We start from the raw sequence: 57,671 nt of genomic DNA, 5'->3' as shown, positions 1-57,671 counted from the left end.
AGGTGCGTGAAGATCTGGCAACGCGTCTGGCCGAGTCGTTTGAAACCGCACTGGATCTCTCCGGCGGTACGGCGGTAGTGGCAGATATGGACGATACCAAAGCGGAAGAGATGCTCTTCTCCGCCAACTTCGCCTGCCCGATTTGCGGTTACAGCATGCGCGAGCTTGAGCCGCGTCTGTTCTCGTTTAACAACCCGGCGGGCGCCTGCCCAACCTGTGACGGCCTGGGCGTGCAGCAGTACTTTGATCCGGACCGCGTGATCCAGAATCCGGAACTGTCGCTGGCTGGCGGCGCGATCCGCGGCTGGGATAAGCGTAACTTCTATTACTTCCAGATGCTGAAGTCGCTGGCTGAGCACTATAAGTTCGACGTTGAAGCCCCCTGGGCCAGCCTGAGCGCAAACGTGCACAAAGTGATCCTGTTCGGTTCCGCTAAAGAGAACATCGAGTTCAAGTACATGAACGATCGCGGTGATACTTCCGTGCGACGCCATCCTTTTGAAGGGGTGCTGCACAACATGGAGCGCCGCTACAAAGAGACAGAATCCAGCGCGGTGCGAGAAGAGCTGGCGAAGTTCATCAGCAACCGCTCCTGCGCCACATGTGATGGCACACGTCTGCGTCGTGAAGCACGCCACGTCTTTGTTGAAAATACCCCGCTGCCGACCATCTCAGACATGAGCATCGGCCACGCGATGGACTTCTTCAACAACCTGAAGCTCTCCGGCCAGCGAGCAAAAATCGCGGAAAAAGTGCTGAAAGAGATTGGCGATCGCCTCAAATTCCTGGTGAACGTGGGTCTGAACTACCTGACGCTTTCTCGCTCCGCAGAGACCCTTTCCGGCGGTGAAGCCCAGCGTATCCGTCTGGCCAGCCAGATCGGCGCAGGGCTGGTTGGGGTAATGTACGTACTGGATGAACCCTCCATCGGCCTGCACCAGCGCGATAACGAACGTCTGCTGGGTACGCTTATCCACCTGCGTAACCTCGGCAACACGGTGATTGTGGTCGAGCACGACGAAGACGCCATTCGCGCTGCCGACCACGTGATCGATATTGGCCCCGGTGCGGGTGTACATGGTGGCCAGGTCGTGGCAGAAGGTACCCTGAACGACATCATGGCGGTGCCCGAGTCGCTGACCGGCCAGTACATGAGCGGTAAGCGTAAAATCGACGTGCCAAAACAGCGCGTTCCGGCGGATCCGGAAAAAGTGCTTAAGTTGACCGGCGCGCGCGGCAATAACCTGAAAGATGTGACGCTGACGCTGCCGGTTGGGCTGTTTACCTGCATCACCGGGGTATCCGGTTCCGGTAAATCGACGCTGATCAACGATACGCTGTTCCCTATTGCGCAGACGCAGCTTAACGGCGCGACCCTGGCGGAGCCGGCACCGTATCGCGAAATTTCAGGTCTGGAACACTTCGATAAGGTAATCGATATCGACCAGAGCCCTATCGGGCGAACGCCACGTTCCAACCCGGCGACCTATACCGGCGTCTTCACGCCCGTGCGTGAACTCTTTGCCGGTGTGCCGGAATCACGTTCGCGTGGGTATACGCCTGGACGTTTCAGCTTTAACGTTCGCGGCGGCCGCTGCGAGGCCTGTCAGGGCGACGGCGTGATCAAGGTTGAAATGCACTTCCTGCCGGATATTTACGTCCCCTGCGATCAGTGCAAAGGCAAACGCTATAACCGCGAAACGCTGGAGATTAAGTACAAAGGCAAGACCATCCACGAAGTGCTGGATATGACCATCGAAGAGGCGCGTGAGTTCTTTGATGCCGTACCGGCGCTGGCGCGTAAACTACAAACGCTGATGGATGTGGGTCTGACCTATATTCGCCTGGGGCAGTCGGCAACCACCCTTTCCGGCGGTGAAGCTCAGCGCGTGAAGCTGGCGCGTGAACTCTCTAAACGTGGTACCGGTCAGACGTTGTATATTCTCGATGAGCCGACCACCGGCCTGCACTTTGCGGATATCCAGCAGCTGCTCGACGTACTGCATCAGCTCCGGGATCAGGGCAACACCATTGTGGTCATTGAGCACAACCTTGACGTGATCAAAACCGCGGACTGGATTGTTGACCTCGGTCCGGAAGGCGGTAGCGGCGGCGGTGAGATCCTGGTCTCCGGTACCCCAGAGACCGTCGCGGAGTGCGAAGCCTCGCACACCGCACGTTTCCTTAAGCCGATGCTGTAGTCATCACACTGAAAGTTGCTGTCGGGTCGCTTCCGGCAGCAACTCAATTGCCTGCTGATACGAGGCATCCACCAGATAGTAGATTTGCGAATCCGGTAGCGATCCATCGAGATAGACGGTGCTCCAGTGTGCTTTATTCAGGTGTTTACTGGGACGGACATCGCTGTGTTGCTGACGCAGTAGTTCTGCCAGTTCCGGGCTGGTTTTCAGTGACGCCGCCGGTCGCCCTTCGACCTCTTTCACCATCGCGAACAGGACATCCGCCACTTTAATCTGGGTGGCTTTCCAGTCGCTGTGCACGCTCTGCTCCGCGCCGGTTTTGTTCATGCAGTACTGTAATATCTCCGAAATGGTCATCTTTATTCCCCCGTGATGGTGGCGATAATCGTGCGTGAGCCGCCGTGGATGCGATGTTCCCCCAGCCAGATTCCCTGCCATGTGCCCAACTGTATCCGCCCTTTATGCAGCGGCAGCATTAACGAGACGCCCATCAGAGACGATTTGATGTGCGAAGGCATGTCGTCATCGCCTTCGTAGTCATGCTCATAAGGGGCATTGTCTGGCACAGTTTGCAGAAAATGTCGTTCCATATCGGCACGCACCGTGGGATCGCAATTTTCATTGAGGGTAAGGGAGGCGGAAGTGTGTTGCAGGAGCAGATGCAGCAGCCCGACGTTAATACGGCTCAGGTCGCGAAGTTGCCCGATGACTTCGTCCGTCACCAGATGAAATCCGCGAGGTTTCGCGCTTAAGGTCAGGGTTTGCTGATACCACATGAACGGCTCCGTATTGAAAGAATTGTCCTTCTAAGTGTGCAGCAATACGGCAAAAGGTAAAACCCGAAGAGCCCGATCGGGCTAAAAAATAATCAAATGCCCGGTGCGCTGACCGCACCGGGCAGCGATCAATATTCCGAATTAACAATGACCTCTTCGCCAAACGCCCCTGCCATCGGTAGTGGTCGATAGGTGGAGTTAGAGGCGCGCAGCACGCGGATACCTCTGGCGCCCACATCGCGGGCCGCGGAGATATCGTTATCCGAGTCGCCATAGAACACTTTGATCTGCTTTTGCTGCAACCACTCGGTTTTGGTGTTCTGGCCTGGCTGATCGCCCGCGAAAATCACCGGATTCATGTTGGCGGCCGGGATGCCGAAAAGGCCCTGCAGGGTTTTAGAGACGGTCTCGGTTTTGGTCTGGCTACGACCCGTCACGAAATAGATGCTATCGCCGCGTTTTACGTGCATGGCAATCAGCGAGCGAGCCACCTCTTTTGGAATACTGAACTCATCCCAGCCGTTATTCATCTTTTCCCAAAACTCGGGATTTTTCAGGTACGCCTCACTCTCAGGCGAGTATGTTTTTTTACCGCGCCAGAAGCCGGGGCTGGAAAAGAGGACGGTATCATCAATATCAAAGCCCACCGCCATCGCCGGACGACCGAGCAGGCTATTTTCAATCTGGGCAACAGAAACCCAATGAATCGGGGCTTGTTCCGCCAGTTTTGCGGCGGTAGTGCCGTTATATAACGGCGTGGGCGCGGAGGCGCGGGCAACAACGGAACTGTTGAGAGAGAAGAGTAAGCAGGCGGCGCTGAGCGCCAGTGTGATCTTGCGCATGTTTTCCCCTGAATATTCAGACATTTATTCTTTTAATTTGAGTGGATGGTCAAAAAACTCTCCGACCATAACCCCTGAAAGCGGTGAAGGAAAGGAGTTTTTACTTATGAATATGAAGAAAAAAGAAGACGATCACAGAGTGTTGAGCGTGACCCGATGCCCTCACTCAGCGAGAGAGGGCATGGTAAGTAAGTGCTTACATTACAGCAGCAAAGGCCTGTGCAACACGCTGGACGTTATGGGTATTCAGCCCCGCTACGCACATGCGGCCGCTGGCGATAAGATAAACGCCAAACTCTTCTCGCAGACGATCAACCTGCGCTGCGCTGAGACCGGTGTAACTGAACATACCGCGTTGCTTAAGCAGATAATCGAAGTTATGCCCCGGCACCGCCTCTTTTAGCACCTCAACCAGCGTCTGACGCATCGTCAGGATACGACTACGCATGGCTTCGACTTCAGCAAGCCAGCTGGCTTTTAATGCCTCATCGCCCAGCACGGTGGCCACGACCTGCGCCCCAAACGCCGGTGGGCTGGAGTAGATGCGACGCACCGTCGCCTTCAGCTGTCCTAGCACGCGGCTGGCCGCTTCGGCATCTTCACATACCACAGACAGGCCACCCACGCGTTCGCCGTAGAGCGAGAAGATTTTAGAGAAGGAGTTGCTCACCAGTGCGGGCAGCCCGGCGCTGGCAATGGCGCGAATGGCGTAGGCGTCCTCTTCCATTCCCGCGCCAAAGCCCTGATAGGCGATGTCGAGGAACGGGATCAGATTACGCGCTTTCAGCACCTCGATAACCGCATCCCACTGCTCGTTTGTGAGATCCGCGCCGGTTGGGTTATGGCAGCATGGATGCAGCAGCACAATGCTGCGTTCTGGCAGAGTCGTGAGCTTTTCCAGCAACGCCGAAACGCGTACGCCGTTGGTTTCCGTGTCAAACCATGGATAAGTATCTACCGTAAAGCCCGCGCCTTCAAAGATGGCGACGTGGTTTTCCCACGTTGGGTCGCTGACCCACACGCCGGAATCCGGGAAGTATTTTTTCAGGAAATCCGCACCGACTTTCAATGCCCCCGAGCCGCCCAGCGTCTGGATGGTAGCCACGCGTTTGTTTTGCAACACCGGATGATCGGCACCAAACAGCAGCGGCGCAATAGTATTGCGGTAGGTATTGAGTCCTTCCATTGGCAGGTAGAGTGAGGCACCGTGCGGCACCGCATTCAGGCGCGCTTCGGCTTCGGCTACGGCCTTAAGCTGAGGAATAATGCCGTCTTCGTTGTAATAAAGACCGATGCTCAGGTTCACTTTATCGCTGCGGGGATCGTCCTTAAAACGCTCCATTAAGGAGAGGATGGGATCGCCGGCGTAGGCGTCTACTTTCTGGAACACGCGATGGTTCTCCGGATTTTTATAAGGCAGGGATTTCAACAATAAACCGGAAGCGAAAGAAGATCGAGCCTTGTGAAGGGAATCGGGGCGCAGCATCTCACCGCGCTCCAATCTATCTTAATCCAGGTAATGCATGGCCACGCGGGAGGTGAGCCGCGTAATAAGTTCGTAAGCGCTCACTTTTGTTATTTCTGCAATGCGCTCAACCGGGAGGCCATCCCCCCACATCACCACCGGATCGCCCGCGCGCTCGTTAGCCGCCGGCCCCAGGTCAACGCAGATCATGTCCATCGCCACGCGGCCAACAATCGGCACTTCGCGGCCATTTACCAGTACGGGGGTGCCGGTGGGCGCCGCACGCGGATAGCCGTCGCCGTAGCCCATCGCCACCACGCCTAAACGGGTATCGCGTTCGCTTACCCAGGTGCCACCGTAGCCGACCGGCTCCCCGGCTTTGTGCTCGCGCACGGCAATAAGCGTTGAAACCAGAGACATCACCGGCTGAAATCCGAAGTCCGCTCCGCAGGATTGGTCTTCGAGCGGCGACACGCCATACAGAATAATGCCCGGGCGCACCCAGTCGAAGTGCGACTGAGGCCACAGCAGAATACCGCCAGAGGCCGCGATGGAACGCTGGCCGGGTTTGCCTTCGCAGAAGGTGTTAAACAGATCCAGCTGCTGTTCCGTGGCGCCACACTCGGGCTCATCGGCGCGGGCAAAATGGCTGACGATATTGACCGGCTGACGCACGTTTTTGCACTGACTCAGACGCTGCCAGAACGCTTCAGCCTGCTCCGGACGCACTCCAAGCCGGTGCATACCGGTATCCAGTTTCATCCACACGGTGACTGGCGTGCTGAGCTGTGCAGCTTCCAGAGCGGCCAGTTGCTCTTCGTTATGCACCGCGGTATGCAGTTGCTGCGCTGCGATGACGTCCAGATCCGCGGCGTTGAAAAAGCCTTCGAGCAGTAAGATGGGTTGAGAGATGCCCCCTGCGCGTAGGCGGAGGGCCTCTTCAAGACGGGCGACACCAAAAGCATCGGCATCGGGGAGCGTTCGCGCGGTCTCAAGAAGACCGTGTCCGTAAGCGTTCGCTTTCACGACTGCAACCAGTTTACTGGCGGGTGCCCGTTCACGCAGGCATTGCAGGTTGTGACGCTGAGCGCGGCGGTTAATGATTACAGTTGCCGCTTGCATGTGAATTCCTTAATAAAAAGACTCTCCAAAATCCTTTGCGTTGCAGGAAGGCGACAAGCCCGTGAATCCCCGGGAGCTGAGTAAACTAAGTGACCGGGGTGAGCGGGCGCAGTCAATGCCCCTGCGGCGTGAAGAATGATGGAGAGTTATTCGTCGTCGTACTGCGGTCCCGCATAGTTATCGAAGCGCGACCATTGCCCATTAAAGGTCAGGCGCACGGTGCCGATGGGGCCGTTACGCTGCTTACCAATAATGATTTCCGCGATCCCTTTCAGATCGCTGTTCTCGTGATACACCTCATCACGATAGATAAACATGATTAAGTCGGCATCCTGCTCGATAGAGCCCGATTCACGCAGATCGGAGTTGACCGGGCGTTTATCGGCGCGCTGTTCCAGAGAGCGGTTCAGCTGCGAGAGGGCGACAACAGGCACCTGAAGTTCTTTGGCGAGCGCCTTGAGCGAGCGGGAGATTTCGGCAATCTCCAGCGTACGGTTGTCGGACAGTGACGGCACACGCATCAACTGCAGGTAGTCGATCATGATAAGACCGATCCCGCCATGTTCGCGCGCGATACGCCGCGCGCGGGAGCGCACCTCCGTTGGCGTCAGGCCGGAGGAGTCATCAATGTAGATGTTACGTTTTTCCAGCAAGATGCCCATGGTGCCAGAGATGCGTGCCCAGTCCTCGTCATCAAGCTGGCCGGTACGGATGCGGGTCTGATCCACGCGCGAGAGCGACGCCAGAGAACGCATCATAATCTGCTCAGAGGGCATCTCGAGGCTGAAAATAAGAACCGGTTTATCTTGCAGCATCGCCGCATTTTCGACGAGGTTCATCGCAAATGTCGTTTTACCCATCGATGGACGCGCCGCGACGATAATCAGATCCGAAGGCTGAAGCCCGGCGGTCTTTTTATTCAGATCGTCATAGCCGGTATTAACCCCGGTGACGCCGTCGTGCGGCTGCTGGAAGAGCTGCTCTATACGCGATACGGTGGCATCAAGCACTTCCGCGATGTTTTTCGGCCCTTCATCCTTGTTCGCGCGGCTTTCAGCGATTTTGAATACGCGAGACTCCGCCAGATCCAGCAGTTCGTCGCTATTACGTCCCTGGGGATCGAAACCGGCTTCGGCGATCTCATTGGCCACAGAGATCATGTCGCGAACAACAGCACGTTCGCGGACGATGTCGGCATAAGCGCTAATGTTTGCGGCACTTGGAGTGTTTTTTGACAGCTCAGCCAGGTAGGCAAAGCCGCCTACGGTATCCAGTTGACCCTGACGCTCCAGCGATTCCGCCAGCGTAATCAGGTCGATGGGGCTTCCTGACTCCTGCAAACGCGCCATTTCAGTAAAGATATGGCGGTGCGGACGGGTATAGAAATCATCCGTCACAACGCGCTCGGCGACGTCGTCCCAGCGCTCGTTATCCAGCATTAACCCACCCAACACCGACTGTTCCGCTTCAATCGAGTGCGGCGGGACTTTCAGCCCGGCGAGTTGTGGATCGCGCTCACGAGGTTCAGTCTGTTTGTTGAAGGGTTTGTTTCCTGCCATAGTGAATGGAGTTACCGAGATAAAGAGTGGGTCGAAAGATTACCATATTTTTCTTACGGAGGGAGCATGGCAACACGCATTGAGTTCCAGAAACATGGCGGTCCGGACGTGTTGAGGGCGGTGGAGTTTACCCCCGCACCGCCTGGCGATAACGAGGTTCAGGTCGAGAACAAAGCGATTGGTATTAACTATATTGATACCTATATCCGGGGCGGTTTGTACCCACCCCCGTCGCTGCCCAGCGGACTGGGCACCGAAGCTGCCGGTATCGTTGTAAAAGTGGGCAGCGCGGTGAAACACATCAAGGAGGGCGATCGTGTCGTGTATGCGCAATCCGCCCTTGGGGCCTACAGCTCGGTGCATAACGTGCCGGCGGATAAAGCCGCCATCCTTCCTGGGGCTATCTCGTTTGAGCAGGCGGCGGCATCATTCCTGAAGGGGCTGACGGTCTTCTACCTGCTGCGCAAAACCTATGAGATCAAGCCGGACGAGCCGTTTCTGTTCCATGCTGCCGCAGGCGGCGTAGGGCTAATTGCCTGCCAGTGGGCAAAAGCGCTGGGGGCGAAGCTGATTGGTACCGTCGGCAGTGCGCAAAAAGCGCAGCGCGCACAGCAGGCGGGGGCGTGGCAGGTGATTAACTACCGCGAAGAGAGCATTGTTGAGCGGGTCAAAGAGATCACCGGCGGCAAAAAGCTGCGGGTTGTGTATGACTCGGTGGGGAAAGATACCTGGGAGGCGTCGCTGGATTGTCTGCAACGTCGCGGCCTGATGGTGAGCTTCGGGAATGCCTCCGGGGCCGTTACAGGGGTTAATCTTGGCATTCTGAATCAGAAGGGCTCGCTGTACGTGACCCGCCCTTCCCTGCAGGGTTACATCACCAGCCGCGAAGAGTTAGAGGAGGCCAGCAATGAGCTCTTCTCGCTGATTGCCAGCGGCGTTATCAAAGTCGATGTTGCAAAGGCGCAGAAATATGCGCTAAGCGATGCGCAGCGCGCGCATGAGATACTGGAGAGTCGGGCAACGCAGGGGTCGAGTCTGTTAATTCCATGATGCGTATAAAGAATTAGGGCTTCCCGTAGGAAGCCCTTTCTTTTTTTTAGTTCGGCTGTATGTAGGGTACAGCACGATGAATTCTTTAACGGCAGTCATAGTGACAGATTTGATAAGTAAATCCTATTCCGTTCTAAGCCCCGCCGCCGGAAAAGTTGCAGGGTTGTGACGAACCCCTCAATACCTTAGTAACGAAAACGGTTATTGCGCTGATACTTCGGGACTTTTGGTGATTTTATCGCCCGTATCGCCCAGACGACGGCCACGGCCAGCAACAACCAGGGCAGAACTTTAAACATCAGGGCGAACAAACCGCCGACAAACATCACTGCGGTTGCCACCACCAGCGCGGCAATAATTCCCAACAGGGATACCCCTGTGACCAGGAGCATCACAAAAAATCCCACAACAAACAGCAATTCCAGCATGACTCTCTCCCAGGTAATGTCACCATGATATGCACATCATTACAAGATTCATGCCAGTTTTTAGCCCTTTGATTTATATACAAAAACGCCCTGTAACAATGACAGGGCGTGGTCTATTTGACGATTTTTTAGCGAAATTTATCGTTTGTCCGCCACCAGGCGGAGCGCCTGTTCGAGCACCTCGATATCCGCTCCGGCTTTATGGGCGTTTTCACTCAGGTGACGGCGCCACTGGCGCGCCCCCGGGATGCCCTGGAACAGGCCGAGCATATGGCGAGCCACATGGCCAAGATAGGTCCCTTGACTGAGCTCGCGCTCAATGTAGGGGTACATCGCCCGCACGACAGAGACCGGATCGTTGTCGATGCCGTCGACAGCAAAAATTTCGCGGTCAACGGAGGCCAGAATACCCGGTTTTTGATAGGCCTCACGGCCCACCATGACTCCATCCATGTGCTCCAGATGCGCTTTCGCCTCATCCAGCGATTTGATACCACCGTTAATAGACAGGGTCAGGTGCGGAAAATCGCGCTTCAGCTGGTAGACGCGCGGGTAGTCCAGCGGCGGGATCTCGCGGTTCTCTTTTGGACTCAGGCCAGAGAGCCAGGCTTTGCGGGCGTGGATGATAAACATCTCGCACTCACCGCGGCCGGAAACCGTATTAATGAAATCACACAGGAATTCATAGCTGTCCTGGTCATCGATGCCGATACGGGTTTTAACCGTTACGGGAATAGAGACCACATCGCGCATCGCTTTCACGCAGTCGGCAACCAGCTGAGCATTGCCCATCAGGCAGGCGCCGAACATACCGTTCTGCACACGGTCGGAAGGACAGCCGACGTTGAGGTTGATCTCATCGTAGCCGCGCGCTTCGGCAAGCCTGGCACAGTGAGCCAAAGCCACCGGATCGCTACCGCCCAGCTGCAGGGCCACCGGATGCTCCTCTTCGCTGTAGGCCAGATAGTCACCCTTACCGTGAATGATCGCGCCGGTCGTCACCATTTCGGTGTAGAGCAGCGTATTGCGCGACAGCAAACGCAGGAAATAACGGCAGTGCCTGTCCGTCCAGTCGAGCATCGGCGCGATGGAGAAACGGTGGGCTGGGTAAACAGACTGAAGTTCTGACGACATGGCGAAGTTTTAAGCATCTGGTAAAAAGGGGGCGTAACTATAGCACAAAGAGAAGCCGGAGGCGCAGCGCCTCCGGTTTACTTTAGAAGGTCATGGTGAGCTGCGCACCGGCACCCCAGGTCTCATCTTCCCCGTAAATACCGGTCAGATCGACATGGACGGTGTTAAAGGGCGCAAAGCCCAGACCGCCAGTAAAGACATTGCTGTCGTTACCTTTCACATCGCCACGGAAGCCCGCACGTACCGCCAGCCAGCTCAGCGGCGTCACTTCGGCACCCACGCCCACATACTGCGAGGTGTCTTCCGATTTAAAGCCTTTGGTTTCGGTCAGATCGCCATCCGCGCTGATAGTGACCAGGTCGGTGTGCCAGGCCAGCCCTGCGGTAACCAGCGGTCGAATCTGGTAGGTATCTTTGTAGTTCACCACCTCACCCGTGTAGCCATTGGTGATGCGGACATCTCGAGTATCAATATCGCGTGAGATAAGGTTCTGCCCGCTCAGACCCAGGGTCCAGTTCTCGCCCAGATCGGCGGCAATACCCACGTCAACGTTGAAGCCGGTGTCGTCATTACGGTAGCGACTGCTGTTCCAGTCGTTGCTGTCGTAGTCGTAAATAGAGGTGGTGTAGTTATAGAGCCAGGTTTTTTGCAGCTTTGGCGTCACGCCTAAGGACACGGGCACATCGCCCATCTCAAACTGACGAGCAATCGCAATACCGTAATCAGAGACAATGGCTACTCTGCCCGATGCGGTTGAGTTCAGGTTTTTGGTGATTTCGTCAGATCCGCCCAGCGCCGCCTTCCCGGCTTCCAGATAAACAGGGCTTAACGGATTATTCAGGTTACTGTTTTGAATCCCGCGTAAATAATCCACATCATGCTGATCGATGGAGGTGCTTACGCGACCGCGCGCATAACCCTTCGCCACAAACGCCATGGAGAGTTGCTGGGTGGGAATAGCAACAGTGAGTCCGGCCCCCGCGCTGGCACGGGCAGTTTTGCCGCGCAGGTAATCGAGCTCATCCGCCAGTTCGCCCGCCGCCCCCTGGAACTGCAATGCGGTTCCGCGCGGATCGAGCAGAACATTCTCCAGAGTTAAGTTATCAACCACATCATCGTAATAATCGACACGATCGTTAATGTGATCAATTTCATCCTGCAAATTGTCTTTATCGCTAATTTGCGCGCCAACGGTCGGAAGGATAATCGTAACGTTATCTTCCTGTTGTGCGCGTGCCAGCAACGCGGGGTTAATTAGCGCCGCGCTGCCATAATGTGCCGATGCTACGCCTGTGCCACCCATCGCGTCGCCGCGAGCTTCTGTCCAGGTATTGGCTGCCCCCGCCTGATTTGCCACAAAAAAGGAGACAGCGATGCTAACCACCGAAAATTTAAAATGTTTTTTCACAGTATTCTCGTCTTATAGTCTGTTATTAAACAACCCCTGTCTGTTATCACCCATACAGGGGCAAACTATTGCTGTGAATAAGTGCAAAAAGACCTGCTATTTCCTTAAGTTAAATTCCCTGTCCGGCCTGTTCTAATATGTGACGACCCTCAATATTTATAGAAGAGGAAATTATTTTCGCCCAGGTTTTCCATCGTGAGGGCCAAAAAATTGCGGTGGATGGTCAACCCAGCGATCTTCACGTGTGGCGCCGTAGACGGCATTTTTCGGGTAATAGATACGGTTGTGTTTTTTATTCGCTTCACCAATGACCAGCAGGCGAACCTCCGCGTCGGTATTATTGATAAAGGTGTGGCAGATGCCCGTCCCGGCGGGGAATCCGACGCTGTCGCCAGGCTCCAGCTCCCAGAGATAGCCATTTATCCACACCTGCGGGTACCCCTCCAGCACGTGCACAAACTCCTCTTCATCACTTTCTGCATGCGGATACGAGGTACGGCGTCCTGGCGGCAGGCGCTCATGATGGATACCTATCCGACCCAGTCCCAGCACACGCGCCAGCGGAGCACCAATAGAAAAGCGCTCGTCGCTGTCGGGATAGGTAGAATCATCGGGACCCTCAAGGTCGCGCCAATGCCGTATACAGTCAGGTTTTTTCATCGTTTTATTCCTCTGTTTATTGGCTCAGGTATAGCACAAGGCGCGGATCTCGGTGTTTTGACCAGAACATGGTAAAGTGATGACTTGTTATTCCACGTTTTCGAGGTGCTTAATGGAAAAGACCACAACGCAGGAGCTGCTGGCGCAGGCTGAAAAGCTCTGTGCGCAACGCAATGTGCGCCTGACCCCGCAGCGCCTTGAAGTGTTGCGCCTGCTCAGTCTGCAGCAAGGGGCCATCAGCGCCTATGATTTGCTGGATCTGCTGCGTGCCAGTGAACCGCAGGCGAAGCCGCCAACGGTCTATCGTGCGCTGGATTTTTTACTGGAACAGGGGTTTGTCCACAAGGTGGAGTCGACGAACAGCTACGTGCTTTGCCATCTGTTCGATCAGCCGACCCACACGTCAGCCATGTTTATCTGCGATCGCTGCGGCAGCGTGAAGGAAGAGAGTGCGGAAGGCATTGAAGACATTATGCACACCCTTGCGGCAAAGATGGGCTTCGCTCTGTGGCACAATGTGATTGAAGCGCACGGGCTGTGCGTGGATTGCGTTGAAGTTGAGGCGTGTAGCCATCAGAGTGAATGTCAGCACGATCACTCCATTCAGTTGAAGAAGAAGCCGCGCTAAAAACAACGTGGGCGGCCTGAGGCCGCCCTGGGTGTACTTCCTTGTACTACGGGTATTACCGGCTTACCAGCGGTAATCGTTACGGGTTTCCCAGTCTTTCACTTCCGATTCAGCCTGGTCTTTCTGATAACCATAACGTTCCTGAATTTTACCCACCAGCTGGTCGCGCTTACCTTCGATGATAGTCATATCATCATCAGTCAGCTTACCCCACTGTTCTTTAGCTTTACCTTTGAACTGTTTCCAGTTACCGCCGACTTCGTCTTTATTCATAATCGCATCCTCATCGTTCGGTGATTAGCCTTCGTATCGTCCGTTACGTTCATTTCCTGTTGGACTTGATAATTATTATAGTTAAGGCTTCGGCGAACGAGGCACTATTCAGAATCTTTTACCGTTACGCCAAACGAAACCGCTACATAAACCAGGTATTATTACGCCAGTGATGGCGCCAGATAAGCGCCAGCGACAGGCCACGCAGAGCCAGAAACACGGCCAGCGCCAGCCATAGACCATGGTTACCCAGCCAGGGCAATGTGAGTAGCGTGAGGCCAAACCCGGCGGCGGCGATCGCCATACTGTTGCGCATTTCAGCGCCCCGCGTGGCGCCAATAAACATGCCATCCAGCAGGTAACACCACACCCCCACCACCGGTAATATTATCTGCCAGACCAGGTAATGATTCGCCAGTTCGCGAAGTTCAGGTAGCGAGGTGAGTAAGGCGATGATGCGATCGCCCATTAAGGCATAAATGAGAGCAAACCCCAGCGCCACCAGCCCGGCCTGACGACAGGCGGCGCGCCATACCTCGCGTAGCTGGCCACTTTCGCGGGCACCATACGCCTGGCCGGAGTGCGCCTCCACCGCATAGGCAAAGCCATCCAGCGCGTAGGCAGTAAACGTCAGCAGGGTCATCAGAACCGCGTTGACGGCGACGATTTCGGGCCCCAGCCGGGCGCCAAATACGGTTAGTGCGCCAAAGCAGAGCTGTAGCAGCAGCGAGCGCAACATGATGTCGCGGTTCAGAGCCATGAGTTTGCGGATATTACCGCGCCAGCTCGCTTTCAACATCGCCAGTGAGATGCCGCGCAGGGCCAGTACCCGCCAGACCATCCACAAGCCAATCAATAACGTGGCGTACTCTGCCACCGCCGTGGCCAGCGCGGCACCCTGCACGTTCATCTTCAGGCCCATCACCAGCCACAGGTCGAGCACGATATTAATCAGGTTACCCACTACCAGCAGGATCACCGGGGCGCGGGCATATTGCACCCCCAGCAACCAGCCGAGCAATACCAGGTTTGCCAGCGATGCCGGCGCGCTGAGCCAGCGTATTTCCAGGAAACGCCGTGCCTGAAGCAGCACCGCGTCGCTCCCCCCCACAATATGCAGGGCAAGATCGATAAGCGGGGTTCGCAGTAACACAATCAGCAGCCCGGCCCCCAGCGCCATCAGCAGCGGCTGCACCAGCGCACGTGCCAGACGCAACGGATCTTTTGCGCCATAGGCCTGGGCAGTTAAACCGGTAGTGCTCATGCGCAGGAAGAGCAGCAGCATAAAGAGGAAACTGGTCGCCGTCGCGCCGATGGCCACGCCGCCAAGATAGACAGGGGAATCCAGATGACCTATCACCGCCGTATCGACCAGCCCCAGCAGCGGCACGCTGATATTGGAGAAGATCATCGGCAGCGCAAGACGCCATAACGCCTTATCGGCGGTAGTCAGCAGAGACATGTGAATAACCAGAGAGAAAGAGAACAGGCTACGACATAGTCGTAGCCTGTCGGGAAGAGATTACAGCCAGTCGCCGTTGCGGATAACGCCAACCGCTAAGCCTTCAATGGAGAAGTTGTTTTCACGCAGGTCAACAACAATGGGGGAGAATTCGCTGTTTTCCGGCAGAAGCTGAACAATGTTGCCCTGCTTCTTCAGGCGCTTCACGGTTACTTCGTCGTCGATACGCGCCACGACCACCTGGCCGTTACGCACATCCTGCGTTTTATGCACTGCCAGCAGATCGCCGTCGATAATGCCGATATCCTTCATGGACATGCCGCTAACGCGCAGTAAAAAGTCTGCACTCGGCTTAAACATACCGGGATCAACCTGATAGTGACCTTCAATGTGCTGCTGCGCCAGCAGCGGCTCACCCGCTGCTACGCGGCCTACCAGAGGCAGGCCCTCTTCTTCTTCAACCAGCAAACGAATGCCGCGAGACGCGCCGGAGACGATCTCCAGAACGCCCTTACGTGCCAGGGCTTTGAGATGCTCTTCAGCGGCGTTCGGAGAACGGAATCCCAGACGCTGCGCGATTTCCGCACGCGTGGGTGGCATCCCCGTCTGGCCGATATGATCCCGAATGAGATCAAACACCTCTTGCTGCCTGGTCGTTAACGCTTTCATTCCGCCCCCTGGGTGTATATACAGTTATGCTGTGAGTATATACAGTCAAAGGCGATTTTGGAACCATAAACCGCACAAAAAACCAGAGACTTATTCGTTTTGTCGAGGCTTATCGAAAATGTCCCCACAGCAGTGAGACCCAGGTAAAGAGCGCGACAAAGATACTTAACAACACCGCCGCCGAGCCCATGTCTTTGGCCCGCCCGGAAAGTTCGTGATAATCAGACCCGATACGATCCACTACCGCTTCAATCGCACTGTTTAAAATTTCGACTATCATCACCAACATCACCGAGCCAATCAGCAGCACGCGGGTAATAGGATCGACATCCAGCCAGCAGGCAATAATGATTGCCGCAATCACGGCAACGCTCTCCTGGCGGAAGGCCGCCTCGTTGATCCAGGCTGCACGGATCCCTTTCCATGAATAACCAGCAGCTTTAATGATACGGGTTAACCCAGTGGTATTATTGGCCATCAAAAGAACCTTTATTGAAAAATAGCGTCAGTAACTATAGCTATAGAGCGTTGCCATACCGCCTGAAGTATGACGGGTAACAACAGAAATTTTGTGCGCATTCTGTTATCCTTGCGCCGCAATTGCATTTTTAACCAGAGGCTTTACATCGTTTATGTCTGGCTGGCCAAGAATTTACTACAAATTACTTAATTTACCATTAAGCGTCCTGGTAAAAAGCAAGTCTATCCCGGCAAATCCTGCGCCGGAATTAGGGCTCGATACCTCGCGCCCTATTATGTACGTTTTGCCTTATAACTCTAAGGCCGACTTGCTGACGCTGCGCGCCCAGTGCCTGGCGCATGATTTACCTGACCCGCTGGAGCCGCTGGAGATCGACGGCACCCTGCTGCCGCGCTATGTCTTTATCCACGGCGGGCCGCGCGTGTTCACCTATTACACGCCGAAAGAAGAGTCCATCAAGCTGTTCCACGACTACCTCGATCTGCACCGCAGCAACCCGAATCTGGATGTGCAGATGGTGCCGGTCTCGGTCATGTTTGGCCGTCGCCCGGGACGCGAAAAAGGGGAAGAGAACCCGCCGCTGCGTATGCTGAACGGCGTGCAGAAATTCTTCGCCGTGACCTGGCTTGGTCGCGACAGCTTTGTGCGCTTCTCGCCGTCCGTCTCTCTGCGCCGGATGGCGGATGAGCACGGCACCGATAAGATTATCGCGCAGAAGCTGGCGCGCGTGGCGCGTATGCACTTTGCCCGCCAGCGTCTGGCTGCCGTAGGGCCACGTCTGCCTGCCCGCCAGGATCTCTTCAACAAACTGCTGGCATCCAAAGCGATTGCCCGTGCGGTTGAAGACGAAGCGCGCAGCAAAAAAATCTCCCACGAAAAAGCGCAGCAGAACGCCATTGCGCTGATGGAAGAGATCGCCGCGAACTTCTCTTACGAGATGATTCGCCTCTCCGATCGTATCCTGAGCTTTACGTGGAACCGCCTCTATCAGGGCATTAACGTTCATAACGCCGAACGGGTGCGTCAGCTGGCGCACGACGGTCATGAAATTGTCTATGTGCCCTGCCACCGCAGCCACATGGACTACCTGCTGCTCTCGTATGTGCTCTATCATCAGGGCCTGGTACCGCCGCATATCGCAGCCGGTATTAACCTGAACTTCTGGCCAGCAGGGCCGATTTTCCGTCGCCTGGGTGCGTTCTTTATTCGCCGTACCTTTAAGGGCAACAAGCTCTACTCCACCGTCTTCCGCGAGTATCTGGGTGAGCTGTTCAGCCGCGGCTATTCCGTTGAGTACTTCGTTGAGGGAGGTCGTTCCCGTACCGGGCGTCTGCTCGATCCGAAGACCGGAACCCTGTCGATGACGATTCAGGCGATGCTGCGCGGCGGTACACGTCCTATCACCCTGGTGCCGATTTACATCGGTTACGAGCATGTGATGGAGGTGGGAACCTATGCAAAAGAGCTGCGCGGTGCCACTAAAGAGAAAGAAAGCCTACCGCAGATGCTGCGTGGGCTGAGCAAGCTGCGTAATCTCGGCCAAGGCTATGTGAACTTTGGCGAACCCATGCCGCTGATGACCTACCTGAACAACCATGTTCCGGAGTGGCGTGAGTCTATCGATCCGATTGAAGCCGTACGCCCGGCCTGGCTGACGCCAACGGTGAACGGTATCGCCGCAGAGCTGATGGTGCGTATTAACAACGCGGGTGCGGCTAACGCCATGAACCTGTGCTGTACGGCGTTGCTGGCGTCGCGTCAGCGTTCGCTTACCCGCGAGCAACTGACCGAACAGCTCGACTGTTACCTCAATCTGATGCGCAATGTGCCTTATTCACCGGACTCCACCGTGCCAACGGTCAGCGCCAGCGATCTGATCGACCACGCGCTGCAGATGAATAAGTTCGAGGTAGAGAAAGACACCATCGGCGATATCATCATTCTGCCGCGCGAGCAGGCGGTGCTGATGACCTACTATCGCAACAACATTGCCCATATGCTGATGTTGCCTTCGCTGATGGCGGCCATTATCACCCAGCATCGTCACATCACGCGTCAGGCGCTGCTGCATCATGTTGAAGTGCTCTATCCAATGCTTAAAACCGAGCTGTTCCTGCGCTGGGATAAGGACGAGCTGGCAAGCGTACTGGATCAGCAGAGCGAAGAGCTGGTGCGCCAGGGGCTGATTACGTTGAAGGATGACGTACTGCAGATTAATCCGTCCCGCTCCCGGACCTTGCAGCTGCTGGCCGCAGGCGCGCGTGAGACGCTGCAACGCTATGCCATTACGTTCTGGCTGCTGAGCGCGAACCCGTCTATTAATCGGGGTACGCTGGAGAAAGAGAGCCGCACGCTGGCACAGCGCCTGTCGATGCTGCATGGCATTAACGCGCCAGAGTTCTTTGATAAGGCGGTGTTCAGCTCGCTGGTGCTGACGCTGCGTGACGAAGGCTATATTAGCGATAGCGGTGATGCCGAGCCGGAAGAGACCATGAAGGTTTATCAGATGCTGGCAGAGCTGATTACCTCGGATGTGCGCTTAACCATTGAGAGCGCCACCCAGGGCGAATAGCGCTGAAAAGCAGGTCGATAATGTTAAAACGGCAGCCTTCTGGCTGCCGTTTCATTATGCCCAGTAACTCGCCGCCAGGCCTAAAAACAGTACCAGCCCCACGTAGTTATTGTTCAGGAAGGCTTTAAAACAGGCGTCACGATCGCGATTCGCAATCAGCTTTTGCTGATACACAAACAGCCCACCCGCGGCCACCACGGCAGCATAAAATACCCCGTTCAGCCCGTTCAGATAGCCAATCGCCACCATCAGGGCCAGTACCGCCACCTGCAGGATGCCGATAATCAGCTTATCCTGGCGGCCAAACAGAATCGCCGTCGACTTGATACCGATTTTGAGATCGTCATCGCGGTCAACCATTGCGTACTCGGTGTCGTAAGCCACGGCCCAGAGAATGTTGGCAAGAAACATCAACCAGCAGCTCAGCGGCACGGTCTCGCTGACGGCGGCAAAGGCCATTGGGATCGACCAGCCAAATGCCGCCCCCAGCACCACCTGCGGCAGATGGGTGTAGCGCTTCATAAAGGGATAGACCCACGCCAGCGCCAGCGCTGCCACCGAAAGCAAGATGGTCATGGTGTTGAGGGTTAACACCAGCAGGAAGGAGATAAGTATCAGCACCACAAACAGCGTGCGAGCCTCTTTCTCGGTCACTGCGCCACTGGGCAGCGGGCGGTTAGCGGTGCGCTTCACGTGGCCATCGAATTTCCGATCGGCGTAATCATTCACCACACAGCCTGCGGCACGCATCAGCCAGACGCCGGCTACAAACACCGCCAGGATCCACAGCGGCGGCAGGCCAGGCGTGGCCACCCACAGCGCCCACAGGGTTGGCCACAGCAGCAACAGCGCCCCAATCGGCTTATCCGTGCGCATCAGGCGGTGATAAGCCAGCAGCTTGTTCTGCGTCAGACTCCACTCCATATCTCTCTTCCTCTTAGTACAACGGCGATGCCGGTAAAAAAAGCTCCGTCAGCATTAACGGTTTACCACTTAAGCGCAGGCGTGAGCGACGCCCCCACAGATCGGCATTGCGACCAATTTCAATAAAGTCCCGGGTGAGCTCTGATGATGTAAACAGATAGCGCCCCAGCGGAGTCTTGCCCATCTTCTGCAGGGCCAGCTCTGGTCCGGTGAGGGTCGACTCGGGCACCACGGTGCGCCCGGCAAGCCAGGGTTCCCCGTCGGCACAGAGTAAAATTTCTCGCAACCAGTAGCGCGGCTCTTGTGGCAAAAGCGGCAGTTCGTCCTGCACGGCATCGGCAGTGACAAACCCTTCCTGAATGAGGGTGACGGTGACCTGTTTGCCCTGCTGCTCAAAACGTTTGGTCATGGAATCTTCCAGCAACAACCAGTCGAGTTGCGCCGCATCCAGAGGGGGAATTTCTTCAAAGTAACGCAGCGCACGCAGTTGCGTTAGCGCAGGATGTGACATGCCAGACTCTCCGTTACATAACGTAAGGCTATTGTATCGCAGAAATGGCAACAGAGGGGGGGCAAACGCAACTTAGCGATCATTATCGCAACAGGGATGCAACAGGCGGCATCCGCAAAAAAAGTGCGCCCGACAGGGCGCACCAAACTACTGACAAAATCAGCATTGTGGGGAGACGGTCACCCCTTGCCTTTTACACTGCTGATAAAGGTGGAACGGGCCGATGTGGAGCCCAGACGCTCTGCTTCATCAAGCAGTTTCAGCGCTTTGTCGACATCGCCGCTGTTTACCGCCTGCTTAATAGCGTTATTGAAGTAAGCTTCGGTGTCGTTCAGTACCGGCTCGGCTTTCTTCGCCGGGGCAGGCGCTGGCGCGGCGACCGGAGCTGGAGCTGGCGCGGCATAGGCCGTGGCCGGGGCGGCGGTATTCCCTACGGTCACCGGGCCGTTTGAGGAGGAGCCAAACAGCGGGCCAACCAGTACGCTGGAGGCGGTATTGGTCGACACTTTCAGCTTCACGGTGCCGTCGGTGGTATGACGGGCGATAGGATCGGGGATGTCCGGAATCGCGTTGCCGATCCCTTTGGCATACGCTTTAGCCGGATCGAGCAGCGTGGTCGTTTTCTGAAGATCCTGAGGGGTGGTGAAGACCAGCACGTAGAGTTTTTGCTGTCCCAGCGCCGGGGTCAGACGCATCACGCCTTCCAGACGATCGGCGCTCATCACGCCCGGCTCCTGGTACGGGAAGTAGTCAGACGGGAAGAACGCCGCTGGCGTCAGGTTTTGATCCAGGATCAACACGTTCGGGGCAAAGACGCTGGTTTGTTTGTTCACTTCGCTCGTGAGGGTCAGCGCGATTTCGCCGATATTCGCTGGCACGCTAAAGGCCAGCACCGGGCCAGAAATGCCGGGAACGTTCAGCGGCTGGCCGCCCGTTGCAAGCTGGGCGGTTTTTGGTTTTGACTGATCGACAGGCGTCCAGACCAGCTGCTGCAATGCTGCGGTCGGTACAGACGGCGCCGCCGTGGTGTTTTGTGGTACGAAATTTACGTCAGCAAAGGTAACGGCAGGCACGCTGGCCAGCAGCCCTGCGGATAGACAAAGGGCAACGAGACTTTTTTTCATTTTCATTGTAATCACCTCAAAAGCACAGGTTCAGCGGTAGCCAGGCAATAGCGCGCCGTCCCGAAGGAATTGAGGGGCTTTCGCCCCTCGTTTGGTCTGTACGTCAGATTAAGACGTTATTACCACCAGATTTCCATCTGGGCACCGAAGGACCACTCGTCGTTGTCACCGCGGCTAAAGGTTCTTGCCGAGGTATCGCTATAAGCGATGCCAGGGGCATAGCCTGCGATAGTGTTTTTACCTGTTGGCGCATAACCCCATTTTTCGTCCCACTTCGCGTAAGTGGCGAAGATACGGATAGCCGGACGAGACCAGATGCTATCACCCGCCTGCCATTGCTGTGCGAGAGTGACTTTAACCTGATTGTTGGTATCGCCTGTTTCCTGAGACTTAACGTTGTCGTAGCCAACTTCAAGCAGGGTACTCATGATTGGGGTCCATTTGTACATAGGACGCACGCCCACAGTCCACCATTTAGTCCCATTGTTGCTGTCCAGATTGATGTCCTGGTACATACCGACATACATCAGATCCCAGCTGTCACCCAGAGAGACCGCACCGTGGTCAAGGAGTCGTATCAGGTGACCGTTATTATCCATGGCATAGTTAATGTCATCGGAAGTTCCGATACTTGCGCCCTGCGACAGTCCTTTACCATGAGAAGTCATTGAATCCGTTGCGTACTGGACAACGAATTTGTTAAAGCCTTTCAGCATGCTCTGGGTATGTTCAGCGGTGAACATCCAGCCATCTTTAGATGCGCCATCAACCAGATAGTAGTCATCACGCTCGTTTGCACGACCATAATCCACACCCAGCTCCAGCGTACCGCCCGGGTTGATTTCCATCTGGGCTAAGCGAACGTCGAAAACATCGTTTGCTGTACGGGTGGTGTAGTCGTAGATGTTGTTGCTAGCGAAGGCAGAAGAGCCACCCGCTTCAGAGGAACGTGTTGCCGCCAGAGAGAGTTTACCGAAACCGACATCGATATTTTCCAGACCCGCACCCGGACCTGAAATATCCCAGTAGTAGAAGTCGATCATGTGAACGTCATGACGCTGATAGAAGCGCTTACCGGCCCAGATAGTGGAGCCTGGCAGCCATTCAATCAGGTTTTTACCCTGCACGTTGGCTTCACGGAAGGCCGGGTCGGTGGCTTCCCAGTCGTTCTGCTGTGCAACGGAGTAGGCTACGTTGGTGTCGAAGTAGAAGCTCTTATCACCCTCTTTCCACACTTCCTGGCCCAGTTTAATTTCGGCATAGGTTTCACATTCGTTACCAAGACGATATTTAGAACCCGCACCCGTTGCCTGGAAACACTGTTGTTCGCCGCCACTCCCGGTCCAGCCAATGCCAGAACGAGCATAACCTTTAAAGTCGACAGCGCCGGCCTGGGCAGACAGGATGCCTGCCGCAATGGCGACCGCCAGAGGGACTTTGCGCAGAGTAATCATTATTCTATCTCCTGAGATCATTGCTTTTCTTTTTTACACTTCACTCGTCAGGCCACGGGTGGCGGCCTCGTGAGCTTGTGTATGTTTTGGAATGCTTAAACGCCGGGCTCTTTATGCAGCCGACGACATGCGGTGCCATCCTCACGGAACAGATGGCAGCGCTCTGGCGGCAAGCCAATAGCGAATGTGGCACCCTCTTTTACCAACACCACGTCATTCTGGCGGTAAACCAGGTTCTGACGGATGGCGGGGATCTGGATATGAATCTGAGTTTCGTGGCCTAACTGTTCTACTACCTGCACCTCACCTTCCAGCGTCACATCGGCGATGTGGCTAGGCAGTAAGTGCTCCGGGCGAATGCCCAAAGACATGTTGGCGCCAACGGTCACGTTGGTGCTCTCGACGGGTAACCACACCTGCTGGCGGTTCGGCAGCTCAACCTGAACTTGTTCGATGGCGGTCGCCGTCACTTTCACCGGCAGGAAGTTCATCTTCGGCGAGCCAATAAAGCCCGCAACAAAGCGATCTGCCGGATAGTGATAGAGTTCCAGCGGTTTACCCACCTGCGCCACGCGGCCGGCATCCAGCACCACAATTTTGTCGGCCAGCGTCATTGCCTCGACCTGATCGTGGGTGACGTAAATCATGGTGCGACCCAGACGTTTGTGCAGACGGGAAATCTCGATACGCATCTGCACGCGCAGCGCGGCATCAAGGTTCGACAGGGGTTCATCCAGTAAGAAGACGCGTGGTTCAGCCACCAGCGTACGGCCAATCGCGACGCGCTGACGCTGGCCGCCCGAGAGCGCCTTCGGTTTACGTTCCAGCAGATGCGCCAGCTGCAGCACTTCGGCAACCTGAGTCACACGCTGGTTGATAACTTCTTTCTTCGCGCCGGCCAGCTTGAGGCCGAAAGACATGTTCTCGGCAACCGAGAGATGGGGATAGAGGGCATAAGACTGGAACACCATGCCCACGCCGCGCTCAGCGGGCGGCACATCGTTCATACGGGTGTCGCCAATGAACAAATCACCGCTGGTGATGGTTTCAAGACCGGCAATCATGCGCAGCAGCGTGGATTTACCACAACCTGACGGGCCAACAAACACCACGAATTCACCTTCCTGGATATCCAGGTTGATGTCTTTCGACACCACCACGTCGCCCCAGGCTTTCGTTACATTACGCAGCTGTACGCTCGCCATCCCCTACTCCCTTTGTTACAACCCGTCATCGACAGAAACATTCAAGATGGGCTGACTATGCGGTAACGCGTCGCGTCGCGAATCCTCCACCCCCTGGCTTTTTTATGGGGGAGGAGGCGGGAGGATGAGAGAGCAGGCTCTGCCCCCGGCGAGCGGGGGCGGAGGCGAAAATCGTGATGCAGATGGCAAAATTCACTGCCTGTTTATGTGCGCCAGTACGCATAACTCAAATTTATGCAACGCAGATCACACATTGAGGGGGTGGGGCGTAGGGTCAAGGAGGATGGAAAGAGGATGTCAAATAAGGAGACTGAGCCACGTTGAACTACCTCATTGTATCCACAGCACATCATAAAAAGGATGGCAGATATGAATATCAAGACTGGCGCACGCGTTTTCGCATTGTCCGCCCTGGCAGCAATGATGATTTCCGCCCCGGCTCTGGCCAAGATCGAAGAAGGTAAGTTGGTTATCTGGATTAACGGCGATAAAGGCTATAACGGCCTGGCCGAAGTGGGCAAAAAATTCGAGAAAGACACCGGTATCAAAGTCACCGTCGAACACCCGGATAAGCTGGAAGAGAAATTCCCGCAGGTTGCAGCGACCGGCGACGGCCCGGACATCATCTTCTGGGCGCATGACCGTTTCGGTGGTTACGCACAGTCTGGCCTGCTGGCGGAAGTCTCGCCGGATAAAGCCTTCCAGGACAAGCTGGTCCCGTTCACCTGGGATGCCGTGCGTTACAACGGCAAGCTGATCGCCTACCCGGTGGCGGTTGAGTCGCTCTCCCTGATTTACAACAAAGACCTCGTACCTAACCCGCCAAAAACCTGGGAAGAGCTCCCGGCGCTGGATAAAGAGCTGAAGGCCAAAGGTAAGAGCGCGCTGATGTTCAACCTGCAAGAGCCGTACTTCACCTGGCCGCTGATTGCTGCCGATGGCGGTTATGCGTTCAAGTTTGAAAACGGCAAATACGACGTCAAAGACGTTGGTGTGGACAACGCAGGCGCGAAAGCGGGTCTGACCTTCCTGGTTGACCTGATCAAGAACAAACACATGAACGCGGATACCGATTACTCCATCGCCGAAGCCGCCTTCAATAAGGGCGAAACCGCGATGACCATCAACGGTCCGTGGGCGTGGTCCAACATCGACAAGAGCAAAATCAACTACGGCGTAGCGGTGCTGCCAACCTTCAAAGGCAAGCCGTCTAAAACCTTCGTTGGCGTGCTGAGTGCCGGTATCAACGCCGCCAGCCCGAACAAAGAACTGGCGAAAGAGTTCCTGGAGAACTACCTGTTGACCGACGACGGTCTGGACATGGTGAACAAAGACAAACCGCTGGGTGCCGTGGCGCTGAAATCCTTCCAGGATACGCTGGCAAAAGATCCACGTATTGCGGCCACTATGGATAACGCCAAGAAAGGCGAAATCATGCCGAACATCCCGCAAATGGCAGCGTTCTGGTATGCCACCCGTACCGCGGTCATCAACGCAGCAAGCGGTCGTCAGACTGTCGATGCGGCGCTGAAAGATGCTCAGGGACGTATTACCAAGTAATGCCGTAATTCCCTCTCCCCCGGGAGAGGGTTAGGGCAAGGGTTGTCGCTATCTGTACCCCTCGCCCCGGCCCTCTCTCGCAGGAGAGGAAGAAAAGATAAAACGCTGTTGAGGAAGAACCCCATGGATGTCATTAAAAAGAAACACTGGTGGCAAAGCGACACGCTGAAATGGTCAGTGATTGGTCTGCTTGCCCTGCTGGTGGGTTACCTTGTTGTTTTGATGTACGCCCAGGGGGAGTACCTGTTTGCCGGCATGACGCTGATTTTGAGCGCGGTTGGCCTCTATATCTTCGCTAATCGAAAAGCCTACGCGTGGCGTTATGTTTATCCGGGCGTGGCCGGGATGGGTCTGTTTGTCCTGTTCCCGTTAATCTGTACTATCGCGATCGCGTTTACTAACTACAGTAGCACCAACCAGCTTGCGCAAGAGCGCGCCCAACAGGTGCTGATGGATCGCTCATACCAAGCGGGTAAAAGCTTTAATTTTGGCTTGTATCCTGACGGTGACCAATGGAAGTTAGCGCTTACTGACCAGGAAAGCCAAAAGGTCTATGTTTCTGATGCCTTCAAATTTGGCGGTGAACAAAAGCTGACTCTGAAAGAGGCCGCGGCCCTGCCGGAAGGCGAACGCGCGAATCTGCGTGTCATTACCCAAAATCGTCAGGCGCTGACCCAGCTCACCGCCATGCTGCCGGATGAGAGCAAAGTGACCATGAGTTCGCTGCGCCAGTTCTCCGGCACCCAGCCGCTGTATACCCTGGCCGATGACGGTACCCTGACCAACAACCAGAGCGGCGTGAAGTACCGTCCGAATAACGATGTCGGTTTTTATCAGGCGGTAAACGCCGACGGCACCTGGGGTGATGAGAAGCTCAGCCCGGGCTATACCGTGACCATCGGCTGGGACAATTTTACCCGCGTCTTTACTGATGAAGGTATTCAGAAACCGTTCTTCGCGATCTTCATCTGGACGGTAGTCTTCTCGGTACTGACGGTGATCCTGACCGTGGCCGTCGGCATGGTGCTGGCCTGTCTGGTGCAGTGGGAGTCGCTCAAAGGTAAAGCGATTTACCGGGTGCTGCTCATTCTGCCCTACGCCGTGCCCTCGTTTATTTCGATTCTGATATTCAAAGGGCTGTTTAACCAGAGCTTTGGTGAGATCAACATGATGCTGAGCGCGCTATTTGGCATCAAACCGGCCTGGTTCAGCGACCCAACCACCGCCCGTACCATGATTGTTATCGTCAACACCTGGCTTGGCTATCCGTACATGATGATTCTGTGCATGGGGCTGCTGAAGGCGATTCCGGACGATCTGTACGAAGCCTCGGCGATGGACGGTGCAACCCCGTTCCAGAACTTCTTCAAAATTACGCTGCCGCTGCTGATTAAGCCGCTCACGCCGCTGATGATCGCCAGCTTCGCCTTTAACTTTAACAACTTCGTGCTGATCCAGCTGTTAACCAACGGCGGCCCGGATCGCCTGGGCACCACCACCCCGGCAGGCTATACCGACCTGCTGGTGAGTTACACCTACCGTATCGCCTTTGAGGGCGGCGGTGGCCAGGACTTTGGTCTGGCGGCGGCAATTGCCACGCTGATCTTCTTGCTGGTGGGCGCGCTGGCTATCGTGAACCTGAAAGCAACCCGCATGAAGTTTGACTAAGGAGGGTAATGAATATGGCTATGGTCCAACCCAAATCGCAAAAGTTACGTTTACTGATTACCCACCTGGGGCTGCTGATTTTTATCGCGGCGATCATGTTCCCGCTGCTGATGGTTATCGCTATTTCGCTGCGTTCGGGGAACTTCGCCACCGGCAGTCTCATCCCGGAACAGATCTCCTGGGAGCACTGGAAGCTGGCGCTGGGCTTCAGCGTTGAACATGCAGATGGCCGCGTGACGCCGCCGCCGTTCCCGGTGCTGTTATGGCTGTGGAACTCGGTGAAGGTGGCTACCATTACGGCCATTGGCATCGTGACCCTTTCCACCACCTGCGCCTATGCCTTTGCCCGTATGCGCTTCCCGGGGAAAGCCACGCTGCTGAAAGGGATGCTTATTTTCCAGATGTTCCCGGCGGTACTGTCGCTGGTAGCGTTATATGCCTTGTTTGACCGTCTGGGTCAGTATGTGCCCTTTATCGGCCTCAATACCCACGGCGGCGTGATCTTCGCCTATCTGGGCGGGATTGCGCTGCATGTCTGGACGATTAAGGGCTATTTCGAAACCATCGACAACTCGCTGGAAGAGGCGGCGTCGCTCGATGGCGCAACCCCGTGGCAGGCATTTCGTCTGGTGCTGCTGCCGCTGTCGGTGCCGATTCTGGCGGTAGTGTTTATTCTGTCGTTCATTGCGGCCATCACCGAAGTGCCGGTCGCGTCTCTGCTACTGCGTGATGTAAACAGCTACACGCTGGCGGTTGGGATGCAGCAATACCTGAACCCACAAAACTACCTGTGGGGCGACTTTGCCGCCGCCGCTGTGCTCTCTGCCATTCCGATCACCGTTGTATTCCTGCTGGCTCAACGCTGGCTGGTTAACGGCCTGACCGCAGGCGGAGTGAAAGGTTAAGTTTCATTGTTCTATGCCACTGTTATCCCTCAAATTGCCTTAAATTCACTGTGACTGTTGTTGGCGCTCTTCGGAGCGCCTTTTTTTTATTCCCGCTTCAGGCGTTTGGAATTGCACAGCCAGAGGGTGATCACCAGCAGCAGAATGGCGGCCGAGTAGATCAGCACGTCGAGAGGCGAGGTATGATCAACGATAATCAACCGCACAATCGCCGTAATGCCAATGTAGACAAAGTAACGCAGCGGAAAGTGAAAGCCAGACTGGAAGTACTTCACGATCAGGGCGATAAATTCAAAGTAGAGAAAGTAGACCACCAGCCCTTCGACCAACTCGTATTTGCTGGTTTGTTCAGGGGCAAACAGGACATCGGCCAGATGCAGCGTCTCTTTGCCGAGAAAGACGACCAGAATTAGACCAAGGCTTAGCAGACCGAGGTTCAGCACGGTCTGGAGGATGGTTGAGATGAACTCAACGCGCGGGCGGGTCAGGGATGTCATACAGCACCTCATTCTCCAGGGTGAGGTTCCTGTATAACGCAAAAATGTGACGGGGATCTATATTTTTTGTTTATGTTTTACTCGATTCGGAGTTTGTTACCCTCACTCCGACCCTCTCCCTCAGGGAGAGGGAGAAAACCGAACCCTCGCCACTGAGGAGAGGGTTAGGGCGAGGAGCCTCAGCGGAAGTTAATACTCTTATCGCTGGTCATATCATACAGCTGGAACTTACGTCCAAGCTGTTGCCCCCCGTCGCGGGTCAGCGGCGTCCAGCCAATGGCCGCGCGGCTGCGGGTCGGGCCCGATGAGAAGAGATCCAGTGGAATAGAGACATACACCCCTTTGGTGAAGTCCCCTTCCCCGTACTCATCCGGCGACACGTTGGTGAGGGTCGCATAGCCACCGACAACCACGCCGCTGTCGAAGTGTTTCGAGATATCCAGCGTGCCGCCTTTATCCCCCGCCAGATACTGTCCAACGCTCGCTTTCACCAGCACATCCTGAGCAAACGACGGCGTCCAGTAGGCGGTGAGATGGCCCGTTTTCACGCTGTAATCGGTAAACTTCATCATGTCCTGCGCGCTGCGCCAGTCACGCTGTTTCACGTAGTTGGCATCCAGACCGAACGCCCAGTTGCTGTCGACAGGACGGTAAAGCACTTCGGCCCCCGCGCCGCCATACATGGTCTCCAGATAGCCTCCGTACACCTGGCCGTAGAAGCCGTTGCCAAAGTACTGGAAATAGTTGGCCTGCAGGTTGTTCACGTACGCGTTGTTTTGCACATAGTCACGTACATGTGTACGCACGCGCGGCAGCTTCGAATCGCTTGGCGGGTTGGTGTAGTTGAACTTGTCGTAGTTATTCGCCAGGTTGCCAAACAGACTCCCGGTGGTCAGGAGGTGATCCGTTACCCACAGATCCGCCGTAGCCATCACCCCCAACTGGTACATATAGAAGTTTTCTGGCCCACCGACGGACTGGTTTAGCACCGGATCGATATGGAAATCGAAGCGCGGTTTATCAATATACCAGCCCTGCTCGGTGCTCTCTGGCACTATCGGCTCCACCCGTTTTTGAACCAGTTCGGTCTCATGTCCCAGTGGCTCTCCCGCCAGATGGCGCTGCAGGCTTGCCACATCCGTTTCAGTGGTCACCTGAGGCAGGTTAAGTCTGTTTTCAGTTACGCGGATCGTGCGGATCCCGTCGGGAAGATCGTTCATGATGATCCGGTTGGCGCGTTCGATCCCTTCTCCTGAATCGCGGTATTTCACCTGCTCGCCGGTCACGTACAGGGTATCGCCCTTCACCTGGATCTTCGCATCCGCGAGGCCGGCGTTGTATTTCAACAGCGTGAGCTGGTTGGCAACAACCGTATGCTGGAGGATGGCATCCTGCGGCTCCGGCTGGTATTTCGGCCGGGCGTTATCGTTGTATGACGGTCGCATATCATTGAAGTTGGTGCGCAGGGTCACGCCAAACATCAGGGTATTGCCCCGCTCGTAGCTGAGGTTCACGTCGGCCCAGTCGGTTACGCGATAAATGGCGCCAACGTTAAACTTGCTCTTCTGTTCGAGCTTGCCGGCAAAATCTTCGCTGTAGTTATTCCCTTCATACTCCAGCTTCAGGCGTAGCGGCTGCCAGGGCGTCTGATACTCTACGCCGCCAAACAGTGAAGCGGGGCCGTGGAACATCTGATCGCCATTGACCGAACCGGCCTTTTTATAGCTGTTGTCGCGGTAGCAATATTTGTCGCTGTATGAACAGAACGGGTTACTGACGTTACCGCTGGTGCCGAGATATCCCCAGCCCAGGCCGAGGCTGAAATCAAACGGGCCCCAGGCTTTACTGGCCACCAGGTACTCGGCATCGAACAGACCTGTACCGCCGATATCGCGCGCCCCGACGGAGACCTGCGGCATCCAGTAGCTCTCTTCCCACAGGCGCAGTTTTACGTCGAAGGCTTTATCTTTGTAAGTCTGATTGCCAGAGAAAGACTCTACGCTGCTGTATTTTTTGGTGCGAACGTCGGTGTAGCGCAGAGTGGTTTCCAGCCACGGGAAAAGCTGTACCGAAGCGGAGTAGTAACGATACTGATCGTTATCGCGATAGTTAAGGCTGATCTCCCCTTCCCGCGCCATGCGGGCGGTAGGCGTTTGCAGCAGCCCCACACCACCAAAGTCCGACTGTGACGGCCCGATCGGGGCCGGATACGTTTCTGCGTGGCAGGCGGCGCTCACACACAGCGCCAGGGCGCTGTAGAGATAAGTTTTTTTCATCAATCCGGTATCCGATGCGTCAGGGAGTGAAGGATGTCGGTATTGAGACCGTCATACGCCTTCGTCCAGAAGTGATCGGCAAAGCCGACAAAAATCACGCTGCCCGGCATGGGCTCCACATGACGCTTGTTCCAGTAGGCCACCGGGACGTTCTGCGTACGGCCATCCGGATAAACGACCCACGCATAGCTCTTCTCAGCACCCGCTAACAGGCTCTGCTCGTCGAGATAGCTCGCCACATCACGCCCCGGCGTAAACGGCTTTTTGCCCGGGCTGCTGACCAGCCCCATCACCGTCACGGTGCCAGGTTTGGCGGGGATCCAGAGGCTGTACTCCCCCAGCAGCGTCGGATTGCCGTTTTCCGCTATGCGCACTTCATCGGGATCAAGATTTATCTGCTGACGTCCGGTCACGGCAATCTGCTCCAGCTGCTGGCGTACGGCGTTGATTGCCGCCGTATCGTCGCCAGAGGCCTGGCCAGCAAGCCCGGTCAGCCTTGCCAGCAACGCCTTGTGCTGCTGCTCTGCACGCACCGTGGCCTGACGCTCACTGATTACGGCTCCCGGCCACCAGCTGTTTGCCAGACGAGGCTGTCCAACCAGATCGAGGAGGTGTTCCGCATTGGATAAGGTTTTGGGTTCTTTGCTGTCGGCGATATAGACCTTAACCGTGCCCGCCGACCACGCCAGCGGCGCACTCAGGCACATTAACAGCGCAACGCAGAGTTTGATGTTCATTGTTTCGCTGCCTTAATCAGGGTCGCTTTCACCGGGAAGAAATCGGCGCCCAGGTACTGCAACGACTGGCGTATCTGCCCTTCGTCGTCCACCCAGTAACGGTTATGCCAGCTGGCCTGATCGGTCGTGACGGCTTCATCCAGCACGCGAACGTGAGTCTCGTCGCTGCCGACTTTTACGCTGTCGCTGCCATCCCAGCGAAAGACCGACCGCGCAGTGGCATAGCGCACCTGTTTGTGTTCGGTCCAGCCCATCGTCCGCGTCCAGCTTGCGCCGTCGGTAATTTGATTGGGCTTGATAAGCGGGTCATCCGCGAGGTTATTCACCTCCAGCAGATTGTCGCCGCCGAGCAGTGTTTTCACTATGCGGCCATGCTGCGTAACAATGGTGGCCTGATCCTGCGTCACCCATTTCTGCTGCCCGTTTTCATCGAAAGCGAGTACCACAAACAGTTGCGGGCCATCGTTTAACTGCATGTATTGGCTGGCGTAGGGCATGTTCTGGATATCGTCATCGGTCAGGTGTACACCCGGCGTTCCGAACAGACTCTCCCACAGTGAGTTGCCCAGCCCTTTAGTGGTGGCTGAGCAGGCCTGTAAAAGCAGGCAAATCAGGATGATTGCAGGTCGCTTCACGACTCTTCTCCGAAGGGGCGAAATAACCACACCGAAGTGTGGTTAGAGTTAATACACCCGGTATTACTGGGTGCTTGTTGTGGTTGTGGTCGTGGTTCCGGTATTGGAACCATCACCGCCACCGGTTGCCGCCAGCGCGACACCCACGGCCGAGCCTACGGTGCTGGTCGCGGTTGCGGTAGAACTCCCCGCAGACGCAGACGTCGCAGCCGAACCCGCCGCTTCACCGACCTGAACCGGTGCTGCCCAGGCAGACGTTGCCGCAAGCGCAGATATGGCAAAAATGCCATAAAGTACTTTCTTCATATCAATTTCCCTTCAATGAATGAATGGAGATTTACCTGAAAAGAAATTCAGGCGGGATCGAGTATACACAACTAAAGCAGACGGATTGACGCAGCGGGAAATAACAGAAAGGTTTTCAGATAATTGGATGCAGGGAAATAAAAAGTCTATTTAATGAATTAAAAAACCATTAATTTCAATTAATTAAAATATACAGCGAGAGACGGGTTCTGCGTATACTCCTAAAATAGACCCTGATAACTATTGGGCTATTTGGCCTTTTCAGATAAAACTTATAATAGAAATTTGCGTAAGGTAACGGACAACAAGAATAGTCCGATAAAAAAATGCCGGCATGGTGCCGGCATCATTTATGACTCATTTATTACGCGCGCCACGCTTTATAACGGTTAATCAGACCGTTGGTTGAACTATCGTGGCTGGCGATATCTTTATCATCACTCAGCTCAGGCAGGATGCGGTTAGCCAGCTGTTTACCCAGCTCTACGCCCCACTGGTCAAAGGTGAAGATATTCAGGATCGCGCCCTGGGTGAAGATCTTGTGCTCATACAGCGCAATCAACGCCCCCAGGCTGAACGGAGTGATTTCGCGCAGCAGGATGGAGTTGGTTGGGCGGTTGCCTTCGAACACTTTAAACGGCACCACGTGGTCCAGCTGAGCCGGATCTTTACCCTGGTCGCGGTACTCCTGCTCTACCACTTCACGCGCTTTACCAAACGCCAGCGCTTCGGTCTGGGCGAAGAAGTTAGACAGCAGCTTCTGGTGGTGGTCAGACAGGGCATTATGGGTGATAGCCGGGGCGATGAAATCGCACGGTACCATTTTGGTGCCCTGGTGAATCAGCTGATAGAAGGCGTGTTGACCATTGGTGCCCGGTTCACCCCAAATAATTGGGCCGGTCTGGTAATCCACCGCGTTGCCATTACGGTCAACGTACTTACCGTTGGATTCCATGTTGCCCTGCTGGAAGTAGGCCGCAAAGCGGTGCATGTACTGGTCGTACGGCAGGATGGCTTCTGTTTCCGCACCGAAGAAGTTGTTGTACCAGATCCCGATCAGCGCCAGCAGCACCGGCAGGTTTTTCTCGGCAGGCGTCGTGGAGAAGTGTTTATCCATCGCGTGTGCGCCGGAGAGCAGTTCAACAAAGTTGTCGAAGCCTACGGAGAGGATGATCGACAGGCCAATGGCGGACCACAGGGAGTAACGGCCGCCCACCCAGTCCCAGAACTCGAACATGTTGGCCGTATCGATACCGAATTCGCCAACCGCTTTACCATTGGTAGAGAGCGCCGCGAAGTGTTTCGCCACGTGTTTGTTGTCGCCCGCGGTTTTCAGGAACCAGTCACGCGCGCTGTGGGCGTTGGTCATGGTCTCCTGGGTGGTGAAGGTTTTTGATGCCACCAGGAACAGCGTGGTTTCCGGGTTCACTTTCTTCAACACTTCCGCGATATGAGTGCCATCGACGTTAGAGACGAAGTGCATATTCAGATGATTTTTGTAAGGGCGCAGCGCTTCGGTCACCATGAACGGACCCAGGTCGGAGCCGCCGATACCGATGTTCACCACGTCGGTGATCGCTTTACCGGTATAGCCTTTCCAGTCGCCCGAAATAATGGCTTCTGAGAAGGTTTTCATTTTTTCCAGCACCGCGTTCACTTCCGGCATCACATCTTTGCCGTCAACGATGATAGGTGTATTGCTACGGTTACGCAGAGCCACGTGCAGCACGGCACGGTCTTCGGTGCGGTTGATCTTCTCGCCAGAGAACATGGACTTAATCGCCCCGGCCAGATCGGTCTCTTTCGCCAGGTCCAGCAGTTTGGCCAGCGTCTCTTCAGTGATACGGTTTTTAGAGAAGTCCACCAGCATCTGATCGTCAAAGGTCGCGGAGAACTTACTGAAACGATCTGCGTCTTTTGCGAAGAGGTCCGCGATCGAAACGTCTTTCATTTCGTCAAAGTGCTTTTGTAAAGCCTGCCAGGATGAAGTCTGCGTTGGATTGATGTTTTTCATAGCAATACTCTTCTGAATTGAGAATTGTGACTGCGGTCGATTGTAGCGCCTGCGAACAGAAATTGTGATGGTTTTTATGCCATTGCCCTGGTCTGCATCAAACGCATGTGAAAAGACCCGGAAAGTATAGCTGCTGTACTCTCTCCCTGACGCGGTGGATTGTTGTCCAGAAAGGGCAAAAACGAAGGATAAAATAATGGCCTGTTATAAGTCCTGTTACTGAGGGGTACCCCCCCATGAAAAATCCGCATAATCCCAGCATTGACAGGACTTCCCCCGCATTTTATTTATAGGGCCGTAATCTGCGGCTGCACCTGTTTTCGTTTCAATCTTGTGCCACGGTCGCTTTATTCATTCCCTGACACGAGGTTGTTATGACGAGTTTTGTGGTCGCTAAATTTGGCGGCACCAGTGTGGCTGATTATCAAGCCATGAACCGCAGCGCCGATGTGGTGCTGGCCGATCCGAATACTCGCCTGGTGGTGCTCTCTGCATCCGCTGGCGTGACGAATCTGCTGGTTGCGCTGTCAGAAGGACTGGAAGCGACTGAACGCTTCGTTAAACTCGACGCCTTGCGCCAAATTCAGTTCGATATTCTTGAGCATATGCAGAATCCAAACGTGATTCGCGAGGAGATCGAACGTCTGCTTGAGAACATCACCACCCTGGCAGAAGCCGCCTCGCTGGCGACCTCTACCGCGCTCACCGACGAACTGGTCAGCCACGGTGAGTTGATGTCCACCCTGCTGTTTGTCGAAATTCTGCGTGAACGTCAGGTTCAGGCCCAGTGGTTTGATGTGCGTAAAGTGATGCGCACCAACGACCGTTTTGGCCGCGCCGAGCCCGACATTGCCGCGCTGGCAGAGCTTACCGCGCAACAGCTGGCCCCGCGCCTGGCGGAAGGCATGGTCATTACTCAGGGCTTTATTGGTAGCGAAGCGAAAGGCCGTACCACCACCCTGGGCCGTGGTGGCAGCGACTACACCGCCGCACTGCTGGGCGAAGCGCTGCACGCGTCTCGCGTCGATATCTGGACCGACGTACCAGGCATTTACACCACCGATCCTCGCGTAGTACCGGCAGCAAAACGTATTGATGTTATCGCCTTCGAAGAGGCGGCAGAGATGGCCACCTTTGGGGCGAAAGTTCTGCACCCGGCGACGCTGTTGCCGGCCGTTCGCAGCGATATTCCGGTCTTTGTGGGTTCAAGTAAAGATCCAAAAGCCGGCGGAACCCTGGTGTGTAAAAACACCGAAAACCCACCGCTGTTCCGCGCGCTGGCCCTGCGTCGCAAGCAGACCCTGGTGACCCTGCACAGCCTGAATATGCTGCATTCCCGCGGTTTTCTGGCAGAAGTGTTTGGTATCCTGGCGCGCCATAATATCTCGGTAGATTTGATCACCACCTCTGAGGTAAGCATCGCCCTGACGCTGGATACCACCGGCTCAACCTCTACCGGCGATACGCTGCTGACTCAGTCGCTGCTGATGGAGCTCTCTTCGCTGTGCCGCGTGGAAGTCGAAGAGAACCTGGCGCTGGTGGCAATTATCGGTAACCAGCTCTCTCGCGCCTGTGGCGTGGGTAAAGAGGTCTTCGGGGTATTGGATCCGTTTAATATCCGTATGATTTGCTATGGCGCTTCCAGCTATAACCTCTGTTTCCTGGTACCGGGTGCCGAAGCGGAGCAGGTCGTGCAGAAGCTGCACCAGAACCTGTTCGAATAATAAAAAAGCCCGGTGCCATCGCAACCGGGCTTTTTTTAGCTCGCCAGCACTGTTTTCATCAACAGGGCATCCAGCGTTTTTATGTCGCCTTCACGGCCATCAGGCAGCGTAGGCGGCACCTCACCCCGCGCCAGCTCTTGCTGCAAAAACGCGTGCAGAAGCGGCCGTCGGGGGCCGTACTGCGCTTCACCGGCGCGCTGTTTGATAGCCAGGAGTTCATCTATTTCCTGGCGTAGCGGCGGCTCCAGCTCGCTTCCTGCCAACAGCTCGGCAAACCGCATCGGCGGCACCCCTCTGCCCGCTTCGACCCAGCGCACCGCTAACAGCGGACGCAGAACGTAAAAGTACTTCTTCAGCCGAACCTCATCCCCCTGCAAATAGCCGCGGAAGTTTTTCCGTGCCATGGAGTAGTAGTGCCAGCGTGCCCGCACCGGAGAAAACCACTGCGGGACTAATGCTCGCAGCTCCGCTAATACCGCGTCGTTCTGCTGATAGACCACCGGTGAATCGAGCCACTCGATTAAGGTGGGGTTCGCCGCCTTGAGCAAGCCCAGCGCTTTGCGCCATTCCCAGCCGCAAACATCCAGTTCGTCATCTATCGGCAGCTCTATCACATCGCGCTGCGGCTCAACGCGCAGGTACCATTCAGGTTGATGCACATAGAGAAAGCGTACGTCGTAGTCGCTATCCGGTGAGGCAAAGCCCCAGCCCCGGCTGCCCGATTCGCAGGCGTAAAGCACCTTCACGTTAAAGCGCCGTTCGACCTCTTCTAGCTGCTGCCGCACGCGGTCACGCATGGCGGCATCGACTCCGTTATTTGCCATCTTTTTATCCTTTTACACAGACCACCTGACGCAAGGTATGGACCACTTCGACCAGGGACGATTGCGCCGCCATCACGGCTTCGATGTCTTTATATGCCATGGGGATCTCATCGATCACCTCGCTGTCTTTCCGGCACTCCACATGGGCGGTGGCGCGGATCTGATCCGCCACGGTGAACCGTTTTTTCGCCGCCGTCCGGCTCATTACACGTCCGGCCCCGTGGCTGCAGGAGCAAAAACTCTCTTCATTGCCCAACCCGCGCACGATAAAGCTCTTCGCCCCCATTGAACCGGGGATAATCCCCAACTGCCCCTTTTGCGCCGACACCGCCCCTTTACGCGTAACCAGCACTTCTTCGCCAAAATGGTGCTCTTTCTGCACGTAGTTATGGTGGCAATTGACCGCCTCTTGCTGAGTCATAAAGGGTTTGGCGATTATGTGTGACAGTGCGCTCAGTACCCGGGACATCATCACCTCGCGGTTATGACGCGCAAAATCCTGTGCCCACTCCACGGCTTCGATGTAGTCGTCATAGTGGCGGCTCCCCTCCTGGAAATACGCCAGGTTTTTATCCGGCAAATGCGCGAGATGTTGCTGCATATCTTTCTGGGCCAGGGTGATAAACAGGTTGCCAATCGCATTTCCTACGCCGCGCGAACCGCTGTGCAGCATCACCCATACTCGCTGCTGTTCATCGAGGCACACTTCAATAAAGTGGTTACCGGTGCCCAGCGTACCCAGATGCTGATAATGGTTAGTTTTCAGCAACTGAGGGTATTTATCCGCCAGCCGTTTGAAGCGCGGCGCCAGCCCGGCCCAGTGGGTATCCACTTCCGCAGGAGGCGTTTCCCAGGCCCCTTTATCGCGACGAGAACGGGTGTTAGTCCGTCCGTGCGGCACCGCCCGCTCAATGGCGCTACGCAATCCGCTCAGGTTATCTGGCAGATCGCTGGCCACCAGCGAGGTGCGCACGGCGATCATCCCACAGCCGATATCGACGCCCACCGCCGCCGGAATAATGGCCCCTTTGGTCGGAATGACGCTGCCAATGGTCGACCCTTTACCGAGATGCACATCCGGCATCACCGCCAGATGTTTAAAGATAAAGGGCATTCTTGCGGTGTTCAGCAGTTGCTCTTGCGCCTCGGGCTCGACCGGAACCCCATGGGTCCACATTTTTACCGGCGCACTGTTCTGCGCCGTCAAAAGTTGAAATTCGTGATGCTGCATTGCACTACCCCTTTAGATTCACTAATCCGTGCAGGACTTGATCCAGGCCACCAAACACCGAGATTTTATCGATGCGTTCTGCCACTCTTTCCAGCGTTTCCAGCTCTTTTAAGCGCAGAGCGACCGGGTTGTTTTCCATCACTTTCGCCGTATTTAACAGCGAACGGGTGGCGGCGGTCTCTTCGCGTCGGCGGATGACGTTAGCCTGCGCCGATTTTTCAGCCTCAACCAGGCGGGAGAGGATGGTTTTCATATCCCCCGGTAAGACAATGTCTTTCACCCCTAGAGAGGCGATATCGATCCCAAAGGGTGCCATTCGGGCATCAACCTGCTTGCTGACCACCTCGTCAATGACCTGCTTATCTTCGAGCAATTCGTCCAGCGTACGGGTACCTACCGCTTCGCGCAGAGCAAACTGCAGTTCGCGGTACAGATGATCAAGCGGACGGGTAAGCTGGCCAAATGCCTGCAACACATCGCGATAACGCCAGTTCGCCGCAAGATTGAGGCGCAGGTTCACTTTATCCTTCGTCAGGATCTCCTGCCCCGCCACTTCCAGCACCTGCAAACGGGTATCGACTACCTCCGCCTCGACCAGATGATTCACTTTCCACCAGGCGCTCATGCCCGGCATTAACAACGGCTGGGTTTCACCATCGATTTTTAATACCCCCACGTGCCAGGCGGGCACCTGAACCACCTGTATCGCGTCACGCCCTTTCACCGCGCCGTTACGACGGGGCTGCAATACGGCAGCCATCACGTCGTCGGGCACCTGAACCTGGCGCGTGTCGAACCGCACCAGCTTCAGCGCGTCATCGTCCTGCCAGAACAGACGTCGGGAGGCGGGAGGGATCACCTCCTCAATGACGCCATTCCTGTACAACACCCCGACTTCATTATCTGTTAATTCAACGACCAGGCAGTATGTGTCTACCCAGGCTGGCTGGAAGCGGCGTAAATAGTCGGCGAGGGCTGCCGGGACTTCACTGCCGTCGCGGCTAACCACTAATACGTCCGGCGTGTTGAACCATGGCAGGCGGTGTTCACCCGCCTCAAGTACCTTGTAGTAATCGCCACGCTTCGCCAGCAGCGCCAGTTGACCTTTGCGTACCGTAATTTTTTTTATCATTTTATTTTCCTTTTAAAATCAGGGGCGGGTGCAGGAGCGAAATCGCAGGGGAGATCCCTCTTGCCTGCGATCCGGCACCGTTACCGGCCACCTTCTTTGGGGCTAAACACCGCCCCTCTTTACCCTTTACGAGTCACAACCAGTTTTCATTGGGGAAATGAATGGGGAATCGAACCCCTGGGTGTCATTGGTTGACGGAACGCCCCGGGAAAACAGTGTTCGCCGTTCCTGGTGCGCCGGCGGGGCCTTAACCCCCTGCGTGCTCAACGTACTGACAGAGGAGTTATTGCCATAAGCGTGCCAACAAAAGGAAAATGGCGAATAAATTTTTATGTATCTGAATTAATGGATATTTATTTTTTATTGTCTATTTTGACATTGCATGATCTGCAGATAATTTTTATCTTTTGATATCGGCTTTTATCTTGTGGGATAAACATGAAGAAACGGCGGGTAGTGATTGGCGTGCTAGGCACGGTGATGGATAAACGTGGAAAACGGGCAAACCGCTTTCGCAAATGGCGGCCTACCGTCGGGCTGTGTCAGCAGCCAGACTTTCCTGTCGACAGGCTGGAGCTCATTCACCAGCCGCACGATCAGAGCATGGCTCAGCAGATCGCAGAAGATATCGCCCTTCTTTCACCCCATACCGAGGTTCGCCCTTGCCCGGTCATCATAAAAGACCCCTGGGATTTTGAAGAGGTGTACGCTGCGTTTCTCGACTTTGCGACCCACTACCCCTTCGATACGGACAATGAAGAGTATCTGGTGCACATCACCACCGGGACGCACGTGGCGCAGATTTGCTGGTTTTTGCTGACCGAAGCGCGCTACCTCCCCGCCAGCCTGTTGCAAACCGGCCCGGCCGCCAGAGGCGCGCCGGAAGAGGCCATCGCCGCGGGCAGTTACTCAATCATCGACCTGGATTTGAGCCGGTATACGACCTTAACCAGCCGCTTTCAGCGCGAGCAGCAGCAGTCCGTTTCGTTCCTGAAAGCCGGAATCGACACCCGCAATGCCACTTTTAACGCCCTTATCGATCAGATTGAGCGCGTTGCGCTGCGTTCTACAGCGCCTCTACTGCTGACAGGCCCGACGGGGGCTGGCAAGTCGTTTCTCGCCAACCGTATTTATCAGCTTAAACAGGCGCGCCATCGGGTCTCTGGCAGATTAGTCGCGGTGAACTGCGCCACGCTGCGCGGCGACAACGCCATGTCGACGTTGTTCGGCCATGTGAAAGGGGCCTTTACCGGCGCGCAGACGGCCCGAACGGGGCTATTACGCGAGGCCGACGGCGGCGTGCTGTTTTTAGATGAGATTGCGGAACTGGGCCTCGACGAACAGGCCATGCTGTTAAAGGCCATTGAAGAGAAGACCTTTTTCCCGTTTGGCTCGGATAAAGAGGTGCAGAGTGATTTTCAGCTGATCGCGGGCACTCATCGGGATCTGCGCCAGTGGGTGGCGGAAGGTCGTTTTCGCGAAGATCTCTACGCCCGTATCAATATGTGGAGCTTTGCGCTGCCGGGGCTGGCACAGCGCCGGGAGGATATTGCGCCGAACGTAGAGTACGAATTGCACCGTTTTTCGACCGAAGCGCAGGCGCAGGTACGATTTGATAAAGACGCGCGCGAGCGCTATCTGCGCTTCGCCAGTTCTCCCTCCGCGCTGTGGCGCGGTAATTTCCGCGAACTGAGCGCATCGATAGCGCGCATGGCGACCCTTGCCGAACAGGGACGCATTACCCTGGTGCTGGTAGAAGAGGAAATTGAGCGCCTGCAGGCCAGCTGGCAAACAGCGTCGACAACGCCACTGCCTGAGATCGATCTCTTCGAGCAGCGTCAGCTGGAGACGGTGCTGGAGGTGTGTCGGCACAGTGCTTCACTCTCCGAGGCGGGCCGTGAGCTTTTTGCTGTTTCGCGATTAAAAAAGGCGAATCCAAACGATGCCGACAGGTTACGTAAATACCTGGCCCGCTTTGGGCTGAGCTGGGAGAGCCTCCGCGCGGGATCATGAAGAGAATTTGTTTGAATAAAATTCATTAGCAGGATAAACAATACCTATGGCCGGGCTCGAACCCGGCTTTTTTTATAAAGAAACAACACAACACAATCGCAAGGAAAACCTATGTTAGCCGTTATCACCAGGCTGTTCCCGCTATGGGCACTGCTGCTCTCTGTACTCGCGTATTACACGCCCACCCATTTCACCGCCATTGGCCCCTGGATCACAACCCTGCTGATGCTGATTATGTTCGGCATGGGCGTCCATTTAAAAATCGACGACTTTAAGCGCGTGCTGTCGCGCCCGGCACCGGTCGCAGCGGGCACTTTCCTGCACTACCTGATCATGCCGCTCGCCGCCTGGCTGCTGGCGATGGCGTTTAAAATGCCGCCTGACCTCTCTGCCGGCATGGTACTGGTGGGCAGCGTTGCCAGCGGAACCGCCTCTAACGTAATGATCTATCTGGCAAAAGGGGATGTCGCACTTTCGGTGACTATCTCTTCGGTGTCGACCCTGGTGGGCGTGATCGCCACCCCGCTGTTAACCCGCCTGTACGTTGATGCGCATATTCAGGTGGATGTGATGGGAATGCTGCTCAGCATCCTGCAAATCGTGGTGATCCCTATTGCGCTGGGTCTGGTTATTCACCATCTTTTCCCGCGCGTGGTAAAGGCGGTTGAGCCGTATCTGCCCGCCTTTTCGATGGTCTGTATTCTGGCAATTATCAGCGCCGTGGTGGCCGGCTCGGCTGCACATATCGCCTCCGTCGGCTTTGTCGTTATTATTGCGGTGGTGCTGCACAACATTATCGGGCTGCTGAGTGGCTACTGGGGCGGTAAGCTCTTTGGCTTTGATGAATCCACCTGCCGCACGCTGGCCATTGAAGTGGGGATGCAGAACTCCGGCCTGGCGGCGGCGCTTGGCAAGATCTACTTTTCACCGCTGGCGGCATTGCCGGGCGCGCTGTTCTCCGTCTGGCACAACCTGTCCGGCTCTCTGCTGGCGGGCTACTGGTCCGGCAAAGCGATTGATGAACAACCGAAAAAAGATGCGGTAAAGCAGGGTTAATTGGCGACACTTGCTTTACACTGAAGCCTCCCCTTCAGGAGGCTTCGCAATGGCGACACCCCGTTTGACCCAGAAAGAGATGACAGAAGCCGAGCAGCGCGAACTCAAAACGCTACTCGATCGCGCCCGTATCGCGCATGGCCGTACGCTAACGAACGCCGAAACCAATCAGGTTAAAAAAGAGTACATCGATAAACTGATGGCGCAGCGTGAAGCCGCGGCGAAGAAAGCCCGCAAGCTGAAAAAAGAGCAGGCTTATAAACCGGATGCAGAGGCGACCTTCTCCTGGTCAGCCAATACATCAACCCGTGGAAGGCGCTAATTAGCGCCCTTTCTTTTTACGGCCCGGCTGGGTAAAGCGTTTCCCCGCGGGCTTGCCCCGCCCTTTTTCTTCAGCAGGCGGCGCCTTCACGACCGGGCGCTTAATCGCCTGCGTTTTCGGTTTTGCTTTCGCCTTTGGCTTCGCTTCAGAAGAGGAGTTTTCGATCAGCCTGAACAGCTCAATCAGCTCGTCACCGGTCAGGTCGCGCCACTCGCCCAGCGGAATACCGGACAGGCTGACGTTCATAATGCGCGTGCGCTCGAGCTTTGTGACTTCATAGCCGAAATGCTCGCACATACGACGGATCTGGCGGTTTAGTCCCTGTACCAATGTAATGCGAAACGAGAATGGCCCCTCTTTCTTCACCTTACATTTCTTCGTGACGGTGCCCAAAATCGGCACGCCTGCGCCCATGCCCTGGATAAATTCATCGGTGACCGCTTTGTTCACCGTCACAATGTACTCTTTCTCGTGATCGTTACCGGCACGCAGGATTTTGTTAACCAGATCGCCATGGTTGGTGAGGAAAATCAGCCCCTGGGAGTCTTTATCCAGGCGGCCAATCGGGAAGATACGGGTGCTGTGGTTGACGAAATCAACGATGTTATCGCGCTCGCCATCTTCGGTGGTGCTAACGATGCCAACCGGTTTGTTCAACGCGATAAATACCAGGTCTTCTGCATCACGCGGCTCGATGAGTTGACCATTTACTTTCACCACGTCGCCGGGCGTAACCTGGTCGCCAATGGTGGCGCGTTTGCCGTTGATAAACACGTTACCCTGTTCGATGTAACGGTCTGCTTCGCGACGTGAGCAAATTCCGCTCTCGCTAATGTATTTATTTAATCGGGTTGATTGTTCTGGCAGCATAGTTTCTCCTGTGAAGGGCGAAATATACCTTACCTTGCGGCTGACAAAAAAGGCTTAGTAACCGTTGATGAGAAAATCGAGCGCATCACGCAATGACGCCCGGTTTTGCGTAAGATCGGCGACACACCTGCCCAACTCTGTTGGTGAAATGCCTGCCATCATGTGCATCATGACCACACAGGGCTTACCCGCTATCTCAACGACAGGGCATACTTTCCCAGGTGGCTGAACGCCTCGAAGATGGCTAAGTTCAACGGCGGGGGCGACAAGAAGGTGCTTCATCACATTGGCCACGGGATGCTGCATATTGATTAGCCAGGGATATGCCGTTTTACCCCTACCTTCATTCTCATAAGCAAAATATTGCTTCATCAGAAAGATCTCTGAAAGTCACTAAAGGAGCCGTTTTCCTCTACCCACTGGTTAATAGCCTCGATAGAGGCTTTATTTTCTTCTAACCACGCGGCGCGCTGATGCACACGAAACTGCTCCTGAAGTGCAGCCGTGAGTACAGCGGAGAGATTAAGATTAAGACGTCGCGCCTCTTCAAGAATTTCTGGTGCTAAAGACACATTAACTGATTTTTTATTGCCAGAAGTAGTGCGCATGAGAACCCCCATCGAAATGCGCATGAATTGGCGAAGTGTAGCGTAATAAACAACCATTTTCTATTCCCTTAAAATCATAAGGTTTTAAGCGTAAATGGCGCTTTAAAAGGTGTCACGCCTCGCAACATGGTTTTGCGAGGCGCTTTCAGAGATTAATACTCATCCCGCTCATCATCTTCGTCCGGCTGCTCCATCACGCTATACGCCACCGCGCAGAACAGCGAATTAAGACGCTTCATATCCCCCAGCAGGCCCAGGTGTAGGGAGCTGGTTTCGATGCTTTGCACGTTCTGCTGATGCAGACGCTCGACGTGAGCGTGGGAATAACGGCGGTTAAGGATGCGGAAACGGTGCTTGTTACGGCGCAGGCGGCGGGCGCTGGGCACATCTCCGGAGAAGAAGACCGACATGGCCAGCTTCAGGTTACTCACCAGCTGTTCGTGTAACGCTTCCAGCTCTTGTAACCCTTCAAGGGAGAATGCGCGACGGGCCGCCAGCGATTTGTCGGCGATTTCACTGCCCATTCGTTCAACAATATCGGATGCCTGCTCAAGGTTAAGCGACATTTCGATAATCTCCGCCCAGCGGCGGGACTCCTCTTCCGCCAGTTCATCCTGCGGCATGCGAGCCAGATAGAGCTTGATAGCGGTGTAGAGCACGTTGATATCGTCGGCGAGTTTACGCAGCGCTTTCTCTTCCCGCGGTTCGCCACGCATCACTTTTTGCAGCCCATCGAGCATGGTTTCCATGGCATCGCCCATCCGCAACGTCTCGCGGGCAGCATTGGCCAGCGCCAGCGCTGGCGTATCCAGCGCGGAGGTATCCAGGTGCTTGGGTTTGAGGCGCGAATCCAGCTCGGGCTCGTCGCGGATCATCCGTTCGCAGAAGCGCGCCATCGGCCCGGCGAAAGGCACCATCGCCAGGCAGCGCACCAGGTTGTAGAAGACGTGGAAGTAGATCACCAGCTCTGCCTTCGGCAGTGGCAGGTTATCCATCAGGTTTGCCAGCGGGTGAACAAACGGCAGGATGATCAAACTGCCCACCAGCTTAAACAGCAGGCTGCCCAGCGCCACGCGGCGGGCAGCGGCATTGGCGGCGCTGTTGTTGAGCATCGCCAGCAGGCCGGAGCCAAGGTTAGCGCCAATCACCAGACAGAGCGCCACCGGGAAAGAGATGGCACCGGCGGCCGTTAACGTCGCCGTCAGTAGCACCGCCGCCAGGCTGGAGTAGCTGACAATGGCAAAGACCGCGCCGATGAGCGCATCCAGCATGATATCGCCGGTCAGGGAGGCAAAGATGACCTGCACACCGTTGGCCTGAGTGATCGGCGTAACGGCCTGCACAATCAGCTCTAGCGCCAGCAGGATCAGACCGAGGCCAATCCCCACGCGCCCGAGTTGCCCGGCGCGGGTCTGCTTACGCCCCAGAAAGAAGATAACGCCGATAAAAATCAGCAGCGGCGAGAGCCAGGAGAGATCGAATGTCAGGACACGCGCCATCAGCGCGGTACCCACATCGGCACCGAGCACGATCACCAGCGCAGGGGTCAACGCCACCAGGTCCTGCGCCACAAAGGAGGTGACCAGCATGGTCGTAGCATTACTGCTTTGCACCAAAGCAGTCACGCCAATGCCCGCGCAAAAGGCGAGCGGCTTCTTCTCAACGCTTCGGCTAAGAACGGTACGTAAACGTGCGCCGAACACGCGCATCACGCCGGTACGGACAATATGGGTACCCCATACCAGCAGCGCCACTGCAGAGAGCAGGTGTAACAGAGTCAGCACGGAAGTGGTTTCTCCTTATCGTTAATTCATCCTTACTCCAGTATAAGGGTTTAAATGTAAGAAAGAGAAAGGGCGCCCGATGAGCGCCCTGTTAGTTGTAAGGAAAGGTGACGTGAGTTCTGGCACAGCCAGATCAGGCACAGGGCGTCCCGAGTGAGGCAGCCCTGCTGCGAGCGGGCAGGTTAATCGGCATCGTAACCGAGGTTAGGTGCTAACCAGCGCTCCACTTCCGACACGCTCATCCCTTTGCGTCGGGCATAGTCTTCAATCTGATCGCGCTGAAGCTGCGCCACTGCGAAGTATTTACTGTCGGGATGGCTGAAGTACCAGCCGGAAACGGACGCGCCAGGCCACATGGCGAAGGACTCAGTGAGCTTCATTCCGGTATGAGCCTCTACGTCCAGTAATTTCCAGATGGTGCCCTTTTCAGTGTGTTCCGGACAGGCCGGATAGCCCGGCGCCGGACGGATACCCTGGTAGTTTTCGCGGATCAGATCCTCGTTGCTGAGGTTCTCGTTCGCCGCATAGCCCCAGTGCACTTTACGCACGCGCTCGTGCAGATACTCTGCAAAGGCCTCTGCCAGACGGTCGGCGATCGCTTTCACCATGATTTTGTTGTAATCATCATGCTGCGCGTCAAACGCGTCTGCCAGCGCATCCTCTTCCAGGCCGCCGGTTACGGCGAAGGCGCCGATGTAATCTGCTTTTCCGGAAAGCTTCGGTGCCACAAAATCGGCGAGGCAGTAGTTGGCAAAGCCGATTTTCTCGGTTTGCTGACGCAGATGGCGACTGACGGCCAGCACCTGGGTACGGGTTTCATCCCGATAAATTTCCACGTCATCGCCCACGCGGTTGGCCGGGAACAGGCCCACTACGCCGCGCGGATTAAGGGTTTTCTCCGCACTCAGGGTATCGAGCATGTCGTTGGCATCTTTGAACAGGCGCTTCGCCTCTTCCCCCACCACCTCGTCTTCGAGGATACGCGGGTACTTGCCCGCCAGCGACCAGGTCATAAAGAATGGCGTCCAGTCGATGTAGTTACGCAGCGTTTCGATGCTGGCGGTGACCTCCTGCACGCCCAGACGATGTGCCACCGGCGGCGTATAGGCAGACCAGTCAAACGCCAGATCGTTTTCCCGTGCCGCCTGCAGCGTGACCGGCGGCGTGCGTGGTTTTTTACGACCATGCTGGATGCGCACGGTTTCGTACTCTTTACGGGTACGCGCGACAAAGTCATCGCGCTGAGTTTCGGAGAGCAGCGCGGATACCACGCCCACGGTGCGCGAGGCGTTCTGCACGTATACCGTCGGCCCGCTGTAGTTCTGCTCGATTTTCACCGCCGTGTGCGCTTTTGAGGTGGTGGCTCCGCCAATCAGCAGCGGAATGGTAAAGCCCTGCCGCTCCATCTCTTTTGCCACGTTGACCATCTCGTCCAGCGACGGGGTAATCAGCCCGGAGAGGCCAATCAGGTCGGCGTTCACTTCCCGCGCGGTTTTGAGGATTTTCTCCGCCGGGACCATGACGCCGAGGTCGATAATCTCGTAGTTGTTGCACTGCAAAACCACGCCGACGATATTCTTGCCGATGTCGTGCACGTCGCCTTTTACCGTGGCGATGACCATTTTGCCGTTGCTGGAGCCTTTCTCTTTGCTGGCTTCGATGTACGGCTCAAGGTAGGCCACCGCCTGTTTCATTACGCGTGCGGATTTCACCACCTGCGGCAGGAACATTTTGCCCTCGCCGAAGAGATCGCCCACCACGTTCATGCCGTCCATCAGCGGGCCTTCAATCACCTCTATCGGGCGCGCAGCCTGCTGGCGGGCCTCTTCGGTATCGATTTCAATAAATTCGGTAATGCCCTTGACCAGTGAATACTCCAGACGCTTTTTCACGTCCCAGGCGCGCCATTCGGCCTGCTGAACATTGACTGCGTCATCAGATTTACTGCCGCGGTATTTCTCCGCCAGCTCCAGCATACGCTCGGTGGCGTCGTCGCGGCGGTTAAGGATCACATCCTCTACCGCGTCGCGCAGTTCGGCGGGCAGGTCGTCGTAAATCGCCAGCTGTCCGGCGTTGACGATGCCCATGTCCATGCCGTTGCGGATGGCATAGTAGAGGAACACGGCGTGAATGGCCTCACGTACCGGGTCGTTACCGCGGAACGAGAACGAGACGTTCGATACGCCGCCGGAGATCAGCGCGTGCGGCAGCTCGCGTTTAATGTCTTCACAGGCGCCAATAAAGTCCTGCGCGTAGTTGTTATGCTCTTCAATGCCGGTTGCCACGGCAAAGATATTCGGGTCGAAGATGATGTCTTCCGGTGGGAAGCCTACCTCTTCGGTCAAAATCTTGTATGCGCGGCGGCAGATCTCAATTTTGCGCTCGCGGGTATCGGCCTGGCCGACTTCGTCAAAGGCCATCACCACCACGGCGGCACCGTAACGACGCACCTGCTTCGCATGGTGGATAAAACTCTCGACCCCCTCTTTCATCGAAATTGAGTTAACGATGCCTTTGCCCTGGATACACTTCAGCCCTTTTTCGATGACGTCCCATTTGGAGGAGTCGATCATGATCGGCACGCGGGCGATGTCTGGCTCACCGGCAATCAGATTCAGGAAGCGCACCATCGCCGCTTCGGCGTCGAGCATCCCCTCATCCATATTGATGTCGATGATCTGCGCACCGCTCTCTACCTGCTGACGCGCTACGTCCAGCGCTTCGCTGTACTTCTCTTCTTTGATCAGACGTTTAAACTTCGCGGAACCGGTCACGTTAGTACGTTCCCCGACGTTCACAAACAGGCTGTCATCGCCGATGGTCAACGGCTCAAGGCCGGAGAGGCGGCAGGCAACCGGGATGTCCGGCAGCTTGCGCGGCGGCAGCCCGGCTACCGCGTTACTCATGGCGGCGATGTGTTCCGGTGTGGTACCGCAGCAGCCGCCGACGATATTCAGGAAGCCAGACTCGGCCCACTCGCGGATTTGTGCCGCCATGGTGTCGGCATCCAGATCGTATTCACCAAAGGCGTTTGGCAGCCCGGCGTTCGGGTGCGCGGTGACGTAGCATTCTGCGATGCGGGACAGCTCCTGCACGTACTGGCGCAGTTCGTCCGGCCCCAGGGCGCAGTTCAGGCCGAAGGTGAGCGCGTCGGCGTGGCGCAGTGAGTTGTAAAATGCTTCGGTGGTCTGCCCGGAGAGGGTACGCCCGGAGGCGTCGGTGATAGTGCCGGAAATCATGATCGGCAGATCCACGCCCAGCGCCTCGAACTCCTCTTTGACGGCGTAAATCGCGGCTTTCGCGTTCAGGGTGTCGAAAACGGTTTCAATCAGAATCAGATCGGAACCGCCCTCCACCAGCGCACGGGTCGACTCGCGGTAGGCAGCCACCAGCTGATCGAAACTGATATTGCGAAACGCCGGGTCGTTAACATCTGGTGAGATAGAGGCGGTGCGGTTTGTCGGCCCCAGTACGCCGGCAACGTAGCGCGGTTTTTCTGGCGTGCGGGCGGTCCACTCATCGGCGCAGGCGCGGGCCAGCTTTGCCGCCTCGTAGTTGATCTCCGCCGACAGGGATTCCATCTCATAATCCGCCATGGCGATAGTGGTCGAGTTAAAGGTGTTCGTCTCAACGATATCGGCACCCGCCTCGAAGTAGGCGTAATGGATAGCCGCGATGATCTCAGGCTTACTGAGCACCAGCAGATCGTTGTTACCTTTCAGATCGCAGGGCCAGTCGGCGAAGCGCTCGCCGCGGAAATCCTCTTCACTCAGACGATAGCTCTGGATCATGGTGCCCATGCCGCCATCCAGCACCAGAATGCGTTCATTTAACTGCGCGCGCAGTTGATCTACTTTGCTACTCACACTCGCTCCCGACTACGCTCAACAAGGCCATAAGGCTGCATTCCATACTGGCATAATCTTGCAGGGTGGAAAAGTCACACAGCGGTAACATGAGACAAGTTCAGCATCACACCTCCGACCAGCAATGAAAGCGGTTGCAAAAGCAGCAAATAAAACGAAAATGATTTCCACGATACAGAAAAAGGAGCCCATCATGGTCGCTACCGTTCCCGCCAAACGCGGCAGAAAACCTGCTGCCAACGCCGCACCGCAAAGTGGGCAAGTTCAGTCATTGACCCGTGGGTTAAAACTGCTGGAGTGGATTGCCGAATCACACAGTAGCGTCGCGCTGACCGAGCTGGCACAGCAGGCTGGCCTGCCGAACTCCACGACGCACCGCCTGCTCACCACCATGCAGCAGTTGGGCTTTGTGCGTCAGGTGGGTGAGCTGGGCCACTGGGCAGTGGGTGCGCACGCGTTTATCGTGGGCAGCAGCTTTTTGCAGACGCGCAATCTGCTGGCCATTGTCCACCCTATCCTGCGTAAACTGATGGAAGAGTCTGGCGAGACGGTGAACCTGGCGGTGCTGGACCAGAGCGATCATCAGGCGATTATTATCGACCAGGTGCAGTGTACGCAGCTGATGCGTATGTCAGCCCCCATTGGCGGCAAACTGCCGATGCACGCCTCGGGTGCAGGGAAGGCGTTTCTTTCTCAGTTGAGCGAAGAGCAGGTGACGGGGCTGTTGCACCGCAAAGGGCTGCACGCTTATACCCATGCCACGCTGGTCTCTCCCGTGCACCTGAAAGAGGACCTGGCCCTGACCCGCAAGCGCGGTTACTCCTTTGATGACGAAGAGCATGCGCTGGGTCTGCGCTGTCTGGCAGCCTGTATTTTTGACGAGCACCGCGAGCCGTTTGCGGCCATCTCTATCTCCGGCCCCATTTCGCGCATGACCGACGATCGGGTGACCGAGCTGGGGGCGCTGGTCATCAAAGCCGCGAAAGAGGTGACGCTGGCCTATGGAGGGGTGCGCTGAATGAGCAATTTAAAAGCGTACTGGCAGGATAAATATCCTCAGGCTTTTTGCTGGTCGTTCGGCGATTCACCCGAAATGGCCGATGAGCTGGCCGCCCTGGTCGTCGCCGGGAAGAAGCGCGGCACCTGCGGCTCGTTAGCCAGTTATCAGCAAGAGCTGCCACCCGTCACGCCCGGCGCCATGCATATTGTACTCAACGGTAAAGGCGATGCCGTCTGCGTCATTCGCACCATGGCGCTTCGAATCATACGCTTTAACGAAATGAGCCCTGAACTGGCGGCCCTGGAAGGCGAAGGCGATCTCAGCCTGGCTTACTGGCAATCGGCCCACCAGGCCTTCTTCGAGCGCGAAGGCAGCTGGTCGCCGGAGATGGAGCTGGTTTATGAAGAGTTCACCGTCGTCGAGACCGCCGAAACGCCGTAACGAATACAAAACCGTTGGCGGCGGCGATAGGCGTAAACATCCTCGACATGCCCCTGTTTAATGCGTGACTGCAAACCGCGCCAGTAATCGGCGCGGAACAGGTCGGCGTGCATCTCTTCAAATAGCGGCCCGATGCGCGGGTCAGCGCATAACCAGTGACGAAACTCCTCCGGGAAGACATCCCCCGGCGAGACGCTGTACCAGGGTTCACTGGCCAGCTCATCTTCGGGATAGCGCGGCGGCGGGATATCGCGGAAATTCACCTCCGTCATATAGCAAATTTCATCGTAATCGTAGAACACCACCCTTCCGTGTCGGGTGACGCCAAAGTTTTTGAAGAGCATATCGCCAGGAAAGATATTGGCTGCCGCCAGCTGCCGAATGGCATTACCGTACTCTTCAATAGCATCGCGCAGCGCCTGCCCTTCTACCTGCTCCAGCCAGATATTGAGCGGCACCATACGCCGCTCGATATAAAGATGGCTGATGGCAACCTGATCGCCAAGATCGGTGATTTTGCCGGAGGCCTCCTGCAACAGAAGCGCCATTAAAGCCGGGTCTATCTGCCGCTTATCCAGAACAAAATTTTCAAACTCTTGCGTATCGGCCATCCGCCCCACGCGGTCATGCTCTTTAACCAGCTGATAGCAGGCGCGGACATGCGCAGCGGTCATCTCCTTTTGCGGCGCGAACTGATCTTTAATGACTTTAAAAACCCGATCAAATCCCGGCAGGGTAAAGACCAGCATCACCATGCCACGAATCCCGGGCGCCTCAATAAATCGCTCATCCGCGCGGCTGACGTACTGTACATACTCGCGGTAGCTTTCCGTTTTGCCGTGCTTCTGACAGCCAATCGCCATATACAGCTCGGCCGTGGTTTTTCCCGGCAGGAGCTCGCGCAGCCACTCTACCAGGGCCGCAGGCAACGGTGCGTACACCATGAAATAGGAGCGGGCGAAGCCAAACACGATGCTGGCTTCGGCATGGGTGGTCAGGCAGGTATCGATAAACAGCTCGCCCGCATCGCTACGATGAATGGGCAATAGCAGCGGGACCGTGGCGGAGGGCATGACCAGCTTCCCCACCAGCCAGGCGGCCTTATTGCGATAAAAGAGTTCGTTCGCCACCTGTAAATGGCTCTGCCTGAGTAGCGCGTCGCCGAACGATTCACGCAGATGCGCATGGATAAACCCGATATCGCGCGATTTATCCTGCCAGGGTAAACGCAGTGGCAAATCACTTAATACCCGGTGGAGCAGCGCTTCCCAGCCATTATCGGGCCAAAAATCTTTCGCCAGCGGGCGCGGGATGGTGCGAAATCGGCGCTCTGGCTGAGAGCTGAAAATAAATAACCGCTCAGGCGATAACGAGCGGTGGTCAAATAACCGGCAATAGACGGAGTTGAAAAAGCTCTCCGCAATCTCGAAGCGCGGGTAATCCGGCAATAGCTGGGTATAGTGCGCCTTTACGCATAGCAGGAAGGCCTCATCGGTGCTTTTGCCCTCGGTAATACAGTGCAACTGCTCTACCACCAGGCCGACGTGATGATCGTAAAGGTGGATGCGCTGCTTCATGGCCTGTTGCACGGCATGCCAGTCGGCATTTTCAAAGCGCTGCTGGGCACCGGCGGTCACTTCCAGAAAACGGCCGTACTGGGCGTCGAAGCCCTGCAGAATGGTTTGTGCAATCAGTAATTCCAGGCCACGCGACATAACGTTCTCCAGTGCCCCTCACCCTCTTCTCATGGAGAGAGGGTGAGGGGAAAATATCAGAACTGGGCTTCTTCGGTTGACCCCGTTAACGCGGTCACGGAGGAGGTTCCACCCTGGATGATGGTGGTGACGTTATCGAAGTAGCCTGTTCCCACCTCCTGTTGATGTGAAACGAAGGTGTAACCCTCTTTACCCGCTGCAAATTCAGGCTGCTGCACTTTTTCAACATAGTGCTTCATGCCCTCTCCCTGTGCGTAAGCATGCGCCAGGTCGAACATGTTGAACCACATGCTATGGATACCGGCCAGGGTGATGAACTGGTATTTGTAGCCCATATCAGAGAGCTGCTGCTGGAAGCTGGCGATGGTTTTATCGTCGAGATTTTTCTGCCAGTTAAAGGACGGGGAGCAGTTATACGCCAGCAGTTTGCCCGGGTACTTCGCGTGGATGGCGTCGGCAAAGCGTTTCGCTAGCGCCAGGTCTGGCGTGGAGGTTTCGCACCACACCAGGTCAGCATAGGGGGCGTAGGCCAGACCACGGCTAATAGCCTGCTCAATGCCGGCATGGGTGCGGTAGAACCCCTCGCGGGTGCGCTCGCCGGTGATAAATTCGCTGTCGTAGGGGTCGCAATCCGAGGTGATCAGATCTGCCGCATCTGCGTCAGTTCGGGCGATGACCAGCGTTGGTACGCCCAGCACGTCCGCTGCCAGACGAGCCGCAACCAATTTCTGAATGGCTTCCTGCGTGGGAACCAGTACCTTGCCCCCCATATGGCCACACTTCTTCACCGAGGCGAGCTGATCTTCAAAGTGAACGGCCGCTGCACCGGCTTCAATCATCGATTTCATCAATTCGAAGGCGTTAAGTACACCACCAAACCCGGCTTCCGCATCGGCAACGATCGGCAGGAAGTAATCTACAAAACGGGGATCGTTAGGCTCAATCCCGGCCGCCCACTGGATCTGATCCGCCCGACGGAAGCTATTGTTGATCCGATCCACCACCGAAGGGACAGAGTTCGCCGGGTAGAGCGATTGATCCGGATACATGCTTGAGGCCAGGTTAGCATCTGCTGCCACCTGCCAGCCGGAGAGATAGACCGCCTCAATCCCGGCCTTTGCCTGCTGCAGCGCCTGGCCACCGGTTAACGCGCCGAGGCTATTGATATAACCTTTTTTGGCGCCCCCGTGCAGCAGCTTCCACATTTTCGCCGCGCCATGCTGTGCAAGCGTGCACTCCGGATTGACCGAGCCGCGTAATTTCACCACTTCCTCTGCGCTGTACGGGCGACAGATGCCTTCCCAGCGCGGTTGGGTCCACTCTTTTTGTAATTCTTCGATTTGTTGGGTACGGGTTTTCATGTGCAGATGCTCCATATTATATTCCTGGCTTCCCAGGCGTTATCAGTGAAGACAGTTTGGCCACGTGAGCAGCACAGAAACCGGCACGTACTTATAGTACGGAAGGGTTTTGAGCACTGCCCCGCGCCAAAATGGCGAACAATACAGCCCGGGCCTTTACGCCAGCAGGCGATAGCCTGGCAGGGTGAGGAAGTCGATTAAGTCATCTGATGTCGTGATTTGCTCCATCAGGCGGGCGGCGTCGGCAAAACGTCCGCTACTGAAACGGTGTTCTCCCAGCTCTTCCTGAATGTTTTGCATCTCTTCTGCCAGCATCTGACGGAACAGGGATTTGGTTACCGGCTTGCCGTTGCTGAGTGTTTTTTGATGATGAATCCACTGCCAGATGGACGTGCGCGATATTTCCGCCGTGGCCGCATCTTCCATCAGACCGTAGATGGGCACGCAGCCATTGCCGGAGATCCAGGCTTCGATGTACTGCACGGCGACGCGAATGTTGGCACGCATCCCCTCTTCCGTACGCTCGCCGTCACTCGGCTCCAGCAATTGGCTGGCGCTGACTGGCGCATCATCGGCGCGGGTAACATGCAGCTGGTTTGGGTTATCTCCGAGGATGCGACTGAAGACCTCCATCGCGGTGTCAGCCAGGCCCGGGTGTGCCACCCAGGTGCCATCGTGGCCGTTACGCGCTTCCAGCTCTTTATCTGCCTTCACTTTGGTCAGCACCTGGTTGTTACGTTCGGCATCTTTGCTCGGAATAAAGGCCGCCATGCCGCCCATGGCAAACGCGCCGCGTCTGTGACAGGTTTTGATCAGGAGGCGTGAATAGGCACTGAGGAACGCTTTATCCATGGTTACCACCTGACGATCCGGTAAGACGCGGTCCGGGTAGTTCTTCAGGGTTTTGATATAGCTAAAGATGTAATCCCAGCGTCCACAGTTCAGCCCGACGATGTGGTCGCGCAGGGCGTGAAGGATTTCATCCATCTGGAAGACGGCCGGCAGCGTCTCAATAAGCAGCGTGGCTTTGATGGTACCGCGCGGCAAATTGACGCGATCCTCGGCATAACTGAAGACTTCGCTCCACCAGGCGGCTTCTTGCCATGACTGAGTTTTTGGCAGATAGAAGTAAGGGCCGCTACCTTTGGCCAGCAGGCTTTTGTGGTTATGGAAAAAGTAGAGTGCGAAATCAAACAGGCTGCCCGGAATCGCTTCCCCGCGCCAGGTGACATGTTTTTCCGGCAGATGCAGGCCGCGAACGCGGCTGATCAATACTGCCGGGTTAGGCTTGAGTTGGTAAATTTTCCCGGCTTCGTTGGTATAGCTGATGGTGCCGTTTACGGCATCGCGCAGATTGATCTGTCCCTCGATTACTTTACGCCAGTCCGGTGCCAGTGAGTCTTCAAAATCTGCCATAAAGACTTTGACGTTAGCGTTCATGGCATTGATCACCATTTTACGTTCAACCGGTCCGGTGATCTCTACACGGCGATCCTGCAAATCAGCAGGAATACCGCGAATTTGCCAGTCACTTTCACGAATGGAAGCTGTTTCCGAAATAAAGTCAGGCAACCTGCCATTATCAATCTCTTGCTGCTGCTGGATGCGCGCAGCCAGCAGTTTGTTGCGCTTTGGCGTAAAGCGCGTCACCAGCTCAGTCAGGAACTCGACCGCCTCTGGCGTCAAAATTTGTTGCTCCCGCTCGCTATACGGCTGAGTAAACACCAGTTCAGCGTCTGTGGTTGCCTGTTGAGTCATTGTGTTGCTCCTCTTCAAAGATCCAAAAACAGTTTCCCAATGCGCGCGAAAGATCGTTGTTCGGTTTTCGCTCAGCAAAGATAAGACTATCTATAATTTTCTTAAAATCAAAAACAATTTCCATTTTAATTTAGGATGTCATTTAAGCCTTTGATTAGACTGTTTTTTAAAAAATATCTGAAGGTGAGCGGTATTTCGGAAATAAAAAAGGCACCCGAAGGTGCCTGAGAAAGAGTGCTGAAACGCTTTAGGATCGTTTCGGGCAGGAGATTACTCCAGCGTTGGATTCATGTGGCGCAGATCGTATGGCGTGATCTGGTAGACGTAATAGTTGAGCCAGTTGGTAAACAGCAAATTCCCGTGGCTGCGCCAGGATGCTCTCGGCGTGTTCTGTGGATCATTTTTTGGAAAATAGTTGTACGGCAACTCAGGCGACAAACCGGCTTCCACGTCGCGGAAATATTCGCCCGCCAGCGTATCGGGATCATACTCCGGATGGCCGGTCACAAACGCGATTCGCTTGTCTTTACTGGCAAACAGATAGGCATCACCGTCTTCAGTCTCTGCGAGGATGTCGAGATCCGTGTAATCACGAATGAGCGCCGCCGGGAAATCGGCATAACGGGAATGGGGCGCCAGGAAAGTGTCATCGAACCCGCGCGTCAGCAGTGCGTGGGGATGAAGAATATGGTGTTCATAAACGCCAGACAGCTTTTCGCTACGGGTTTGCTTCGGTATACCGTAGAGAATATTCAGCGCGGCTTGTACTGCCCAACAGACAAAAAGCGTTGAAGTGACATGATCCTTTGCCCATTCAAGCACTTGCTTGATCTGCGGCCAGTACGCAACGTCATTAAATTCCACCAGGCCGAGCGGGGCTCCCGTGACAATCAGGCCATCGAAGTTATCGTTGCGGATATCGTCGAAATTACAATAAAAGTTATTGAGGTGTTCTGATGGTGTATTGCGAGACTCTCGCGCATCGATACGAAGCAACTGGATATCGACCTGCAGCGGCGAGTTGGAGAGCAGGCGAAGAAACTGATTTTCAGTCTCGATCTTTTTCGGCATCAGGTTGAGGATAAGAACCTTCAGAGGACGAATTTCCTGACCTGTAGCACGTGAAGCCGTCATTACAAAGACGTTCTCATCACGCAAGAAATTAACGGCTGGTAGCTCGTCCTGCACCCGAATTGGCATAACCTTACATCCTCAAAGCATACGTATAAACGTTTAGACATCCAGATAGCTGACAATAACCAGGAATCGTCGAAATGTCGAGTCAGGGATGGGAAAGGTGAGAAAGTTTCAAGGAAGGTAAATGGTAGGAGCGGATGGACTCTACAATGGACAAGATTGCAAAGCAAAAAACCCCGCACCTTACGGTACGGGGTTCTTCTAATTGATGCCTGGCAGTTCC

At 55.7% G+C, this 57,671-nt stretch carries 50 protein-coding genes (1 of these 50 running past the window's edge); 13 read left to right on the top strand and 37 right to left on the bottom strand.

Annotated features, from left to right (window positions below; translation table 11 throughout):
- Window positions 1-2,201, top strand: partial view of an excinuclease ABC subunit UvrA gene (gene uvrA, locus B2Q93_RS18590; protein WP_040077600.1) — the 3' portion only. The gene continues 622 nt to the left of window position 1, outside the view; 2,201 of the gene's 2,823 nt are visible here — the last part of the coding sequence; its start codon lies beyond the left edge, outside the window; it ends in the stop codon at window positions 2,199-2,201.
- Between the two features lie 3 nt (window positions 2,202-2,204).
- On the opposite strand, the gene B2Q93_RS18585 is transcribed toward uvrA, so the two are convergent.
- From B2Q93_RS18585 to dnaB, 6 genes are all read right to left on the bottom strand, one after another.
- On the bottom strand, window positions 2,205-2,558 hold the full coding sequence (locus tag B2Q93_RS18585; protein WP_046885533.1) for an MmcQ/YjbR family DNA-binding protein: 354 nt from the start codon (window positions 2,556-2,558) through the stop codon (window positions 2,205-2,207).
- A 2-nt stretch (window positions 2,559-2,560) separates the two neighbouring features.
- Window positions 2,561-2,977, bottom strand: coding sequence for a secondary thiamine-phosphate synthase enzyme YjbQ (locus B2Q93_RS18580; RefSeq protein WP_040077603.1), 417 nt, complete (start codon window positions 2,975-2,977; stop codon window positions 2,561-2,563).
- Window positions 2,978-3,105: 128 nt separating this feature from the next.
- Entirely contained in the window at window positions 3,106-3,819 is a 714-nt protein-coding gene (aphA, locus tag B2Q93_RS18575) for an acid phosphatase AphA (protein ID WP_040077604.1), read from the bottom strand.
- Between the two features lie 196 nt (window positions 3,820-4,015).
- Window positions 4,016-5,209 carry an aromatic amino acid transaminase gene (gene tyrB, locus B2Q93_RS18570; RefSeq protein WP_046885564.1) on the bottom strand — a complete coding sequence of 398 codons (1,194 nt, stop codon included), beginning with the start codon at window positions 5,207-5,209 and terminating at the stop codon, window positions 4,016-4,018.
- 117 nt (window positions 5,210-5,326) lie between these two features.
- Window positions 5,327-6,406: an alanine racemase gene (gene alr, locus B2Q93_RS18565; protein WP_286934036.1), complete on the bottom strand. Its 1,080-nt coding sequence runs from the start codon at window positions 6,404-6,406 to the stop codon at window positions 5,327-5,329.
- A 146-nt stretch (window positions 6,407-6,552) separates the two neighbouring features.
- On the bottom strand, window positions 6,553-7,965 hold the full coding sequence (dnaB, locus tag B2Q93_RS18560) for a replicative DNA helicase (protein WP_040077606.1): 1,413 nt from the start codon (window positions 7,963-7,965) through the stop codon (window positions 6,553-6,555).
- 66 nt (window positions 7,966-8,031) lie between these two features.
- Between dnaB and B2Q93_RS18555 the strand changes: the two genes are divergently transcribed.
- Complete coding sequence (locus tag B2Q93_RS18555; RefSeq protein WP_046885535.1) at window positions 8,032-9,015, top strand: quinone oxidoreductase; 984 nt, start codon at window positions 8,032-8,034, stop codon at window positions 9,013-9,015.
- Between the two features lie 185 nt (window positions 9,016-9,200).
- On the opposite strand, the gene pspG is transcribed toward B2Q93_RS18555, so the two are convergent.
- The 4 genes from pspG to B2Q93_RS18535 form a co-directional block, all read right to left on the bottom strand.
- Complete coding sequence (gene pspG, locus B2Q93_RS18550; RefSeq protein WP_040077608.1) at window positions 9,201-9,443, bottom strand: envelope stress response protein PspG; 243 nt, start codon at window positions 9,441-9,443, stop codon at window positions 9,201-9,203.
- Between the two features lie 138 nt (window positions 9,444-9,581).
- Window positions 9,582-10,577 (bottom strand): tRNA dihydrouridine(20/20a) synthase DusA, encoded by a 996-nt coding sequence (gene dusA / locus B2Q93_RS18545; RefSeq protein WP_286934035.1) that lies wholly within the window; start codon window positions 10,575-10,577, stop codon window positions 9,582-9,584.
- A gap of 82 nt (window positions 10,578-10,659) precedes the next feature.
- Window positions 10,660-11,985 (bottom strand): conjugal transfer protein TraF, encoded by a 1,326-nt coding sequence (locus tag B2Q93_RS18540; RefSeq protein WP_286934034.1) that lies wholly within the window; start codon window positions 11,983-11,985, stop codon window positions 10,660-10,662.
- A gap of 171 nt (window positions 11,986-12,156) precedes the next feature.
- On the bottom strand, window positions 12,157-12,645 hold the full coding sequence (locus B2Q93_RS18535) for a cupin domain-containing protein (RefSeq protein WP_286934033.1): 489 nt from the start codon (window positions 12,643-12,645) through the stop codon (window positions 12,157-12,159).
- Window positions 12,646-12,757: 112 nt separating this feature from the next.
- Here B2Q93_RS18535 and zur point away from each other — a divergent pair, with 112 nt between their 5' ends.
- A complete protein-coding gene (gene zur / locus B2Q93_RS18530) occupies window positions 12,758-13,273 on the top strand; it encodes a zinc uptake transcriptional repressor Zur (protein ID WP_207292804.1) in 516 nt (171 codons plus the stop codon).
- Between the two features lie 63 nt (window positions 13,274-13,336).
- Here zur and B2Q93_RS18525 read toward each other — a convergent pair whose 3' ends face one another.
- From B2Q93_RS18525 to B2Q93_RS18510, 4 genes are all read right to left on the bottom strand, one after another.
- Complete coding sequence (locus B2Q93_RS18525; protein ID WP_046885537.1) at window positions 13,337-13,546, bottom strand: CsbD family protein; 210 nt, start codon at window positions 13,544-13,546, stop codon at window positions 13,337-13,339.
- Window positions 13,547-13,688: 142 nt separating this feature from the next.
- A complete protein-coding gene (dinF, locus tag B2Q93_RS18520; protein WP_046885538.1) occupies window positions 13,689-15,008 on the bottom strand; it encodes an MATE family efflux transporter DinF in 1,320 nt (439 codons plus the stop codon).
- Between the two features lie 60 nt (window positions 15,009-15,068).
- Complete coding sequence (lexA, locus tag B2Q93_RS18515; RefSeq protein ID WP_040077619.1) at window positions 15,069-15,677, bottom strand: transcriptional repressor LexA; 609 nt, start codon at window positions 15,675-15,677, stop codon at window positions 15,069-15,071.
- A gap of 109 nt (window positions 15,678-15,786) precedes the next feature.
- Window positions 15,787-16,155 (bottom strand): diacylglycerol kinase, encoded by a 369-nt coding sequence (locus tag B2Q93_RS18510; protein ID WP_040077620.1) that lies wholly within the window; start codon window positions 16,153-16,155, stop codon window positions 15,787-15,789.
- A gap of 154 nt (window positions 16,156-16,309) precedes the next feature.
- Here B2Q93_RS18510 and plsB point away from each other — a divergent pair, with 154 nt between their 5' ends.
- Window positions 16,310-18,730, top strand: a complete 2,421-nt coding sequence (gene plsB, locus B2Q93_RS18505) for a glycerol-3-phosphate 1-O-acyltransferase PlsB (RefSeq protein WP_046885539.1) — start codon at window positions 16,310-16,312, stop codon at window positions 18,728-18,730.
- A 54-nt stretch (window positions 18,731-18,784) separates the two neighbouring features.
- On the opposite strand, the gene ubiA is transcribed toward plsB, so the two are convergent.
- From ubiA to malK, 5 genes are all read right to left on the bottom strand, one after another.
- Entirely contained in the window at window positions 18,785-19,654 is an 870-nt protein-coding gene (gene ubiA / locus B2Q93_RS18500) for a 4-hydroxybenzoate octaprenyltransferase (protein ID WP_040077623.1), read from the bottom strand.
- A gap of 13 nt (window positions 19,655-19,667) precedes the next feature.
- A complete protein-coding gene (gene ubiC / locus B2Q93_RS18495) occupies window positions 19,668-20,165 on the bottom strand; it encodes a chorismate lyase (protein ID WP_207292800.1) in 498 nt (165 codons plus the stop codon).
- Window positions 20,166-20,344: 179 nt separating this feature from the next.
- The gene (gene malM / locus B2Q93_RS18490) at window positions 20,345-21,295 is read right to left on the bottom strand and encodes a maltose operon protein MalM (RefSeq protein ID WP_212478550.1); all 951 of its coding nucleotides are present in this window, start codon (window positions 21,293-21,295) and stop codon (window positions 20,345-20,347) included.
- A 113-nt stretch (window positions 21,296-21,408) separates the two neighbouring features.
- Window positions 21,409-22,746: a maltoporin gene (locus tag B2Q93_RS18485; RefSeq protein ID WP_154298841.1), complete on the bottom strand. Its 1,338-nt coding sequence runs from the start codon at window positions 22,744-22,746 to the stop codon at window positions 21,409-21,411.
- 92 nt (window positions 22,747-22,838) lie between these two features.
- Window positions 22,839-23,948 (bottom strand): maltose/maltodextrin ABC transporter ATP-binding protein MalK, encoded by a 1,110-nt coding sequence (gene malK / locus B2Q93_RS18480; RefSeq protein WP_263617155.1) that lies wholly within the window; start codon window positions 23,946-23,948, stop codon window positions 22,839-22,841.
- A gap of 369 nt (window positions 23,949-24,317) precedes the next feature.
- Here malK and malE point away from each other — a divergent pair, with 369 nt between their 5' ends.
- The 3 genes from malE (at window position 24,318) to malG (ending at window position 28,081) form a co-directional block, all read left to right on the top strand.
- On the top strand, window positions 24,318-25,508 hold the full coding sequence (gene malE / locus B2Q93_RS18475; protein ID WP_286934030.1) for a maltose/maltodextrin ABC transporter substrate-binding protein MalE: 1,191 nt from the start codon (window positions 24,318-24,320) through the stop codon (window positions 25,506-25,508).
- Window positions 25,509-25,631: 123 nt separating this feature from the next.
- Window positions 25,632-27,176, top strand: a complete 1,545-nt coding sequence (gene malF / locus B2Q93_RS18470; protein WP_286934028.1) for a maltose ABC transporter permease MalF — start codon at window positions 25,632-25,634, stop codon at window positions 27,174-27,176.
- Window positions 27,177-27,190: 14 nt separating this feature from the next.
- Window positions 27,191-28,081: a maltose ABC transporter permease MalG gene (gene malG / locus B2Q93_RS18465; RefSeq protein WP_040078625.1), complete on the top strand. Its 891-nt coding sequence runs from the start codon at window positions 27,191-27,193 to the stop codon at window positions 28,079-28,081.
- Between the two features lie 86 nt (window positions 28,082-28,167).
- Here malG and psiE read toward each other — a convergent pair whose 3' ends face one another.
- From psiE to pgi, 6 genes are all read right to left on the bottom strand, one after another.
- Window positions 28,168-28,578: a phosphate-starvation-inducible protein PsiE gene (psiE, locus tag B2Q93_RS18460; RefSeq protein ID WP_040077630.1), complete on the bottom strand. Its 411-nt coding sequence runs from the start codon at window positions 28,576-28,578 to the stop codon at window positions 28,168-28,170.
- Between the two features lie 179 nt (window positions 28,579-28,757).
- A complete protein-coding gene (locus tag B2Q93_RS18455) occupies window positions 28,758-30,854 on the bottom strand; it encodes a YjbH domain-containing protein (protein ID WP_040077631.1) in 2,097 nt (698 codons plus the stop codon).
- Window positions 30,854-31,591, bottom strand: a complete 738-nt coding sequence (locus tag B2Q93_RS18450; RefSeq protein ID WP_286934027.1) for a capsule biosynthesis GfcC D2 domain-containing protein — start codon at window positions 31,589-31,591, stop codon at window positions 30,854-30,856. The genes B2Q93_RS18455 and B2Q93_RS18450 overlap by 1 nt, the downstream gene beginning before the upstream one ends.
- Window positions 31,588-32,226, bottom strand: a complete 639-nt coding sequence (locus tag B2Q93_RS18445) for a YjbF family lipoprotein (RefSeq protein ID WP_046885546.1) — start codon at window positions 32,224-32,226, stop codon at window positions 31,588-31,590. Before B2Q93_RS18445 ends, B2Q93_RS18450 begins: the two co-directional genes overlap by 4 nt.
- 63 nt (window positions 32,227-32,289) lie before the next feature.
- Window positions 32,290-32,532: an exopolysaccharide production protein YjbE gene (yjbE, locus tag B2Q93_RS18440; protein ID WP_040077635.1), complete on the bottom strand. Its 243-nt coding sequence runs from the start codon at window positions 32,530-32,532 to the stop codon at window positions 32,290-32,292.
- Between the two features lie 364 nt (window positions 32,533-32,896).
- Complete coding sequence (gene pgi / locus B2Q93_RS18435) at window positions 32,897-34,546, bottom strand: glucose-6-phosphate isomerase (protein WP_207292794.1); 1,650 nt, start codon at window positions 34,544-34,546, stop codon at window positions 32,897-32,899.
- A gap of 374 nt (window positions 34,547-34,920) precedes the next feature.
- Between pgi and lysC the strand changes: the two genes are divergently transcribed.
- Window positions 34,921-36,270 carry a lysine-sensitive aspartokinase 3 gene (lysC, locus tag B2Q93_RS18430; RefSeq protein WP_286934025.1) on the top strand — a complete coding sequence of 450 codons (1,350 nt, stop codon included), beginning with the start codon at window positions 34,921-34,923 and terminating at the stop codon, window positions 36,268-36,270.
- A 35-nt stretch (window positions 36,271-36,305) separates the two neighbouring features.
- Here lysC and B2Q93_RS18425 read toward each other — a convergent pair whose 3' ends face one another.
- Genes B2Q93_RS18425 through B2Q93_RS18415 form a run of 3 tightly spaced genes read right to left on the bottom strand, consistent with a single transcriptional unit; the run spans window position 36,306 to window position 39,457 of the window.
- A complete protein-coding gene (locus B2Q93_RS18425; protein WP_040077640.1) occupies window positions 36,306-37,094 on the bottom strand; it encodes a nucleotidyltransferase domain-containing protein in 789 nt (262 codons plus the stop codon).
- Window positions 37,095-37,098: 4 nt separating this feature from the next.
- Entirely contained in the window at window positions 37,099-38,325 is a 1,227-nt protein-coding gene (locus tag B2Q93_RS18420; protein WP_286934024.1) for an RtcB family protein, read from the bottom strand.
- 4 nt (window positions 38,326-38,329) lie between these two features.
- A complete protein-coding gene (locus B2Q93_RS18415; protein WP_040077642.1) occupies window positions 38,330-39,457 on the bottom strand; it encodes a slipin family protein in 1,128 nt (375 codons plus the stop codon).
- A gap of 438 nt (window positions 39,458-39,895) precedes the next feature.
- On the opposite strand from B2Q93_RS18415, the gene rtcR reads away from it, so the two are divergent.
- From rtcR to B2Q93_RS18400, 3 genes are all read left to right on the top strand, one after another.
- Window positions 39,896-41,470: an RNA repair transcriptional activator RtcR gene (gene rtcR, locus B2Q93_RS18410; RefSeq protein WP_286934022.1), complete on the top strand. Its 1,575-nt coding sequence runs from the start codon at window positions 39,896-39,898 to the stop codon at window positions 41,468-41,470.
- 111 nt (window positions 41,471-41,581) lie between these two features.
- Window positions 41,582-42,526: a ketopantoate/pantoate/pantothenate transporter PanS gene (gene panS / locus B2Q93_RS18405; RefSeq protein WP_046885553.1), complete on the top strand. Its 945-nt coding sequence runs from the start codon at window positions 41,582-41,584 to the stop codon at window positions 42,524-42,526.
- 49 nt (window positions 42,527-42,575) lie between these two features.
- The gene (locus B2Q93_RS18400; RefSeq protein WP_207292788.1) at window positions 42,576-42,848 is read left to right on the top strand and encodes a DUF3811 domain-containing protein; all 273 of its coding nucleotides are present in this window, start codon (window positions 42,576-42,578) and stop codon (window positions 42,846-42,848) included.
- Here B2Q93_RS18400 and rluF read toward each other — a convergent pair whose 3' ends face one another.
- The 5 genes from rluF to metH all read right to left on the bottom strand — a co-directional run bounded on the left by rluF (window position 42,849) and on the right by metH (window position 49,976).
- Window positions 42,849-43,718, bottom strand: a complete 870-nt coding sequence (rluF, locus tag B2Q93_RS18395) for a 23S rRNA pseudouridine(2604) synthase RluF (RefSeq protein ID WP_046885554.1) — start codon at window positions 43,716-43,718, stop codon at window positions 42,849-42,851. It abuts the gene before it with no gap.
- 54 nt (window positions 43,719-43,772) lie between these two features.
- Entirely contained in the window at window positions 43,773-44,090 is a 318-nt protein-coding gene (locus B2Q93_RS18390; protein WP_286934021.1) for a CcdB family protein, read from the bottom strand.
- The gene (locus B2Q93_RS18385) at window positions 44,090-44,383 is read right to left on the bottom strand and encodes a type II toxin-antitoxin system CcdA family antitoxin (protein ID WP_046885555.1); all 294 of its coding nucleotides are present in this window, start codon (window positions 44,381-44,383) and stop codon (window positions 44,090-44,092) included. The genes B2Q93_RS18390 and B2Q93_RS18385 overlap by 1 nt, the downstream gene beginning before the upstream one ends.
- A gap of 95 nt (window positions 44,384-44,478) precedes the next feature.
- Window positions 44,479-46,110, bottom strand: a complete 1,632-nt coding sequence (locus tag B2Q93_RS18380; protein ID WP_046885556.1) for a Na/Pi cotransporter family protein — start codon at window positions 46,108-46,110, stop codon at window positions 44,479-44,481.
- Window positions 46,111-46,292: 182 nt separating this feature from the next.
- Window positions 46,293-49,976: a methionine synthase gene (metH, locus tag B2Q93_RS18375; RefSeq protein WP_040077651.1), complete on the bottom strand. Its 3,684-nt coding sequence runs from the start codon at window positions 49,974-49,976 to the stop codon at window positions 46,293-46,295.
- A gap of 193 nt (window positions 49,977-50,169) precedes the next feature.
- Here metH and iclR point away from each other — a divergent pair, with 193 nt between their 5' ends.
- Window positions 50,170-50,994 (top strand): glyoxylate bypass operon transcriptional repressor IclR, encoded by an 825-nt coding sequence (iclR, locus tag B2Q93_RS18370; protein ID WP_154298839.1) that lies wholly within the window; start codon window positions 50,170-50,172, stop codon window positions 50,992-50,994.
- Window positions 50,995-51,417, top strand: coding sequence for an ASCH domain-containing protein (locus B2Q93_RS18365; protein WP_046885558.1), 423 nt, complete (start codon window positions 50,995-50,997; stop codon window positions 51,415-51,417).
- Here the strand turns inward: B2Q93_RS18365 and aceK are convergent.
- The 4 genes from aceK to metA form a co-directional block, all read right to left on the bottom strand.
- Window positions 51,375-53,132 (bottom strand): bifunctional isocitrate dehydrogenase kinase/phosphatase, encoded by a 1,758-nt coding sequence (gene aceK, locus B2Q93_RS18360; protein ID WP_286934020.1) that lies wholly within the window; start codon window positions 53,130-53,132, stop codon window positions 51,375-51,377. The two genes, B2Q93_RS18365 and aceK, sit on opposite strands and share 43 nt — an antisense overlap.
- 56 nt (window positions 53,133-53,188) lie before the next feature.
- The gene (gene aceA, locus B2Q93_RS18355) at window positions 53,189-54,493 is read right to left on the bottom strand and encodes an isocitrate lyase (protein WP_040078628.1); all 1,305 of its coding nucleotides are present in this window, start codon (window positions 54,491-54,493) and stop codon (window positions 53,189-53,191) included.
- Between the two features lie 156 nt (window positions 54,494-54,649).
- The gene (gene aceB, locus B2Q93_RS18350; protein ID WP_286934015.1) at window positions 54,650-56,251 is read right to left on the bottom strand and encodes a malate synthase A; all 1,602 of its coding nucleotides are present in this window, start codon (window positions 56,249-56,251) and stop codon (window positions 54,650-54,652) included.
- A gap of 270 nt (window positions 56,252-56,521) precedes the next feature.
- Window positions 56,522-57,451, bottom strand: coding sequence for a homoserine O-acetyltransferase MetA (metA, locus tag B2Q93_RS18345; protein ID WP_040077655.1), 930 nt, complete (start codon window positions 57,449-57,451; stop codon window positions 56,522-56,524).
- Window positions 57,452-57,671: the final 220 nt, after the last annotated feature.

The organism is Leclercia sp. UBA5958 (assembly GCF_002430365.1).
Classification (GTDB): Bacteria; Pseudomonadota; Gammaproteobacteria; order Enterobacterales; family Enterobacteriaceae; genus Enterobacter; species Enterobacter pneumoniae.
This window is presented reverse-complemented; position numbering and strand designations above follow the sequence as displayed.

Coding starts and splice junctions, on each gene's coding strand:
- B2Q93_RS18585 (WP_046885533.1), bottom strand. CDS start 2,558: ATGACCATTTCGGAGATATTACAGTACTGCATGAACAAAACCGGCGCG.
- B2Q93_RS18580 (WP_040077603.1), bottom strand. CDS start 2,977: ATGTGGTATCAGCAAACCCTGACCTTAAGCGCGAAACCTCGCGGATTT.
- aphA (WP_040077604.1), bottom strand. CDS start 3,819: ATGCGCAAGATCACACTGGCGCTCAGCGCCGCCTGCTTACTCTTCTCT.
- alr (WP_286934036.1), bottom strand. CDS start 6,406: ATGCAAGCGGCAACTGTAATCATTAACCGCCGCGCTCAGCGTCACAAC.
- dnaB (WP_040077606.1), bottom strand. CDS start 7,965: ATGGCAGGAAACAAACCCTTCAACAAACAGACTGAACCTCGTGAGCGC.
- B2Q93_RS18555 (WP_046885535.1), top strand. CDS start 8,032: ATGGCAACACGCATTGAGTTCCAGAAACATGGCGGTCCGGACGTGTTG.
- pspG (WP_040077608.1), bottom strand. CDS start 9,443: ATGCTGGAATTGCTGTTTGTTGTGGGATTTTTTGTGATGCTCCTGGTC.
- dusA (WP_286934035.1), bottom strand. CDS start 10,577: ATGTCGTCAGAACTTCAGTCTGTTTACCCAGCCCACCGTTTCTCCATC.
- B2Q93_RS18535 (WP_286934033.1), bottom strand. CDS start 12,645: ATGAAAAAACCTGACTGTATACGGCATTGGCGCGACCTTGAGGGTCCC.
- zur (WP_207292804.1), top strand. CDS start 12,758: ATGGAAAAGACCACAACGCAGGAGCTGCTGGCGCAGGCTGAAAAGCTC.
- B2Q93_RS18525 (WP_046885537.1), bottom strand. CDS start 13,546: ATGAATAAAGACGAAGTCGGCGGTAACTGGAAACAGTTCAAAGGTAAA.
- dinF (WP_046885538.1), bottom strand. CDS start 15,008: ATGTCTCTGCTGACTACCGCCGATAAGGCGTTATGGCGTCTTGCGCTG.
- lexA (WP_040077619.1), bottom strand. CDS start 15,677: ATGAAAGCGTTAACGACCAGGCAGCAAGAGGTGTTTGATCTCATTCGG.
- B2Q93_RS18510 (WP_040077620.1), bottom strand. CDS start 16,155: ATGGCCAATAATACCACTGGGTTAACCCGTATCATTAAAGCTGCTGGT.
- plsB (WP_046885539.1), top strand. CDS start 16,310: ATGTCTGGCTGGCCAAGAATTTACTACAAATTACTTAATTTACCATTA.
- ubiA (WP_040077623.1), bottom strand. CDS start 19,654: ATGGAGTGGAGTCTGACGCAGAACAAGCTGCTGGCTTATCACCGCCTG.
- ubiC (WP_207292800.1), bottom strand. CDS start 20,165: ATGTCACATCCTGCGCTAACGCAACTGCGTGCGCTGCGTTACTTTGAA.
- malM (WP_212478550.1), bottom strand. CDS start 21,295: ATGAAAATGAAAAAAAGTCTCGTTGCCCTTTGTCTATCCGCAGGGCTG.
- malK (WP_263617155.1), bottom strand. CDS start 23,948: ATGGCGAGCGTACAGCTGCGTAATGTAACGAAAGCCTGGGGCGACGTG.
- malE (WP_286934030.1), top strand. CDS start 24,318: ATGAATATCAAGACTGGCGCACGCGTTTTCGCATTGTCCGCCCTGGCA.
- malF (WP_286934028.1), top strand. CDS start 25,632: ATGGATGTCATTAAAAAGAAACACTGGTGGCAAAGCGACACGCTGAAA.
- malG (WP_040078625.1), top strand. CDS start 27,191: ATGGCTATGGTCCAACCCAAATCGCAAAAGTTACGTTTACTGATTACC.
- psiE (WP_040077630.1), bottom strand. CDS start 28,578: ATGACATCCCTGACCCGCCCGCGCGTTGAGTTCATCTCAACCATCCTC.
- B2Q93_RS18455 (WP_040077631.1), bottom strand. CDS start 30,854: ATGAAAAAAACTTATCTCTACAGCGCCCTGGCGCTGTGTGTGAGCGCC.
- B2Q93_RS18450 (WP_286934027.1), bottom strand. CDS start 31,591: ATGAACATCAAACTCTGCGTTGCGCTGTTAATGTGCCTGAGTGCGCCG.
- yjbE (WP_040077635.1), bottom strand. CDS start 32,532: ATGAAGAAAGTACTTTATGGCATTTTTGCCATATCTGCGCTTGCGGCA.
- pgi (WP_207292794.1), bottom strand. CDS start 34,546: ATGAAAAACATCAATCCAACGCAGACTTCATCCTGGCAGGCTTTACAA.
- lysC (WP_286934025.1), top strand. CDS start 34,921: ATGACGAGTTTTGTGGTCGCTAAATTTGGCGGCACCAGTGTGGCTGAT.
- B2Q93_RS18425 (WP_040077640.1), bottom strand. CDS start 37,094: ATGGCAAATAACGGAGTCGATGCCGCCATGCGTGACCGCGTGCGGCAG.
- B2Q93_RS18420 (WP_286934024.1), bottom strand. CDS start 38,325: ATGCAGCATCACGAATTTCAACTTTTGACGGCGCAGAACAGTGCGCCG.
- B2Q93_RS18415 (WP_040077642.1), bottom strand. CDS start 39,457: ATGATAAAAAAAATTACGGTACGCAAAGGTCAACTGGCGCTGCTGGCG.
- rtcR (WP_286934022.1), top strand. CDS start 39,896: ATGAAGAAACGGCGGGTAGTGATTGGCGTGCTAGGCACGGTGATGGAT.
- panS (WP_046885553.1), top strand. CDS start 41,582: ATGTTAGCCGTTATCACCAGGCTGTTCCCGCTATGGGCACTGCTGCTC.
- B2Q93_RS18400 (WP_207292788.1), top strand. CDS start 42,576: ATGGCGACACCCCGTTTGACCCAGAAAGAGATGACAGAAGCCGAGCAG.
- rluF (WP_046885554.1), bottom strand. CDS start 43,718: ATGCTGCCAGAACAATCAACCCGATTAAATAAATACATTAGCGAGAGC.
- B2Q93_RS18390 (WP_286934021.1), bottom strand. CDS start 44,090: ATGAAGCAATATTTTGCTTATGAGAATGAAGGTAGGGGTAAAACGGCA.
- B2Q93_RS18385 (WP_046885555.1), bottom strand. CDS start 44,383: ATGGTTGTTTATTACGCTACACTTCGCCAATTCATGCGCATTTCGATG.
- iclR (WP_154298839.1), top strand. CDS start 50,170: ATGGTCGCTACCGTTCCCGCCAAACGCGGCAGAAAACCTGCTGCCAAC.
- B2Q93_RS18365 (WP_046885558.1), top strand. CDS start 50,995: ATGAGCAATTTAAAAGCGTACTGGCAGGATAAATATCCTCAGGCTTTT.
- aceK (WP_286934020.1), bottom strand. CDS start 53,132: ATGTCGCGTGGCCTGGAATTACTGATTGCACAAACCATTCTGCAGGGC.
- aceA (WP_040078628.1), bottom strand. CDS start 54,493: ATGAAAACCCGTACCCAACAAATCGAAGAATTACAAAAAGAGTGGACC.
- aceB (WP_286934015.1), bottom strand. CDS start 56,251: ATGACTCAACAGGCAACCACAGACGCTGAACTGGTGTTTACTCAGCCG.
- metA (WP_040077655.1), bottom strand. CDS start 57,451: ATGCCAATTCGGGTGCAGGACGAGCTACCAGCCGTTAATTTCTTGCGT.